Origin of the sequence: Mesobacillus subterraneus (assembly GCF_003937825.1) — a bacterium.
GTDB classification, from domain to species: Bacteria; Bacillota; Bacilli; order Bacillales; family Cytobacillaceae; genus Mesobacillus; species Mesobacillus subterraneus.
This window is the reverse complement of the sequence record NZ_RSFW01000017.1, coordinates 228,456-285,352: the sequence shown is the minus strand read 5'-3', so window position 1 is coordinate 285,352 and position 56,897 is coordinate 228,456. Positions and strand designations below refer to the sequence as shown.

60 protein-coding genes and 1 pseudogene (2 of these 61 cut by a window edge) are annotated in these 56,897 nt (G+C 43.0%); 52 read left to right on the top strand and 9 right to left on the bottom strand.

Annotated elements, in window-relative coordinates; translation table 11 throughout:
• A protein-coding gene (locus tag EJA10_RS15925) for a cysteine protease StiP family protein (RefSeq protein ID WP_425462102.1) crosses the window boundary here: on the top strand, positions 1-727 show its 3' portion. Its footprint begins 374 nt before the window's first position; only the last 727 of its 1,101 coding nucleotides appear in the window; the start codon falls outside the window, past its left edge; the stop codon is at positions 725-727.
• Positions 728-733: 6 nt separating this feature from the next.
• Complete coding sequence (locus EJA10_RS15920) at positions 734-1,537, top strand: HAD family hydrolase (RefSeq protein ID WP_125480994.1); 804 nt, start codon at positions 734-736, stop codon at positions 1,535-1,537.
• Here EJA10_RS15920 and EJA10_RS15915 read toward each other — a convergent pair.
• Complete coding sequence (locus tag EJA10_RS15915) at positions 1,515-1,772, bottom strand: hypothetical protein (RefSeq protein ID WP_125480993.1); 258 nt, start codon at positions 1,770-1,772, stop codon at positions 1,515-1,517. The genes EJA10_RS15920 and EJA10_RS15915 overlap by 23 nt on opposite strands.
• Positions 1,773-2,001: 229 nt before the next feature.
• Here EJA10_RS15915 and EJA10_RS15910 point away from each other — a divergent pair, with 229 nt between their 5' ends.
• The 8 genes from EJA10_RS15910 (at position 2,002) to EJA10_RS15875 (ending at position 9,303) form a co-directional block, all read left to right on the top strand.
• Positions 2,002-3,639 (top strand): YceG family protein, encoded by a 1,638-nt coding sequence (locus EJA10_RS15910; protein WP_125480992.1) that lies wholly within the window; start codon positions 2,002-2,004, stop codon positions 3,637-3,639.
• A 4-nt stretch (positions 3,640-3,643) separates the two neighbouring features.
• Positions 3,644-4,747, top strand: a complete 1,104-nt coding sequence (locus EJA10_RS15905) for a toxic anion resistance protein (protein ID WP_125480991.1) — start codon at positions 3,644-3,646, stop codon at positions 4,745-4,747.
• 55 nt (positions 4,748-4,802) lie between these two features.
• Positions 4,803-5,414, top strand: coding sequence for a TerD family protein (locus EJA10_RS15900; RefSeq protein ID WP_125480990.1), 612 nt, complete (start codon positions 4,803-4,805; stop codon positions 5,412-5,414).
• 42 nt (positions 5,415-5,456) lie between these two features.
• A complete protein-coding gene (locus tag EJA10_RS15895; RefSeq protein ID WP_125480989.1) occupies positions 5,457-6,032 on the top strand; it encodes a TerD family protein in 576 nt (191 codons plus the stop codon).
• A 283-nt stretch (positions 6,033-6,315) separates the two neighbouring features.
• Entirely contained in the window at positions 6,316-7,017 is a 702-nt protein-coding gene (locus EJA10_RS15890; protein ID WP_125480988.1) for an anthrax toxin lethal factor-related metalloendopeptidase, read from the top strand.
• A 158-nt stretch (positions 7,018-7,175) separates the two neighbouring features.
• On the top strand, positions 7,176-7,970 hold the full coding sequence (locus tag EJA10_RS15885) for a thymidylate synthase (RefSeq protein ID WP_125480987.1): 795 nt from the start codon (positions 7,176-7,178) through the stop codon (positions 7,968-7,970).
• Positions 7,967-8,455 carry a dihydrofolate reductase gene (locus EJA10_RS15880; protein ID WP_125480986.1) on the top strand — a complete coding sequence of 163 codons (489 nt, stop codon included), beginning with the start codon at positions 7,967-7,969 and terminating at the stop codon, positions 8,453-8,455. The genes EJA10_RS15885 and EJA10_RS15880 overlap by 4 nt, the downstream gene beginning before the upstream one ends.
• A gap of 116 nt (positions 8,456-8,571) precedes the next feature.
• Positions 8,572-9,303: a lysophospholipid acyltransferase family protein gene (locus tag EJA10_RS15875; protein WP_125480985.1), complete on the top strand. Its 732-nt coding sequence runs from the start codon at positions 8,572-8,574 to the stop codon at positions 9,301-9,303.
• Between the two features lie 148 nt (positions 9,304-9,451).
• On the opposite strand, the gene EJA10_RS15870 is transcribed toward EJA10_RS15875, so the two are convergent.
• Positions 9,452-9,673: a hypothetical protein gene (locus EJA10_RS15870; protein ID WP_125480984.1), complete on the bottom strand. Its 222-nt coding sequence runs from the start codon at positions 9,671-9,673 to the stop codon at positions 9,452-9,454.
• Between the two features lie 163 nt (positions 9,674-9,836).
• On the opposite strand from EJA10_RS15870, the gene ilvA reads away from it, so the two are divergent.
• From ilvA to EJA10_RS15820, 10 genes are all read left to right on the top strand, one after another.
• Complete coding sequence (gene ilvA / locus EJA10_RS15865; protein WP_125480983.1) at positions 9,837-11,105, top strand: threonine ammonia-lyase IlvA; 1,269 nt, start codon at positions 9,837-9,839, stop codon at positions 11,103-11,105.
• 171 nt (positions 11,106-11,276) lie between these two features.
• Positions 11,277-11,480, top strand: coding sequence for a twin-arginine translocase TatA/TatE family subunit (locus EJA10_RS15860; RefSeq protein ID WP_125480982.1), 204 nt, complete (start codon positions 11,277-11,279; stop codon positions 11,478-11,480).
• A gap of 563 nt (positions 11,481-12,043) precedes the next feature.
• Complete coding sequence (gene tatC / locus EJA10_RS15855; protein ID WP_125480981.1) at positions 12,044-12,808, top strand: twin-arginine translocase subunit TatC; 765 nt, start codon at positions 12,044-12,046, stop codon at positions 12,806-12,808.
• A 278-nt stretch (positions 12,809-13,086) separates the two neighbouring features.
• Positions 13,087-13,338, top strand: a complete 252-nt coding sequence (locus EJA10_RS15850) for a DUF2535 family protein (protein WP_125480980.1) — start codon at positions 13,087-13,089, stop codon at positions 13,336-13,338.
• Between the two features lie 178 nt (positions 13,339-13,516).
• A complete protein-coding gene (locus EJA10_RS15845; RefSeq protein WP_125480979.1) occupies positions 13,517-14,359 on the top strand; it encodes a DegV family protein in 843 nt (280 codons plus the stop codon).
• Positions 14,360-14,585: 226 nt separating this feature from the next.
• On the top strand, positions 14,586-16,268 hold the full coding sequence (locus tag EJA10_RS15840; RefSeq protein ID WP_246017824.1) for a sensor histidine kinase: 1,683 nt from the start codon (positions 14,586-14,588) through the stop codon (positions 16,266-16,268).
• A gap of 72 nt (positions 16,269-16,340) precedes the next feature.
• Positions 16,341-17,315: a nucleoside hydrolase gene (locus EJA10_RS15835; protein ID WP_125480978.1), complete on the top strand. Its 975-nt coding sequence runs from the start codon at positions 16,341-16,343 to the stop codon at positions 17,313-17,315.
• 118 nt (positions 17,316-17,433) lie between these two features.
• A complete protein-coding gene (locus EJA10_RS15830; protein WP_125481029.1) occupies positions 17,434-18,000 on the top strand; it encodes an SCO family protein in 567 nt (188 codons plus the stop codon).
• 138 nt (positions 18,001-18,138) lie between these two features.
• On the top strand, positions 18,139-18,945 hold the full coding sequence (locus EJA10_RS15825) for an SGNH/GDSL hydrolase family protein (RefSeq protein ID WP_125480977.1): 807 nt from the start codon (positions 18,139-18,141) through the stop codon (positions 18,943-18,945).
• Between the two features lie 38 nt (positions 18,946-18,983).
• Entirely contained in the window at positions 18,984-19,565 is a 582-nt protein-coding gene (locus EJA10_RS15820) for a YpmS family protein (RefSeq protein WP_211340584.1), read from the top strand.
• Positions 19,566-19,636: 71 nt separating this feature from the next.
• Here EJA10_RS15820 and EJA10_RS15815 read toward each other — a convergent pair whose 3' ends face one another.
• On the bottom strand, positions 19,637-20,401 hold the full coding sequence (locus EJA10_RS15815) for a DUF4397 domain-containing protein (RefSeq protein ID WP_125480975.1): 765 nt from the start codon (positions 20,399-20,401) through the stop codon (positions 19,637-19,639).
• 348 nt (positions 20,402-20,749) lie between these two features.
• Here EJA10_RS15815 and rsgA point away from each other — a divergent pair, with 348 nt between their 5' ends.
• The 4 genes from rsgA to EJA10_RS15800 all read left to right on the top strand — a co-directional run bounded on the left by rsgA (position 20,750) and on the right by EJA10_RS15800 (position 23,618).
• Positions 20,750-21,823, top strand: coding sequence for a ribosome small subunit-dependent GTPase A (rsgA, locus tag EJA10_RS15810; RefSeq protein WP_211340583.1), 1,074 nt, complete (start codon positions 20,750-20,752; stop codon positions 21,821-21,823).
• A 293-nt stretch (positions 21,824-22,116) separates the two neighbouring features.
• Positions 22,117-22,650, top strand: a complete 534-nt coding sequence (gene msrA, locus EJA10_RS23825; RefSeq protein ID WP_246017818.1) for a peptide-methionine (S)-S-oxide reductase MsrA — start codon at positions 22,117-22,119, stop codon at positions 22,648-22,650.
• A gap of 3 nt (positions 22,651-22,653) precedes the next feature.
• Positions 22,654-23,088, top strand: coding sequence for a peptide-methionine (R)-S-oxide reductase MsrB (gene msrB / locus EJA10_RS23820; RefSeq protein ID WP_246017817.1), 435 nt, complete (start codon positions 22,654-22,656; stop codon positions 23,086-23,088).
• Between the two features lie 29 nt (positions 23,089-23,117).
• Positions 23,118-23,618, top strand: a complete 501-nt coding sequence (locus EJA10_RS15800; protein WP_125480974.1) for a PTS sugar transporter subunit IIA — start codon at positions 23,118-23,120, stop codon at positions 23,616-23,618.
• Between the two features lie 96 nt (positions 23,619-23,714).
• Here the strand turns inward: EJA10_RS15800 and EJA10_RS15795 are convergent, their stop codons facing one another.
• Complete coding sequence (locus tag EJA10_RS15795; protein WP_125480973.1) at positions 23,715-24,320, bottom strand: DUF502 domain-containing protein; 606 nt, start codon at positions 24,318-24,320, stop codon at positions 23,715-23,717.
• A gap of 63 nt (positions 24,321-24,383) precedes the next feature.
• Positions 24,384-25,478: an SGNH/GDSL hydrolase family protein gene (locus tag EJA10_RS15790; RefSeq protein WP_125480972.1), complete on the bottom strand. Its 1,095-nt coding sequence runs from the start codon at positions 25,476-25,478 to the stop codon at positions 24,384-24,386.
• A gap of 233 nt (positions 25,479-25,711) precedes the next feature.
• Between EJA10_RS15790 and EJA10_RS15785 the strand changes: the two genes are divergently transcribed.
• The 13 genes from EJA10_RS15785 (at position 25,712) to EJA10_RS15725 (ending at position 40,294) form a co-directional block, all read left to right on the top strand.
• Positions 25,712-25,867, top strand: a complete 156-nt coding sequence (locus EJA10_RS15785) for a YjcZ family sporulation protein (protein WP_125481027.1) — start codon at positions 25,712-25,714, stop codon at positions 25,865-25,867.
• Between the two features lie 198 nt (positions 25,868-26,065).
• Positions 26,066-27,538 carry an NAD(P)/FAD-dependent oxidoreductase gene (locus EJA10_RS15780; RefSeq protein WP_125480971.1) on the top strand — a complete coding sequence of 491 codons (1,473 nt, stop codon included), beginning with the start codon at positions 26,066-26,068 and terminating at the stop codon, positions 27,536-27,538.
• 66 nt (positions 27,539-27,604) lie between these two features.
• A complete protein-coding gene (locus EJA10_RS15775) occupies positions 27,605-28,585 on the top strand; it encodes a S66 family peptidase (protein WP_125480970.1) in 981 nt (326 codons plus the stop codon).
• Between the two features lie 579 nt (positions 28,586-29,164).
• Complete coding sequence (locus tag EJA10_RS15770; protein WP_125480969.1) at positions 29,165-30,526, top strand: aspartate aminotransferase family protein; 1,362 nt, start codon at positions 29,165-29,167, stop codon at positions 30,524-30,526.
• Between the two features lies 1 nt (position 30,527).
• Positions 30,528-31,220: a CoA transferase subunit A gene (locus tag EJA10_RS15765; RefSeq protein WP_125481025.1), complete on the top strand. Its 693-nt coding sequence runs from the start codon at positions 30,528-30,530 to the stop codon at positions 31,218-31,220.
• Positions 31,205-31,870, top strand: a complete 666-nt coding sequence (locus tag EJA10_RS15760; protein ID WP_125481026.1) for a 3-oxoacid CoA-transferase subunit B — start codon at positions 31,205-31,207, stop codon at positions 31,868-31,870. Before EJA10_RS15765 ends, EJA10_RS15760 begins: the two co-directional genes overlap by 16 nt.
• Positions 31,871-31,884: 14 nt before the next feature.
• Positions 31,885-33,153: a peptidase gene (locus tag EJA10_RS15755; RefSeq protein ID WP_125480968.1), complete on the top strand. Its 1,269-nt coding sequence runs from the start codon at positions 31,885-31,887 to the stop codon at positions 33,151-33,153.
• 18 nt (positions 33,154-33,171) lie between these two features.
• A complete protein-coding gene (gene gabT, locus EJA10_RS15750; RefSeq protein WP_125480967.1) occupies positions 33,172-34,500 on the top strand; it encodes a 4-aminobutyrate--2-oxoglutarate transaminase in 1,329 nt (442 codons plus the stop codon).
• Positions 34,501-34,510: 10 nt separating this feature from the next.
• Positions 34,511-35,932, top strand: a complete 1,422-nt coding sequence (locus EJA10_RS15745; RefSeq protein WP_125480966.1) for an aldehyde dehydrogenase family protein — start codon at positions 34,511-34,513, stop codon at positions 35,930-35,932.
• Between the two features lie 69 nt (positions 35,933-36,001).
• The gene (gene ablB / locus EJA10_RS15740; RefSeq protein ID WP_125481024.1) at positions 36,002-36,853 is read left to right on the top strand and encodes a putative beta-lysine N-acetyltransferase; all 852 of its coding nucleotides are present in this window, start codon (positions 36,002-36,004) and stop codon (positions 36,851-36,853) included.
• Between the two features lie 49 nt (positions 36,854-36,902).
• On the top strand, positions 36,903-38,294 hold the full coding sequence (locus EJA10_RS15735; RefSeq protein WP_125481023.1) for a sigma-54 interaction domain-containing protein: 1,392 nt from the start codon (positions 36,903-36,905) through the stop codon (positions 38,292-38,294).
• A 280-nt stretch (positions 38,295-38,574) separates the two neighbouring features.
• Positions 38,575-40,002: a lysine 2,3-aminomutase gene (kamA, locus tag EJA10_RS15730; protein ID WP_125480965.1), complete on the top strand. Its 1,428-nt coding sequence runs from the start codon at positions 38,575-38,577 to the stop codon at positions 40,000-40,002.
• A 10-nt stretch (positions 40,003-40,012) separates the two neighbouring features.
• The gene (locus EJA10_RS15725) at positions 40,013-40,294 is read left to right on the top strand and encodes a YokU family protein (RefSeq protein ID WP_125481022.1); all 282 of its coding nucleotides are present in this window, start codon (positions 40,013-40,015) and stop codon (positions 40,292-40,294) included.
• Between the two features lie 449 nt (positions 40,295-40,743).
• On the opposite strand, the pseudogene EJA10_RS15720 reads toward EJA10_RS15725, so the two are convergent.
• A pseudogene (locus EJA10_RS15720) lies at positions 40,744-42,371 on the bottom strand (multicopper oxidase family protein).
• 202 nt (positions 42,372-42,573) lie between these two features.
• On the opposite strand from EJA10_RS15720, the gene EJA10_RS15715 reads away from it, so the two are divergent.
• Positions 42,574-42,789, top strand: coding sequence for a hypothetical protein (locus EJA10_RS15715; RefSeq protein WP_125480964.1), 216 nt, complete (start codon positions 42,574-42,576; stop codon positions 42,787-42,789).
• A 276-nt stretch (positions 42,790-43,065) separates the two neighbouring features.
• Positions 43,066-43,716: a ferric reductase-like transmembrane domain-containing protein gene (locus EJA10_RS15710; protein WP_125480963.1), complete on the top strand. Its 651-nt coding sequence runs from the start codon at positions 43,066-43,068 to the stop codon at positions 43,714-43,716.
• 161 nt (positions 43,717-43,877) lie between these two features.
• On the opposite strand, the gene EJA10_RS15705 is transcribed toward EJA10_RS15710, so the two are convergent.
• On the bottom strand, positions 43,878-44,243 hold the full coding sequence (locus EJA10_RS15705; RefSeq protein WP_125480962.1) for a hypothetical protein: 366 nt from the start codon (positions 44,241-44,243) through the stop codon (positions 43,878-43,880).
• 196 nt (positions 44,244-44,439) lie between these two features.
• On the opposite strand from EJA10_RS15705, the gene EJA10_RS15700 reads away from it, so the two are divergent.
• From EJA10_RS15700 to EJA10_RS15675, 6 genes are all read left to right on the top strand, one after another.
• A complete protein-coding gene (locus tag EJA10_RS15700) occupies positions 44,440-45,657 on the top strand; it encodes an MFS transporter (RefSeq protein ID WP_125480961.1) in 1,218 nt (405 codons plus the stop codon).
• A 196-nt stretch (positions 45,658-45,853) separates the two neighbouring features.
• Entirely contained in the window at positions 45,854-46,045 is a 192-nt protein-coding gene (locus EJA10_RS15695; protein ID WP_125480960.1) for a hypothetical protein, read from the top strand.
• Positions 46,046-46,162: 117 nt separating this feature from the next.
• Complete coding sequence (locus EJA10_RS15690; protein ID WP_125480959.1) at positions 46,163-46,384, top strand: YozE family protein; 222 nt, start codon at positions 46,163-46,165, stop codon at positions 46,382-46,384.
• A gap of 192 nt (positions 46,385-46,576) precedes the next feature.
• A complete protein-coding gene (locus tag EJA10_RS15685; RefSeq protein ID WP_125480958.1) occupies positions 46,577-47,527 on the top strand; it encodes an ABC transporter ATP-binding protein in 951 nt (316 codons plus the stop codon).
• Complete coding sequence (opuFB, locus tag EJA10_RS15680; protein WP_125480957.1) at positions 47,528-49,045, top strand: osmoprotectant update ABC transporter permease/substrate-binding subunit OpuFB; 1,518 nt, start codon at positions 47,528-47,530, stop codon at positions 49,043-49,045.
• A gap of 301 nt (positions 49,046-49,346) precedes the next feature.
• Positions 49,347-50,045, top strand: a complete 699-nt coding sequence (locus EJA10_RS15675) for a hypothetical protein (RefSeq protein ID WP_125480956.1) — start codon at positions 49,347-49,349, stop codon at positions 50,043-50,045.
• Here the strand turns inward: EJA10_RS15675 and EJA10_RS23460 are convergent.
• Positions 50,042-50,212 (bottom strand): hypothetical protein, encoded by a 171-nt coding sequence (locus EJA10_RS23460; RefSeq protein WP_170169162.1) that lies wholly within the window; start codon positions 50,210-50,212, stop codon positions 50,042-50,044. The two genes, EJA10_RS15675 and EJA10_RS23460, sit on opposite strands and share 4 nt — an antisense overlap.
• A 139-nt stretch (positions 50,213-50,351) precedes the next feature.
• On the opposite strand from EJA10_RS23460, the gene EJA10_RS15670 reads away from it, so the two are divergent.
• Complete coding sequence (locus EJA10_RS15670; RefSeq protein WP_125480955.1) at positions 50,352-50,525, top strand: YozD family protein; 174 nt, start codon at positions 50,352-50,354, stop codon at positions 50,523-50,525.
• Between the two features lie 136 nt (positions 50,526-50,661).
• Positions 50,662-51,432, top strand: coding sequence for a sporulation protein (locus EJA10_RS15665; RefSeq protein WP_125480954.1), 771 nt, complete (start codon positions 50,662-50,664; stop codon positions 51,430-51,432).
• A gap of 44 nt (positions 51,433-51,476) precedes the next feature.
• Here the strand turns inward: EJA10_RS15665 and EJA10_RS23955 are convergent, their stop codons facing one another.
• The gene (locus tag EJA10_RS23955; RefSeq protein ID WP_281274524.1) at positions 51,477-51,608 is read right to left on the bottom strand and encodes a hypothetical protein; all 132 of its coding nucleotides are present in this window, start codon (positions 51,606-51,608) and stop codon (positions 51,477-51,479) included.
• A 179-nt stretch (positions 51,609-51,787) separates the two neighbouring features.
• Between EJA10_RS23955 and deoD the strand changes: the two genes are divergently transcribed.
• From deoD to EJA10_RS15640, 5 genes are all read left to right on the top strand, one after another.
• On the top strand, positions 51,788-52,492 hold the full coding sequence (gene deoD / locus EJA10_RS15660) for a purine-nucleoside phosphorylase (RefSeq protein ID WP_125480953.1): 705 nt from the start codon (positions 51,788-51,790) through the stop codon (positions 52,490-52,492).
• Between the two features lie 176 nt (positions 52,493-52,668).
• Entirely contained in the window at positions 52,669-53,523 is an 855-nt protein-coding gene (locus EJA10_RS15655) for a M15 family metallopeptidase (RefSeq protein ID WP_125480952.1), read from the top strand.
• 192 nt (positions 53,524-53,715) lie between these two features.
• The gene (locus tag EJA10_RS15650; RefSeq protein ID WP_125480951.1) at positions 53,716-56,112 is read left to right on the top strand and encodes a heavy metal translocating P-type ATPase; all 2,397 of its coding nucleotides are present in this window, start codon (positions 53,716-53,718) and stop codon (positions 56,110-56,112) included.
• 28 nt (positions 56,113-56,140) lie between these two features.
• Positions 56,141-56,347: a copper chaperone CopZ gene (gene copZ, locus EJA10_RS15645; protein WP_125480950.1), complete on the top strand. Its 207-nt coding sequence runs from the start codon at positions 56,141-56,143 to the stop codon at positions 56,345-56,347.
• Positions 56,348-56,483: 136 nt separating this feature from the next.
• Positions 56,484-56,897: the beginning of a lmo1851 family serine protease gene (locus tag EJA10_RS15640; protein ID WP_425462101.1), read on the top strand. 1,089 nt of this gene lie beyond the right edge of the window; only the first 414 of its 1,503 coding nucleotides appear in the window; it begins with the start codon at positions 56,484-56,486; its stop codon lies off the right edge, out of view.

Here is a 56,897-nt window from a genome sequence, read left to right as displayed (position 1 = left end):
ATCCATCATCCGGGGGCGGGGCGTTGACGAAAATGCAATTCTGCATATTCAAAGGACGCACCCGGGGATGCCAATCCAATTTATTGATGGCTGGACGGGAAAAGGCGCCATTTCCCGGGAACTGCAAAAATCATGTCAGGAGATCCATGAGAAACATGGTTTCATGCTGGATGACAATATTGCCGTCCTGGCAGATCCTGGTCACTGCTCATCTTTGTATGGCACTCAGGAAGACTTCCTTCTTCCGAGCGCATGTCTTAATTCAACCGTTTCCGGCCTGGTCAGCAGAACTGTACTGAATAAAGATTTTATTGGGGTCGACGATTTTCATGGAGCGAAATTTTACAGAGAGTTCATGGATTTCGATGTATCCAATGATTTTATAAGGGTCATTAGCGGGGAATTCAGCAGGGTATTTGAACTTGCCGAAAAGGAAGCCGATAACAGATTATCAGAAGAAAAGCAGGTGGATTTTTCCGGATTGGATATCGTCAAAAGAATTAGCACTGAATTTGACATTGAAAATATCAACCTGATTAAACCGGGTGTGGGCGAAACCACAAGGGTTCTTCTGCGAAGAGTGCCCTGGAAGGTTCTCGTAAAGGATTTTGATAGTCCGTATGTTAAGCATATTTTAATGCTTGCAAAAGAAAAAAAGGTCGAAGTGCTGCATTATCCAGAGATGGATTATGCATGCTGCGGCCTAATAAAGCAGTTAAAGGGGTAAGACACCATGATGTTTGCAACAGACCTGGACAGAACGATCATTTATTCCAGGAGAGCGCTAAAGGATTTAGGAACAGCAACGCCTGTACAACTGCAAGCGGTCGAAAAATTGGACGGGAAGGATCTCTCCTTCATGACCGAAAAAGCTATTCAGCTTTTGCATGGACTCTCGGAGGAGTTGCTTCTGGTGCCTGTTACGACAAGGACAACTCAACAATATAATCGGATTAGCCTTTTCAAAGAACGGATCCCTGTAAAATATGCAGTTACCTACAATGGTGCTGAGGTTCTATGCGAGGGAAAGCCCCTGCCGGATTGGCGTGAAGACATCACCAGAAGACTTAAAGCGGAATGTGCATCCCACGATGACTTGAAAGATCTCCTGCAAAAGGAAACGAATCAGGTTAAGGGAAGACTGAATTCGGCAGAAGAACTATTCCTTTACTATCTATTGGAAGAAAAACTTGAGGCAAAACAAGTACAGGAATTCAAAAGGAAAGCATCTGCCTATGGATGGAGGGTATCTTATCAAGGAAGGAAACTGTATTTCATGCCCGCCCCAATCAGCAAAGGGGAAGCGGTTTCCTTTATCAAAGAAAGAGAAGGCATCGGCACTCTTATAGGCGCGGGAGATTCTCTCCTGGATGAGGACTTCCTGGTTAAATGCGACCACAGTTTCATTCCTTCACATGGAGAACTCTCCGAATGCAATCCATTGCTCACCTATATCTTCACTGAATTGCAGGGCGTGCATGCGGGGGAGGAAATACTTGAAAAAATCAGGGAAATCATTTTTGAGAGTAGTCGATGATATGGAAGATTTTCCGGATGAGTAAAAACAGGCAGGCAAAAGTGCTGTAAATTAGCAGTAAAACCCCGCCGAATTGCAGCATTCCCGTTGTCACAGGCATGATCAATAATGCGAACAGGAATGAATAAAACAACAAATCCAGCAGTACAAAATGCCCGGAACACATCACATCACGCACAGCCTGGATTTCGAACCGCAATGCTTCGGCTGGCTTCCTTTTATATAAAAATCGCATGGGAATTCACCTTCCTGACCTTAGTACTCAACTATATGCATGGACGGGTATAAAGGTGAAAATACATCGGAAGTGCAATTTTATGAAACTTTTATCCGTTTTCAACCGTACTAGCTAATACGAATCAAAAATTAAGCCCAATGTATGGTATGATGGTAAATATAGGCTGTTCCATGAATAAGCTTATGATAGAAATCCTAGACTTTCTTGGTTAGTGGGAAGTGATTTTATGTATCCATCAATCAATCAAATAAAAATACATACTTTGCCTGTGACCTATGACAATTGGTCTGTGCTCCTGGAGAAGCCAACAGCAGAGCGCCCTCTTTTTCAGAAAGAAGGCAATGCGCTGCATATTGGCCAGGTCATAGCGAGGTTCGTGGGCATTCCGCTCGATGAGGATGAGTATTATAACCGGCTGTATGACTATGTCCATAATCAGGGTTTGATTTTATTGAGTGATGAATCGCTCGATAAGACCATTGATAATGCACATTTCCAGTCGATTCAGAAAATCATCAACATTAACGCGGAGCAGAGCCTCTCGATCAACCGATTTGTCGCATTCCTGGATGGCGAAAAATTGCTCATCTCATCCACAAGCTCCCTGCTTCATCGGAAAATCAGGGAAGCAGCAATCGGGATGTTTGAGTTTTTTGCAGCAAATGAAGAAGGCGGACTTAAAAGCCCGGAACTTCGGAGGATTCTTGTCGATGTGATCAAATGGTCGTTCAATCATTTAGAAGCACCATTAAATGACGCAGACCCTGAAAAAAGGATGCCTGCTTTCCTATGGTACGGTGATTACAAAAAAAGCCATCAATATTTCCTTTACTTCGTCATGAAAATTGGATGTGATATTGTTTCATTCACTCCAGGCGGCAATGATATCTTTTCGCTGGCTGACCCGAATAAGGAACAATCATTTGTCCATATGTATCCAGAGAAGAAGAATCCGGAGCCGTTCCCTGCTGAAAAACGCAAGCGGAGCGCCACGGTTGCCTACAGAGCATCACGGGAAATCGAAACGATCCTGAACCATGAAGGATCTGGATTGTATAAACCTTGGCAGTTGAGGGATTACACCCCTTCTGCGCTCACCTTGAAAACAACATATGATGAACTATTCTTGCTGGCGAAGGAAAAAGCGATGATCAGACCGAATTTTGAAGTCAAGAACGGTACGGTAAAGGTTCCTGCTTTATTTGCAAAAATCAATGGAGTGAGCAGGAATCGCCGGGAATACTGGGATCGCCTTCACGGAGCATTGACCCATGAAAATGCACTGCTGATCAAGAATTTCCCCTTATCTTCTGGCGCCAATAGTGACTTCCGATTCCACTATCGGAACGCTCTGGGGAAGGACGGGCTGCTGGACCCGGAGAAAATGGCCGGCACCCATTACTGGAAGTACGGGCATTTGCCTACAGGGCTTCAAAAAGGTTTGGCAGCAGGGATTCGAAATTTGTGCGCAAGTCCAAAACTGAAACCCCAGCATCGCGAAAATGAGGAAGAACTCAAAATTTATCTTTTTACCCAGGCAATGCAGGTGCCTGAACAGATCTTGAAAATGCTGCAGAAGTTTGATTATTCCCAGGATGTCCCTAAGCTTATTTTATACAATAATGAATTGAACGGAACGATGACCAGGTCCGACGCTGCGCTCCTGCTGCTGTTGAATCAATTCGGTGTTGACCTGATCATTTACAATCCGCCTGGCCACAATGATATCGAAAACTTCATCGATGAAAGTGCTTTTGACTCACACTGGCTCGAAGATGTGGTCTTTGAGCAGGAATTTAAAGAGCCTTCTATCATCAAAAAAGTCATTTTTCAAGGAATATTAAAGAACTTAAGGGGAGATTAAGTTGATGAATCCAACACAAAACCAAGATACAAGCCTTGTAACTGCCAATCCTGAAGATAAATTGACAGAAGCCTCAGTGTCAGATTTAAAGCTAGCATTGAGGAACGAGCCTGAGGTCCAGAACCTGGCACGCAGCATCGATGAGCGTGACCAAATCCAGGTTCTTGAGTTCGGGAAAGAGCCAGCAGTCGAGATTTCAAGATTCTCTGACCAAATCCTTGGCAATATGCGGACCACGAAGGTCGAAGATTCAGGTGAGTTACTCAAACAGCTTGGGAAGATCATGGATCGATTCGACAAGAAGGATTTTGAAAAAACTTCCGGCGGCCTGTTCGGCAAGCTGTTCAAGAAAAGCGAAAAGCTGGTAGAGAAGCTGTTTGGCAAATACCAGACGATGGGGAAGGAGATTGACAATGTGTATATTGAAATCTCCAAGTATCAAAGTGAAATGGTCGACTCCACGAATATGCTTGAACGTATGTATGAGCAAAACTATCAATACTATCTGACTCTTGAGAAATACGTCGTTGCCGGCGAGCTTAAAGTCAATGAGCTTAAAACCAACCAGCTTCCTCAGGTGGAAGCGAAAGCTTCTGCTGGCGACCAGATGGCCTCCATGCAGCTTGATACGCTTCGCAATGCAATTGAATTGCTTGAGCAAAGAATCTATGATCTTGAGATGGCAAAGATGGTCGCCCTGCAAACTGCCCCTCAGATCAGGCTGCTTCAACGCGGGAACACAAAGCTGATTGGTAAGATTAACTCTGCATTCGTAACGACCATCCCTATTTTCAAGAATGGTTTGATCCAGGCAGTGGCAGCAAAACGCCAAAAGCTTGTGGCAGACTCCATGAATGAACTTGACCGCCGCACAAATGAAATGCTTGTCAGGAATGCACAGAATATTTCCAGCCAGAGTGTCGACATCGCCCGCTTGTCTGGTGCTCCGAGCATCAAGATTGAGACGATTGAGGAAAGCTGGAATATCATCATGAAGGGCATGCAGGAAACAAAGACGATTGAAGAAGAAAACAAACGACTGAGAGAAGAAGGCTCAAAACGCCTGATGCAGCTCCAGGAAAATTTTAAGAAAATGAAGCAGCAATAAGAACTGCTCATTTTTACTTATATAACTATTAAAATACTTACAAGAGGTGAAGGGAATGGCTATTAGCTTACAAAAAGGACAACGTGTCGATTTAACAAAGGGAAATCCAGGTCTTTCTAAAATCATGGTAGGTCTCGGCTGGGATCCTGTCCAAAAAAGCGGCGGAGGCGGCCTGTTCGGCGGTTTGTTCGGCGGCGGAGGCGGTGCGAATATCGACTGTGATGCATCCGTGATCATGCTGGGCGCTAACGACAAGCTGCAAAGCAACAATGATGTTGTTTATTTTGGCAACCTGAAGAGCAGGGATGGCAGCGTCACACACACTGGGGACAACCTGACTGGTGATGGAGATGGCGATGACGAACAAGTGTATATTGAATTAAGCAGAGTACCTGCCAATATCGAAAAATTGGTATTCGTCGTTAATATTTACGATGCTGTCAAGCGTAAGCAGCATTTCGGCATGATCCGCAACGCATTCATCCGTGTTGTGAACCCTTCCAATAACCAGGAATTGATCAAATACAATCTAACAGAAGACTATAGCGGCAAGACAAGCTTGCTTGTCGGGGAAATTTACCGCAATAACAATGAGTGGAAGTTCGCAGCGGTAGGAACTGGCACAAATGCTCCTGGGCTGAGTGAAGTAGTCCGTTCATATACTTAAAACCTAGTATTCTAATGCTATTGAAATAAGGGGTGTATAGATATGGGAATCAACCTGTCAAAGGGTCAACGGATCGACCTGACAAAAACGAATCCTGGACTGACACGCGCGATCATCGGTTTGGGATGGGATACTAATCGCTATGCTGGCGGCAGTTTTGACCTCGATGCCTCTGCTTTTCTAGCAGACGAAAGCGGCAAGTGCAAACAAGATTCAGACTTCATCTTTTATAATCAGCTGCAGCATCCTAGCGGAGGGGTAGAGCATACTGGTGATAACAGGACCGGTGAAGGAGACGGAGACGATGAACAAATCCTCATCGATTTCTCGAAAGTGCCTTCCCATGTCCATCGTATTGCCATTGCTGTCACCATCCATGATGCCGAAGCAAGAAACCAGAATTTCGGCCAGGTATCAAACGCTTTCGCTCGAGTGGTTAATGAGGATAATGGCGAGGAAATCCTTCGTTTCGATTTGGGCGAGGACTTCTCTGTCGAAACGGCAGTCGTCATTTGTGAGCTTTACCGTCACAATCAAGAGTGGAAGTTCAATGCCATCGGCAGCGGCTTCTCCGGAGGCTTGGCCGCTCTCTGCCAGAATTTCGGACTTGAAGTTTAATTGTTAAAAGCAAAACACATGTGATTGATCAAAAATCACATGTGTTTTTTTATGTTTTACCAGGATTAGATTCTTGGAAAGCTTGGAACAGAGGATGACGGAACAAGATTACCCAGTATGAAAACGCCTCAAACGCACTAAATATTTCCACCACTATTTTTCCCGGTCAGCAACCAAGTTTCCTATGTTATAATTTTTATAGAATCATCGAGCCAAACCCTCTCCAAACCATCAACCTACCCTGACACATCTTAGATTCAACCTACATGAAAGGGAGATATCAATGCGAAAAATAATCCAAATATTCATTGTTATCGTCCTCTCCTTTACCATGCTTGGAAGCTCCAATGCCAATATGGAGGGAATCTTCCTATATGAATATCCAAAGCAATCCCTTCTATACGAATCTCTAAACCCGGAAGCTGTTCAACTTGCCGGCAATCTGGTTGTTCTGCCGGAAAAGGATTTTGATCAGGCAGAGGCGGCAATGATTATAAACAGGCTTACTGTCCTCCCTGAAACCATGCTTCGAAAAGCTGTGAACAGCAATATCAAAGTGAAGTTATTTGAAGGGAGTCTGACAGATAACCCTACTGCAAGCCATTTAAAAGGAGTTGTTCCTCGTGGCTATACATCAAAAAAAACGTGGGATCAAGTTCCCGGGATTGGCGGATCGAGGACCGTTCTTGTGAAAATCGGCAGCAGTGAAAAAGGAAAAGGGCATGGTTCTGTCAATCTCGAGCTCCATGAGTTCGCACACTCTCTTGACCGCCATGTTTATGGCGGTATCAGGCAGGAAGAAAGATTTTTAGAGATCTGGAAACGTGAAAGCCGGCTGCTGTTCCCAGGCCGCGCCTATTTTTTGGATTATCCGGAAGAATACTTTGCTGAAAGTTTTGCGATGTTTCATATTGGCGGAATGCCTTCGAAACTCCTTAAAGAAGCTGCTCCGCAAACCTATCAATATATTGAGGCCCTCGAGTAGGCCTTTTTTTCTATTCTTGTACAATCCTGCAGGAAAAATAGAATAAGATGGCAAAAAGTAATAAGAGAATTCAAAATAAGGAGATATCCTTCCCCCACCGCAGTGGAATTTGCTAAAATAAGAAAAAGTAATTGAACGTTAGAAGGGCAGGGAGATTCATGAAACAATATCTAGAATTATGCGAACATGTATTAAATACAGGTGTAAAAAAGGAAGATCGAACAGGTACTGGTACGATCAGCACTTTCGGCTATCAGATGCGCTTTAACCTCCAGGATGGATTTCCGCTGCTGACTACAAAAAAACTCCACTTGAGATCGATTATCCATGAACTTCTATGGTTCCTGAACGGTGACACTAACGTGAAGTACCTGCAGGAAAACGGCGTGCGTATATGGAATGATTGGGCGGATGAAAATGGGGAACTCGGTCCTGTCTATGGCAGCCAGTGGCGCTCTTGGACAGGTGCTGATGGAGAAACGGTGGACCAGATTTCCGAATTGATCCATACGATCAAAACCAATCCTGATTCGAGAAGAATGATTGTCAACGCGTGGAATGTGGCTGAAATCAATAAAATGGCCCTGCCGCCTTGTCATTGCATGTTTCAGTTTTACGTAGCGGACGGGAAGCTTTCCTGCCAGTTGTACCAGAGGTCGGCAGACGTATTTCTTGGCGTGCCGTTTAATATCGCTTCATATGCTCTACTGACTATGATGGTGGCTCATGTTTGTGACCTGGAGCCAGGGGAGTTCGTTCATACTTTTGGGGATACGCATATTTATTCAAACCACCTTGAGCAGGTCAAACTGCAGCTGACCAGGGATCCTAAACCGCTGCCGCAAATGAAGATCAACCCTGATGTCAAATCTATATTCGATTTTAAATATGAAGATTTTGAATTAGTCAATTATGAGGCGCATCCGCATATCAAAGGGGTTGTAAGCGTATGATTTCATTAATCTGGGCGATGGATGAAAACCGTGTTATTGGATACCATAATCAGCTTCCATGGAGGCTGCCGGAGGACTTGAAGTTCTTCAAGCGTGTGACGATGGGACATCCGATCGCCATGGGAAGAAAAACATACGATTCAATTGGAAAGCCTCTTCCTGGAAGAGAAAATATCATCATTACCCGTGATGAAAATTACCAGCCAGAAGGATGTACGGTGATGCATTCAATTGGGGAATTGTTAGCATATGCCGACGAAAACAACTCTGAAGAAATCTTCGTCATCGGCGGAGCAGAGATTTTCAAGGAAGTTCTTTCGCATGCAGACAAACTGTACCTGACGATGATCCATCACCAATTCGAAGGAGATACGTTTTTCCCTGTGTTCGATATCGATAAATGGGAGCTCGAATCAAGAGAGATTGGATTGAAGGATGAAAAGAATCCTTATGATTATGAGTTCTTGATTTATAAGCGGAAGTAATAAGCAAAGCAGCCAATTTTTAAATGGCTGCTTTTTTTCTGACAATTTTCTTATACATATAGTCTCGCTGGCTTAAATCCAGTATAATGACAACAGAATAAACTTAGGAGGAAACAATGCTTCGATTAATCGCGTGTTTTGTTTATTTGGGAGGCTATCTAATAACCAGCATCCCCAAGCTTTCCAGGGTAAAAAGGCTGCCCGAAGAAATGCCTCAAGAGCAGAAACAGCTGTTGATTCATGAGACGCCTAAAAACTGGGCCAAAACATTCATGGGATTGACAGGCTCTAAAGTAGAGATAGAAGGTTCTCATCACATCCCTGATGGACCGGTCCTGTTTGTATCCAACCACGAGGGCAATTTTGACATTCCGGTGCTGATTATGGCAATCGATAAACCATTTGGTTTCATATCAAAAATTGAGGTGAAAAAAGTACCGCTCTTATCGGCCTGGATGGAGGCGATTAACTGTGTATTTATTGACCGCAAAAATCGGAAAACCGCAGCCGACTCCATTAAGTCGGGGATAGATCTGTTGAAAGAAGGGAATTCATTAGTGATATTTCCTGAAGGCACAAGAAGCAAAGGTGCTCCGGTAGGTCTCTTCAAAGCAGGGGGCTTCCGGCTGGCGAAAGAATCAGGGGTTCCAATCGTGCCGATTTCAATTCAGGGGACAGCAGATATATTTGAAAAGAATGGGAGACTAGTCAAGCCGGCAAAAATTAAAGTCATCATCAGTCAGCCGCTTTTCTGCAGGCAGTATAGGGACAAGGATTTAATAACACTCGCAGGGGAAGTAAGGGCTATCATTCTTGACTCCCGTAAAACAAAGCGAATTGCATCATAAAGCAATACATTTAAAACCCCTGCATACTCTGCAGGGGTTTACTTGACGAATGAATCCTGCTGGATGATTTCATTGAAAATTACGCGTTTTACATGTTTGGCGGCTTCCACATAATGAAAAAACATGAGATGAATGCTAGTTTTAAATGTTATTCGAACTGAGCCAAGCTTTCCATCATTTCGTTGAATTGGGAAGGAATACAAAAATCATCTGCCTTAAAATTGGCCCGCATCCATTTAATCATTTCAACCGGTGTATTAAAATACTCCCCGCTAGTATCACTTTTTCGGATCATATAACGCCCATTGTCTTCATCAACCGTTACCTCAACTGGTAAAGCGCCATCAAAACTGTTCAATGAAAATTCCATTCTTTTTCCCTCCAGCATATTTTCGTTATTATATGTTATTTTACAACCATTTTATTCAATCTGAAAGCCTAACATTTTAAATATTATAAAAATTCACTTTATAAGATATGACTTTGTGTTATAATGAACAAATTAATATTTTTTGGAGAGTGAGGGCGACGATATGGAACAAGAGACACTAAAGAAAAAATGGGTGAATGTGGAGGATATTCTGATTGCTTTTCGGCATCTTAAAGAAGTTGTTGCCCATACACCATTGCAATTTAATCAACGTTTATCCGAGAAATATGGTGCTTCAATTTATTTGAAACGTGAAGACCTGCAGCATGTCCGTTCTTTCAAATTAAGGGGAGCGTATTATTCAATGAAGCAGCTATGGGAAGAAGGGATCGAGCATGGTGTAGTTTGTGCCAGTGCCGGCAATCATGCTCAAGGTGTCGCATACGCATGCAGGCAGTTGGGAGTGAACGGGAAAATCTATATGCCAGCAACGACACCAGGTCAAAAAATCAGTCAGGTCGAGATGTTTGGACGCGGATTTGTGGAGATTGTTCTCACAGGTGACACCTTTGATGATTCCTACCGTTCTGCCCGTGAATGTGCGGAAAGAGAGGGGAGGGAATTCATCCACCCGTTTGATGATGAAAAAGTAATCGCCGGCCAGGGTACGGTAGCGGTCGAAATCATGAATGACTGTCAGGCTTCTGTTGATTTTGTCGTGGCGAGCATTGGCGGCGGCGGATTAATGGCTGGCTTGAGTACATATATAAAGAGTGTTTCGCCGTCTACAAGGCTGGTTGGCGTGGAACCGAGCGGAGCAGCATCCATGAAGGCTTCATTTGAACAGAATGAAGTTGTTCCCCTTACAGAGATTGATACATTCGTCGATGGAGCGGCTGTTAAGTGTGTCGGGATGAAGACGTTTGAAATTTGCCGCGAAAATATAGATGAAATTGTTGCTGTACCTGAGGGCAAGGTCTGCACGTCCATCCTTGAACTATATAATGAGCATGCGATTGTCACTGAACCGGCTGGAGCATTGCCAATTGCAGCTCTTGACAGCCTTGGTGAACAAATAAAAGGGAAGACTGTTGTCTGTGTCATCAGCGGAGGCAATAATGATATCAGCCGAATGCAGGAAATCAAGGAGCGATCATTGCTGCATGAAGGTTTACTGCATTATTTCATCGTTAATTTCCCGCAGCGTGCCGGGGCATTGAGGGAGTTCCTTGATGATGTGCTTGGTCCTGGCGATGACATCACCAGATTTGAATATACAAAAAAGAACAATAAAGAAAGCGGTCCTGCTCTTGTAGGGATTGAATTAAAGGATAAATATGAATATCCAAGGCTCCGCGCGAGTCTTGAAAAAAAAGGCTTTGCCTTTATGGAATTGAACAAGGATAATCAGCTGTTTAATTTACTGGTATAATATTAATAATAGATAATTAAGGAAAGATGTTATAGAATAGGGAATGTCACAGAATGTTGATTTTTGGTGCCTTTGTGAATTTCTTATGAACTTTCACGGCTTTCCTCCAATTGCAGGTGGAAAAGTAATATAATCATAGTAGATTTACAAAAAGAAAAAGGAGATGTTGATATGTTATCAAACATCGGAGTTCCTGGGTTAATCTTAATCCTTGTTTTGGCCTTAATTATCTTTGGACCTAAGAAGCTGCCTGAAATCGGCCGTGCTTTTGGTCAGACGCTTCGTGAATTCAAGAAATCAACTCGTGAATTGACAAGCGATGTTATGGATGAGTTTGAAGAAGAAAAAAAGGAAATTACAAAAGCTACTAAATAAGGTGTAAGATGCTTTTGTCTTACACCTTTTTCATTGTTTTGGAAAAATTAAGATGAAATAGTTGTGGATAACTACAAATGGTGTTCAAGGGCCTGGCCCCTTGAGACACTTGTCTAGCTGCGGCGCCTAACTCCTAGAGACGTTTCGGTCCTGCCAATGAAGTCAAAGAACGACTTCACAGTCAGGCCCTCCAACGCTTGTCGGAGTTGGGCAGTCGCCTCCGCTTTTCGAATTGTCTAGTTTCGCCTCTATAAACTTCGAAACTTCAACTCCGCCGGCAGAAGAAAAAAGCGCTTCTTTGTCGGGGTTTCCAGGTTCCGCGTTTCTGGACAGTCGGCTATACTTTTCGATTTCGGTCCGCCCATTGAAGTCAAAGAACGACTTCACCAGTCGGTCCACCGAGGCACAGGGCGTGCCAGAACCGACAGCTATACGATGTGGCGTTTTTGAAGGGCGGTGCCAGTCGGGGCAGACCAGGGCGCTTGCGCTTTTGTTCTTTCAGGGCAAGGAATTATTGCCTTTGTTTCATGTATTGCACCAAATGGAATTGGCAGGGGATAGGTATGGAAGATAAAGAATTGAATCTGGTTGATCATCTCGATGAACTGCGAAACAGGCTGATTGTTTCGGCAATCGCTTTTATTATTTTCTTTGGCATTGGTTTTGTTTATGTTCAGGATATTTATAACTTTTTTGTCCGGGATCTGGATGTTAAATTAATTGTTCTTGGTCCGAGTGATATCGTTTGGATCTACTTTATGCTAGCCACCATCATCGCGATTGCAGGGACGATTCCTGTATTGGCCACGCAGATTTGGCTGTTCGTCAAACCAGCTCTCAGACCGGTTGAACGAAAAATTTCACTATCTTATATTCCGGCTCTTTTCATCCTGTTTGTCGTAGGCCTTGCTTTTGGTTATTTTGTCATTTTTCCGACTGTATTGAACTTCCTGGTTGAACTGAGCGGAGAAATGCTGGTAACGAACTTCACAGCCGAAAGATATTTTAAGTTCATCATGCACATGACGATTCCATTCGGAATATTGTTCGAATTGCCGGTTGTCGTCATGTTCCTGACATCACTGGGCATCATCAACCCTTATGTCCTTGTCAAAATCAGAAAGTATGCTTACTTTATCCTGATTGTGATTTCGGTCGTCATCTCTCCTCCTGATTTCATGTCAGATATTCTCGTGACGATTCCGCTGCTGATTTTATATGAAATCAGCATCAATCTCTCAAAGGTTGTATACAAACGGAAGCTGAAAAAAGAAAAAGAATGGCAAGAGAAATATGGTGACATGGAAGACGAGGATCCATCTTTATAACCAGAATAAATATTGATAGAAGCGAACGTGCGGAGGACCGCACGTTCTTTTTTTTGTCACTAAAGGTCAGTCAGCACCTTTCTCATTAAATTCCTGTAATGTGCATAGGATTGAGTTAAGATGTCCACTTGATAAAAACCTATAAAAGGAAGATGTCTTTATGCATGACTAGTATATATAGTTCATTAAAAAAATTTATTTATCCGCGCAAACAGACACATTTCGACCAGGATTTAGGGTATAATATAATCAAACGGGTATAAAAGAGGATTGATATTTTGTTATTCAAAAGCCTAGAGTTCAAAAATGTTGTTGGACAGAAGGTTAAAGTCGTTGAAGTTCCTGTGTTGGAAGAAGAGAGCCCTTATTATTTTATGATCCAAGTCCGTTTGCAAACTTTTATCACAGCAATCTATCAGGAAAGAAACGCAAAAAAGTTTTATTCTTTCAAAGAGTACTTAAAAAGAGTGATGAAATGGCCAGATTATGAACAATTATTCAAATCGGCCGAATTGAAAAACAATGCATAGAGTTTTACTTTTTGAAGCGCCCCTAAAGGCGCTTTTATTCTTTTATAAGCCTGTTAAAATGCAAGTCCGCATACCCCAATGGTTCCCGTTTCCTAAGATGAGACAGGTGTTAAATGTTTTAAAATGCAAATATGAACAGGTATAATAGTAGTAGTGTTTTTGATAGGGATGTGAATTTATGGCTAAAATCAAAATAGTAACGGATTCTACTTGTGATTTAAGTAATGAAATCATTGAAAAATGGGGCATTATTGTCGTCCCGCTGTCCATATCAATAAATGGAGAAAATTACTTGGACAGAGTGGATATTACCCCACAGCAATTCATGGAAAAGATGAAAGCTTCTCCTGAATTGCCCAAGAGCTCACAGCCACCCGCAGGGGAATTCCTGAAGGTATATGACCAGTTGGGGTCAGATGGGTTTGAGGTCATATCAATACATATGACAGGCGGTATGAGCGGAACGGTGCGTTCAGCGGAAAGCGCTGCCCAAATGACAAGTGCAAAGGTTCACGTAGTTGATTCCCGCTTTATTTCCAAGGGATTGGCGTTCCAGGTCCTTGAAGCTGCGGAAATGGCTGCCTCAGAAAAAAACGCCGAAGAAATTCTCTCAAGGCTCAATCAAATAAGAGAACAAACACGCTTATTTGTCGTTGTCGATACGCTCGAGAACCTCGTCAAAGGCGGCCGCATTGGCAAAGGAAAAGCAATGATTGGATCTTTATTGAATATCAAGCCGATTGCTTCTCTTGAGGGAGGCGAGTATACTCCTGTCTCCAAAGCCAGAAGCCATTCGCAGATTGTGAAGTACCTAAAGAACCAATTTGCTGCTGACACAAAGGGCAAAACAATTAAGGGTGTTGGACTAGTTCACGCAGACGGCTTCGAACTGGCAGAGCGTATTAAGGAAGCAGTGCGGGAAATCTCAGGTTATGACAACTTTACCATTGAAGAAACAACACCGATTGTCAGTACTCATACGGGTCCTGGAGCTATCGGTTTCATGTATTATGCTGAGTAGGGATTTTTCATTTTGACTAATGGTTTGATGTAAGTTCAAGAGCGCATGATTTTGGATTGAAGCTGCACAACAATAAGAACTAAATTATAGGAATTCATATAGAAATTCAGTCGAAACAGGCAACCGGAATCATGTGATTCCGGTTTTTTTAGTTGGGCGAACAATAAAAAATTCTTTATGAAATTCAATAATTGGAAGTGATGTAAAACAGGATAATCATTGGGTGATGTCGAATAGTTTCAATTATTCAATTCAGTATGGAACGGAATGTGACTATGAAAATATGAAGCTTAATGTAAAGAATCTGCCATTGTTCAAAAAAATCCTGTTGTTTTCCTTCATCATTACAACTTTGGTCGTCGTATCGACGATTGGCATCAGCTTTTACCTGCAGTCAAAGCAGTTGAAAAATCAAATGACTGATGAGGTAAAAGGTGTAGCAGGTCTATGGTCATCAACTCTGGATCCGGAAGACATCAAAAAGATAAAAGATAGCAGAAACCTGTCGGCTCCCTCGATGAAACGACTCGAAAGGCTGCTTAGCATGGTCGGAGATAAGAATGATACTTTCCTTGGTGCATATATTGTCCAACCAGAAGAATATCAAAATCAAAAGATTTTGTTCCTTGCCGTTTCGGACAGTTATAAGGAGTATGGATTTGGTTCCATGACGTATTATGACGCCGGGGAAGAATTCCTGGCAGCTTTCAGTAAGGCCAGAGACGATAAAACTATAACAAGCACCGATATTTTCACGGATCAATATGGATCGTGGATTACCTCATTTTCTCCGATTTTTGATGAAAAGGGTAATGTCGTCGGGTTGCTGGGGGTCGATGCAAAGGCATCCATCATTAAAAATAACCAGGAAGAAATTCTTTTTATCCTGCTTGCAGAAATGGCTGTCATCATACTGGTGGTGTACATCACCTTGAATTGGGGCTTCAAAAGAGTCTTGAAGCCGGTCAATGATTTGTTTTATGGAATTAAGGAAATCAGTTCAGGTAATTTTGCGGTCCGGCTTCCTGTACATGACCAATCTGAATTGAGTTTATTAAGCGAAGGTTTCAATGAAATGGCTTCCCAGCTATCTCAATTATTTGAAAGGGTTTCAGCGGCTTCGAAGCAGCTTGGCCAAGCTGCCCTTGAGGATAAGGATTCCATCTTGCTGGAGGAAGCGATCAACACGATGGAAGATATATATGAACGGACGAAATTGCAGCAGGAGCTCCAGCGAGCTGAGAAAATGAATGCAATCGGCCAGCTTGCAGCATCGGTAGCACATGAAATCAGGAATCCGATGACTGTTGTGAAAGGTTTTCTCCAGATTTTCCTCTCCAAAGACATGAATGAAGAAGACCATATGTATATTAAGCTTATGGTCGAAGAACTGAACAGGGCTGAAACCATTATTAATGACTATTTAAGCCTTGCAAAACCCGATATAGGTGAGCTCGAACTTATTGAAAGCAGGCAGATGGCAGAACAGGTAATGGACTTAATGGCCTCATACGCGATGATGTCAAAAAATATATCCATCCACACAGAGATTAAAGCGGATATAAAAATCAGAGGAAACCGAAATGAGTTAAAACAGGTCTTGATCAATATCCTGAAAAATAGCATTGAGGCAATGGGGGAAGGAGGGAAATTGACGCTCACCCTTGATCAAGAGGAATCATATGGTGTTTTTATCATTAACGATACTGGCATCGGAATGACGGAAGAAGAGCTATCCAGGCTGGGAACCGCCTTTTACTCCCTAAAAGAACGAGGTACTGGTATGGGTCTTATGGTTTGCTATCAGATTATTGAGCGGATGAAGGGTAAAATTAGAGTTTCGAGTGAAAAAGGAGTGGGGACCACATTTGAAATTTGTGTCCCGATTTATACCGAAAGCCCTGGGTGATTTTCAGGGCTTTTTATTTTATTGCCATTATTTTCTACCCTCAAAATATAATCTTAACAGGGGGTGCCGGTATTGGGTAAAAAGATTTTGTTCTTCAGTGATTTTGGGATCGATGACAATATTGCTGTTTTATATGCGTTTTTCAATAAAGAGATTGATTTGGTTGGTGTAGTTGCCGATTATGGAAATGTGTCTAAGCAGGACGCCCTCAGGAATGCGGCGTACTTACAGAAACTCACTGGCAGGACTGATATACCAGCATTTGCAGGTGCGGAATTGCCTTTGACAGGTGACCCGCCAGAATATGTACCAGATGTGCACGGGGTCGAAGGGCTGGGTCCTATCATACCAGACATCGAAGTGGATTATGATTTGGAAAATTTCCATGGAATTCAGGATATTATTGAAGAAAACCCGGATGAAATAATAGTTGTGAATGTGGGCCGTCTGTCCTCGCTCGCAGCCGCTTTCATTCTTTATCCTGGGACGATGAAGAAGGTGAAGGACTTCTATATCATGGGCGGTACATTTAATGAACCAGGAAATGTGACACCAGTAGCAGAAGCCAATTTTTATGGCGACCCTTATGCCGCCAACATCGTGCTGACACAAGCCAAAGCTCCCGTGAAAATCATTCCGCTAAACGTAACCAGTGGTGCAATTGTTACGCCGGCATTGATCAATGAACTGGACGCGTATTATCGAAGCATTGGCAGCGAGGTTGGAAAGTTAGTAAAACCTATGTTCGATTATTATTACAAATTCTATAAAACCAGGGACCCTAATCTGACAGGTGCTCCTCTTCACGATGTCCTGACACTGTGGGGGCTGGTGCACGAAAATCACATCACCTATAGAGATGTACCGGTAAAGATTATTGTAAACAGAGGGGATGCTTTTGGAATGAGTGTTGGGGATTTCCGAGGATCAATAGAAAAGGCAGACTATCCTATTCATAAAGTGGCAGTTAATTTTTCGTATACAGAGTTTATCAAAGATTTTTTCACTACGATGAAAAATTCAAAGACCCATAACGAAACGGCATGAGGCTGTAAGAGCATTTCATATTTCGCACATACCTTTCTCTTCCTTCTCTCACATTCGTCTGCTAGAATGAGGTGTGGACATATTAGAGAAAATGCAGGTGATTCAATTGAAAAAAGGGATGTTGCTGGTGATCCTGGCTGCAATTACATTCATAGCTGCAGGCTGTGGCAATGGCGGCTTAAAGGATGCGAAAAACTATCCGATTGAAGATTTTACTTTCACCAACCAGGATGGTAAATCTTTCGGAAAAGAGGATTTGAAAGGAAAGGTATGGGTGGCTGACTTTATTTTCACAAATTGTGCTGACGTGTGCCCTCCAATGACTGCCAACATGGCGAAGCTTCAGGATATGATAAAAGAAGAAGGCCTCAAAGATGTCGAGATTGTATCCTTCAGTGTGGACCCTACGGTTGACAGTCCTGAAGTACTTAAGGATTATGGCAATAAGTTCAGCGTCGATTTCTCGAACTGGTCATTCCTGACGGGCTACTCACAGGAAGAGATCGAACAGTTCGCGCTTGAAAGTTTCAAGGCACTCGTAAAAAAACCGGAATCAGGTGATCAAGTCATCCATGGCACGGATTTTTACCTGGTCGACCAAAACGGAAATATGAGAAAATACTACACTGGGCTTAAAGAAGTCCCTTTTGAACAAATAATCAAAGATATTAAAACTCTTCAATAGGCCGCAGCTTGTGCGGTCTATTTTTTGTCGGGAAAGACTTGCTGGGCTTTGGATTGGATAGAGGCAAACAGACTGTTCAATTCAAATGATGCCAATTAAATGATATAATGAGTGTACTTTAAAGGCAGGTGAACATAGATGTTAAAAAAACTCACCTTACTTTATATCTGCCTGACCGTTTTTCTTGTTTCCTGCAGTCAAATTGAAAGCCTCAGGGATGGGAGTTTCAATAAAGCGAAAGAAACGGGGATGCAACTGAAGGAAGCCCTTCCGGATTCGTTTTTTCCGAAGGATCTGCACATTGTGGCGGCAGGGGATTCACTAACCCAGGGAGTAGGAGACAGTACTGATTCTGGTGGGTATATCCCCTATCTTGCAGAACAGCTGGAGAGAGAAAAAACAGTCAGAAACGCAAACTTTGAGAATTTTGGGGTCAGAGGAAACAGGACTGACCAGCTGCTTGAAAGGCTGAAAAACAAGAATATCCAAGCATCCATAAGGGACGCGGATATGGTGATTTTGACAATAGGCGGAAATGATTTAATGAATGTGGTAAAGAAAAACTTTTCCCGACTGGAGCTGAACCAGTTCCAGGAAGAACAAATCGTTTTTGCAAGGCAGTTAGAGGCGATTTTCTCAGCCATCAGAAGGCAAAATCATCAAGCCCCTATCATATTGGTCGGTCTTTATAATCCATTCTTTAATTGGTTTGCAGATGTGAAGGAAATGAATGAAATTGTGGATGAATGGAACAGACAAAGTCAGGAGATTGTTGAGAATGATGAGAATGCCTACTTTGTCGACATACATGATATTTTCCTGAATAATGAGGAGAACCTGCTGTATACGGATTATTTCCATCCGAATGACCGCGGGTACCAATTGATTGCAGACAGGGTATATGAATTGCTCGAACAGAATGTTCTCGGTAAGGTGGACGAGTAAGGGTAATTACTTTTAATTAGGCGAGGAGCTATTGATTGATGAAGAACAAATGGAAAACCGGATTTTTTATCTTATTGGGGGTAATTGCCGCTGCATTTCTGTTTGTATGGATCCTGATAGCTTCACCGGTTGAGGAGTCAGAAATGAAACCTGTCGAAGGGGACAGGGAGACAGACGATGTGGCCTTTCATGTAACGACAAACAAACGTGATTTGAATAGGGTCATAAATCATTACCTCGAAGAAGAAGCGAAGAGCAACAACATCGATTATCAGGTCCTGCTGACGGATGAGGTTGAACTGTACGGAACGCTGCCATTATTTAGCCAGGAGCTGGAATTGAGGCTAACCTTTGAACCACAGGCGCAGGAAAATGGGGATTTAATTCTGAAGCAAAGGTCAATATCGGTTGGGAAATTGCGGCTTCCTGTTTCAACAGTCCTTAAATTTGTACGGGACAGCTATGACTTGCCAGAAGCAGTCATTATCCAACCTGAAGAGGAAAGGGTATATGTCTCGATGCAAAGGCTGAAGCTGAAGAGTGATATAAAGGTACGGGTGAACGAATTTGATTTGAATAAAGATCAGATTAAATTCACATTACTTGTTCCTGCTGATTAGGAAGGTGTTGCATTGAGCGCCTTCTTTTTCTTTGTTAAAAAAAGAGAAATGGCCGGTTTCCCGGCCGCTTTTTACCCCTGCAGCAAAAGCACTTCAAGAGGGGGTTCGCCTTTAGCTGTTCCAACCACAACAATCGTATATGCATTGTTAGGTTCTAATTTAATGTCAGGGATGGTCAGCACAGTATTTTTTGTTCCTGCAACTCTAGCTTCCAATGTGATGTTCATTGGCATGAGAGCGAGGTAGGTTGTCGCCTGCTTAAAAGATACATTCGGGAAGATGATATCTCCGTTCATTCCTGCTATATCTACAGCCGGCGCATCGGGGGACAGGTGGATGAACCGGGCCTTTGCTTCTCCAACCGGGGTTTGCGGGCGGTCTTCGAACGTCAGGAGTTGTAATTTGGCAGACGGACCAGCAATCGCTGCCGTATAAACCCTTCCTGGTTGGAGCGTGACTTTTTTGCTGATGACGGTTGAAACACTTTCCCCAGCAGGGTAAATGTCAACCTGATATTTACCAGGCTGTAGCTGCATATGGCTGCTATTGTTCTTATAATCAAAATCCCTTAGTACCCGGCTGCCATTCAAATAAATATCAACTGTCTTCACATTGGGTGATGCATGCAGAAAGCGAAGCATGGACGGCCTGGCTGTTTCGGGATTGACTGGAACAGTGTCAGAACGCATTAGCTGTACAGCCTTTTGCAAATTGCGAAGGTGCTTGTGATAATACATCACATGCAAGTTTGGATTGATATATTTATAATAATTTGCCAGTAAATCATACATTGACGCTTTGTGCATGTAATCATACTGGTTTCTTGAATTGGACATGCCCCTCACTCCTAATGAACATTCTTCCTGTTAAATTATGCGAATTGGGCATGTCAGGTGTATTAGGGTTGGGGGGCGATTAAGGGTGACCATCCAATCACTTAAAAACTTTTCATTAAGGCTTTACATAAGGAACGATTTTCCATATACTAAAGATAACATTAAGAGAGGCAGGTGGAGTGCAATGAGCAGAAAGTTAATTGTTTCAATAGTGACGATCGATTATTGCACGGCCCACTAGCCTGAGCGGATAAAGGATTATTTGTCTTTTTTCTCCATGCTTTTTAACCACGGGTCGTGTGTGCCTGTGGTTTTTTATATTATTTAAGCACAATGGAGGAAAAATGAATGAATAACCTTGAGAAAATGGGTATGACGGCTGAAGTGAACAGCCTTTTTGAAGAATACAGATCAAAGGGATTTGAGTTAGGGAGAGTAGCACTGGAACACAAGCATAGCTACAGGGTTTGGCTGGAGACAGGCGAATATCTTTGTACGCTTGCCGGGAAACTGACATATGATGCTCTCCATCGTGAAGACCTGCCAGCAGTCGGTGATTGGGTTGCAGTAAAAACCTCCCCAGGGGAATTGAAAGGGACAATTCAGGGGATTTTGCCGCGTTTTAGCAAGTTTTCCAGGAAGGCCGCCGGGATGACAACAGAAGAACAGATTGTAGCCGCAAATGTCGATACTGTTTTTATCGTAAACTCGCTTAATGATGACCTGAACCTTCGTCGTATAGAGAGATATCTCCTGTTGGCCTGGGAAAGCGGAGCCACTCCTGTCCTTATTTTAAGCAAGGCAGATTTGGCAGATGATCTTGCGGATAAGATTGAACTTGTTAACGCAGTGGCACTTGGAATACCTGTGATCGCTATTAGTGTAGTCAATTCTGCTGGAATTGATGAACTGAGGAGTTATCTTGCACCAGGTAAAACTGTAGCCTTGATAGGGTCATCAGGTGTTGGCAAATCAAGCCTAGTCAACTCCCTGACTGGATTTGAAAAACAGGCAGTCCAGGGAATCCGGGAGAGTGATGATAAAGGCAAACATACCACCACCCATCGGGAAATGATCATGCTTCAAGAAGGAGCCATCCTGATCGATACTCCAGGTATGAGGGAAGTTCAGCTCTGGACAAGTGAAGAGGGCATTCACGAAAGCTTTGCCGAAATTGAGGAGTACGCCTCAGCTTGCCGATTCCGTGATTGCAGCCACACAAATGAACCTGGTTGCGCAGTACAATCAGCCATCGACAATGGCTTGCTCGATGAAGACCGGTTTGCCAGCTATAAAAAGCTTCAAAAAGAACTTGCCTACATTGACAGGAAAGTGGATAAAAAGGCGCAGGCTGATGAAAAACGGCATTGGAAGAACATCAGTAAGGATATCCGGCAAAAAACAAAATTCAAACGAAAGTGACGATTTGAGGCCATCCCTATTGGGGGCCTCTTTTTTGGTTTGATTGCGGGATGAAGGCGAAGCCAACATTGCTTCCATAGATTCATCACCCTTTTGACCCCATCCTCTATTTCAATATATAAGTGTTCTCAATGTGTTTTTTGCTTTAAAAGTATTACAATAGGGAATAAGTATTTGAGTAGAGTGCTTTTTATGTCTTTCTTCGCCTACGTTACTTTCGGATTTAATTGCGAAGAGGAGAGTCTAAGAAGCGACACTCATGTGAAAACCGGTGCCTGAAAGGATGAGGAACGATGGAAAAGCCAAAATTAGAGCTTGCGACGTTTGCAGGAGGGTGTTTCTGGTGCATGGTAAAACCGTTTGATGAACAGGCGGGAATCATCAGCGTCACATCCGGCTATACAGGCGGGACAACTGAAAATCCTACATATGAACAAGTTTGTTCAGAGACTACGGGGCATTATGAGGCCGTTCAGATCACTTTTGATCCTGTGATTTTTCCTTATACCAAATTGCTCGAATTATATTGGCAGCAAATAGATCCGACAGACCCTGGTGGCCAGTTTTTTGACAGAGGTCAGTCTTATCAAACCGCCATTTTCTATCATAGCGAGGAACAAAGGAAGCTTGCTGAAGGTTCCAAAAAGGAACTTGAGAACAGCGGCCGCTTTTCAAAACCAATCGTCACAGCTATCTTGCCAGCAAAGACGTTCTATCCTGCAGAGACCTATCATCAAGGGTATTACAAGAAAAATCCCGAAAGATACAATGCCTATCACAAAGGGTCCGGCAGGGAAGCTTTTATCAGGAACAATTGGGGGGAATAGAGTATGAAAAAGGACCAGGAAGAGTTAAAGGAAAGGCTTACTCCAATGCAATATGAGGTTACTCAAAATAATGGGACAGAGCCGCCCTTCAGGAATGAATATTGGAATGACTTGAGAGAAGGAATTTACGTAGATATTGTTTCGGGAAAGCCACTATTCAGCTCTCGTGACAAATATGATGCAGGCTGTGGCTGGCCTAGTTTCACAAAGCCAATTGAGGATGAAGAAATTATTGAGAAGCAGGATTTCAGCCATTTCATGGTCCGTACGGAAGTCCGAAGCAAAAGTGCAGATTCACATTTAGGCCATGTCTTCGATGATGGGCCAGGAGAAAATGGTTTGCGGTATTGCATCAATTCCGCAGCGTTAAGGTTTGTTCCTAAGGAAAAAATGGCTGAAGAAGGCTATAGTAATTACCTTAAGCTTTTTGGTGAATGATGATACTGAGGCAGAAGGGATGAGATTCAATGTTTAGGAAGTTATTTGGCAAAAAAGAAGAACCAGTCAATACGATCCAGCTGTTATCGCCAATCACAGGGAAAGCAGTTGATTTAAGTGCTGTTCCGGATCCTGTCTTTTCGGAAAAAATGATGGGAGACGGCCTGGCAATTGAACCTTCCGAAGGAGTTGTAGTGTCACCGGTCGATGGTGAAATCATGCAGGTATTCCCGACCAAACATGCGGTGGGAATACGGGCCAGGAACGGAGCGGAAATCTTGATCCATATTGGGCTGGAGACAGTTTCCCTGAAGGGCGAGGGCTTTGAAACCCATGTAAGCCAGGGCGACAAAGTAAAGGCCGGTCAGAAACTCGTGACCTTTGATCTAGCCGTAATTGGCGAAAAAGCGAAGAGTACAGTTACTCCGATTATTATTACGAATACGGACCAGGCAGCATCCCTTGAAAAATTGAATCAAGGAAATGTGGAGAAGGGATCAACACCTGTTCTGGAAGTAACGTTTAACTAGAGGCTGTTTTCGCATTGATTGTGCCATTTTACTGTTGGTCCGGAAAGCAACTAAGATGATGAAAAAGCGAACTAACGGAAAGCAGCCGCATAAAAATCAGCGGCTGTTTTCTTTTACGTTTGTTTCCCCATTTTTTGATGTCATACCGCCGGATAGAATGAATTTCATAGCATCTTCGGGCTTGACGTCGATGATTTCGACTTCTGATTTCGGAATCAGGAACGTCAACCCTGCTACCTGAAAGGTTTGCGGGACATAGACAGCTATATGGTCTGACAATGGTTCGTAAAAATCCTTCAAGTTCTCTGTTGTGATGAAACCGAGGCTTTTCATATTGGTGCCGGGAATCGTTACCAAAGCCACCTTTGAGAATGATTTTTTTTCGCCTAGAAAAGAGTGGACTGTGTCCTTTATCACTGAATAGATTGTCTTGACAAAGGGGATTTTCTCCAGCAGCCGATCAATGATCTTGATCAAACCGCCAGTGATGAAACGAGTCGACAGCCAGCCGAGGGCAGTGATCAGGATCAGTGTGGTCAGCAAGCCAATTCCCGGAATATATCTTTCCTGTAAAAACGGCCTTAAACTATTTCCCAGCAAGCTGTCCAAGAACATGAACGTTTTGTAGATGACATAGATGACAAGAATGATTGGGACAATTGTCAGAATCCCATTTATAAAGTTCTTTATGATACTTTTCATTTCAATCTCCTTACACAGCATGTATGGATGTATCATACATGCCGGAAACCAATATTTCTAACATTAATCTTCTTTTTCCTTCGCAATGATGATGGATTTTATGATGATGGTTTCATTTACACCTGCGACGGCAGAGGCGGGATGGCCAATTGTCTCAAACCGGACGGTATGGCGGCCAGGGTCAAGTCCGCTTGCAATATATAGATACCTTTCGCGCGTAAAAGGCCACCAGGTTGAAAGCGTCCGGATATATTCCCCGTCTATATAAACCTTTACCTTTCCTCCCTCCACGCTGCGAATTGCCGTGACTCCGAGGATGGGACCTTCGAATACATATTCCAGCACTTCACCCGGATTCCTGCTGACATACAATCCTTTTTCATAATTGAACCCCCCATTAGAAGCAATCTCCTTTTTTTCGGACAGATAAAAGGAGTTATCCATAGCTATTGGGTCAGGGAAACTGGCTATATCAGCTCCGCTTTTCATATTCTCCTTCATTAACTCAAGGATTGAATTCGCATATAACTGATACCCCTTCCCATTAGGGTGGACCATATCTGTTGTCAGGTGTTCAGTCAGCAAACCAGATTCTTTAAAAGGAATCCGCATATCAAGATGTTTTGCCCCATAATGGCTTGAAACGTTCTTGATTGCATGCGCATAGGGTTCTTGTTTTAGGGAACTTTCAATGATCGTAATGATTTCTGCTTCTGGATGAAATTCTTTTGCATCTCTGAGCAGTTTCTCATAAAAAAAAGCGAATGTTTCAGGATCCATATATTTACGGTCATTTTCACCGAAGAATAGAAAAATGACGTCGATGTCTTTCTTTTGCGATGTCTTCTGCAGTTTATAGATCCCTTCAAATGCAGTAGCTCCGCTTTGGACGACAAGATTTCGATAGGCCCGTGATCCACTGTAGCTTTTCAGGAGAACTTCAAACTGGCTGTACCAGCGGAGTTCTTTTCTTTCAGCCCCAGCACCTCTGCCGATGCTGTCGCCAATGACCAAGTAATTAATCGAAGAGCCTTCCTCAATTTTTTCATATACGTTCAAATCTTCCGACTGGTAATGTTCCGATTGCATAGCGAATAAAAAAAGTAAAGCCGCTGTTATGAAAAATAAAGCCAGGAACTTTCTGAAGTTTGATTTCATTCTGGGTTGATTCCTCCAGCAAAAACATTGCTATATCCATTTTTACCTAAAGTGCAGTCAAAGAAAAGAATTATTTTTATATTTCAAAAAACGATTTATTTATAAAAATAGGCAAATACACAAACAGGTCAAGTACCCATATCATACCGTAAAGGGAAAGCAATTCAAAAACAAACGAGGAGTGGTTTTTAATGTACGGATACGATAATGCCCCTATGCCAGTAACAGCACCTATGGCAACAGCGCCAGCTTATGGTACATTCTGCGGTGGAGGTTACCCTTATGCAGGTGTAGGAGGAGCAGGTTATGGTTACGGCGGATTCGCGCTAATTGTAGTACTATTCATCTTGTTGATCATCATCGGTGCATGCTGCAGCCATATTTGGTAAGATGCACGGAAATATAAAGAACGCAAACTGAGACTTGGAGGCTGCCTGAACAGGCAGCCTCTTATTTTGTTACCGGATAAAACACGAACATTAATTGATTGGCAGTAAAAATAGTTCGTATATTTTGTTGACTCTCTTGTGTTCTTTTGTTATATTTACCAGTGGTTAAGCAAAATACAGATTGGCGGGGGATGCTACATGAAAACAAACTATGATGTGATTGTCGTTGGTGCCGGACCAGCCGGAATTTTTACGTGCTATGAACTATCTCTGAAGATGCCAGGCGCGAATGTACTGCTAGTGGATAAGGGCCATGATATTTATCGCAGAAATTGCCCTATTTTACAGAAAAAAATAGAGAAATGCCCGCCGCCAGCCGGTAAAAAGGATTTTGCCGGATGCTTGCCTGCCTGTTCGATCACCAATGGATTTGGCGGAGCCGGCGCTTATTCCGATGGTAAATTCAATATTACAAGTGAATTCGGCGGCTGGATGACGGATTATCTTCCTGATTCAAAAGTTGTCGAACTGATTAAATATGTTGATGGCATCAATTTAAAGCATGGAGCAACAGAAAGCATTACTGATCCGATGACAGATAAAGTCAGGGAAATCGAGCGAAGAGGATATGCAGCAGGGCTGAAGCTGCTCCGCGCGCAAGTCAGGCACCTCGGTACTGAACAAAATCTTGAAATTTTGAAAAATATTTTCGAATACTTAAAGGATAAAATCGACATGGCCTTCAAGACAGAAATCGAAGACCTGATCACTGAAAAGACTCCTGATGGCCATAAGGTAATGGGTGTTGAACTGAAAAATGGAGATAAGATTTTCGCTGAGAAGGTAGTGGTAGCCCCTGGGCGTGATGGATCCAAATGGCTTACGCAGATGATGAAAAAGCGAAGGTTGAAGATGATCAATAACCAGGTCGATATTGGTGTTCGGGTTGAGACATCCAATGTCGTTATGGAAGAAATAAATGAGCATCTGTATGAAGGGAAATTCATTTTCAATACATCCGTAGGCACAAGTGTACGAACATTCTGCAGTAATCCATCCGGACATGTGGTGGTCGAGAACCATTCGGGAATTATGCTTGCGAATGGACATGCTTATAAAGATCCAAAACTGGGAAGCGGCAATACCAACTTTGCCTTGCTTGTTTCCCATACTTTTTCTGAGCCGTTCGATAAACCGAATGAGTATGCCCACGAAATTTCTCGATTGGCCAACAGCCTTTCGAATGGCGGCCTGATTGTCCAGAAATATGGAGATATTCTGAAAGGCCGCAGATCAACCGAGAAAAGGATTAAGGAAGGGTTTTTAGAGCCTACCTTGAAAGAAGCGGTTCCTGGGGATTTAGGGTTGGTCCTTCCATACAATACTCTGAAGAGCTTGATTGAAATGACAGAAGCGTTGAACCATGTCACACCTGGCCTTGCATCCGACCATACCCTTTTCTATGGAGTGGAAGCAAAATTCTATTCCGCAAGGCCAAAGCTGAATGACCGGTTTGAAACGGAGATCAGCGGTCTGTATGTGGGTGGCGACGGTGCCGGAATCACGAGAGGATTGGCACAGGCTAGTGCCTGCGGAGTATGGATTGCGACAGACATTATTGAAAAGTCCAGAACAGGACGGGAGATGGAGCCGGAGCCGGCTATGGTTTAAATATAATTACACCCTGCCTTTTTCTTTGATAAAATATTAAATATGAATAGAAGAGGCGGGGAGAATATGTTTGCACCAAAATTAATGCCGGGAGATGAAATCAGGATCATCGCCCCTTCCACAAGCATGATCATCCTGAAAGAAGCACAGGTAGATCTTGCTGTTGAAAGATTGACCAATCTCGGATTCAAGGTTACCTTTGGAAAAAATGCGGATGCCCATGATGAGTTTTTCAGTTCCACTATCAAAGAGAGAATTGAAGATTTACATGACGCGTTTGCTGACAAGAATGTCAAAGGGATCTTAACGGCGATAGGCGGCTATAATTCAAACCAGTTGCTGAAATATATAGACTTTGAGCTGATCGCCGCTAATCCCAAGGTTTTTTGCGGATACAGTGACATTACAGCTTTGCAGCTGGCAATCTATCAAAAAACGGGCCTGGTCACTTATTCAGGGCCCCACTTCTCAAGCTTTGGCGTGAAACACGGGCTCGAATACACGATGGAGTCATTTTTACAAGCCGTTACAAATGATGCCCCATACGAAATCATCCCTTCTGATACGTGGTCGGACGATGCATGGTATCTTGACCAGGAAAATCGGACCTTCCACGAACAGGAGGGTTATACAATCATCCAGGAAGGCAAAGCGGAGGGGAAATTGATTGGCGGTAACCTCTGTACCATGAACCTTCTCCAGGGGTCTGAATTCATGCCTCCTCTCAAGGACAGTATTTTGTTCCTTGAAGATGATGAGGAAAGCCACTCGCGGAGCTTCGACCGGGACCTTCAATCACTGCTGCACCTTCCGGATGCCTCCTCCATCAAGGCTATTTTGATCGGACGCTTCCAAAAGAATTCGAATATTACCGATGAGGCTTTACGAAAAATTATCCTGAGCAAGGAAGAGCTGCGGCATATCCCCATTATTGCAAACGTCAATTTTGGACATGTCCAGCCAATTGCCACCCTGCCAATCGGTGCGGCAGCTTCAGTAAAAGCATATGGGAAAGAGACAGAAATCTTTATTGAGCAAAAGGAATAAAATACTCGCTAAGGCACCTGTAATGGGTGTCTTTTTGTTTGGAATCTAAATAGCTGGCTATTTTTTTCCTGTAGCGATAATGCCGCCATTTTAATTTAAACTCAAGACAAAATCTTGTGTTTTCAGGAGGGAATTGTTTTCTTTTAACAATAAACAGCAAGTTTAGGAGGGACAAACCTTCTCAGACAGGCTTTGCGGGCATATCATGCCATCTTGAAAGGAGGAATATTACGAAATTTAACACTATCACTACGAAAAATGCATTAATCACTACGAGAATCGGTTTAATCACTACGAAATTAACAATAATCACTACGAAAATCCCTGTTTTCATTACGAAATGAACCTTATTCACTACTTTTTCCATCCGCTGGAAACTACGTCCCAATTTTTCAGTCCAAATTGCCACCCTCTATTCTCAAAATAAGCTTTTGTCAGCTAAAACCAACCCTTTTTCCGCAAATGCTTGCCCTTAGGCTTTAAGCCGGAATTTTTACAACTACAAGAAAGATTCCCGTTTTTATTTCATACAATTTAGAGAATGTCCATATTTTTAATCGCGGTGAATGGAGTGAGTATATGAAGCCGTCCTACTTGATTAAACCTGCCCTGGATGAGAGCTATCCTGAAATTGACTATGGAAAAGGTGTATATCTTTTTGACAAAGATGGAATGAAGTATCTTGATGCTGCTTCCGGGGCTGTTACAGCAAACATCGGGCATGGTGTTCCAGAAATTATTTTAGCGATGCATGAGCAGTCGAAGCGGGTTTCGTTCGTGTATCGGTCTCAATTCACAAGTGAGGCGGCTGAACAGCTGGCGGCTAAACTCGCGGAGAAACTGCCAGGTGACTTGAACTGGAGCTTCTTTGTGAACAGTGGTTCCGAGGCTACCGAGACGGCGTTGAAAATAGCCATTCAATACTGGCAAGAAAAGGGGCAAAAATCTAAAACCAAAGTCCTTTCCAGGTGGATCAGCTACCATGGAATCACGCTCGGAGCGCTGTCCATGTCAGGACATCCAGGAAGAAGAGCGAGGTTTGTTCCGCTGCTGGAGGAATTCCCGTCGATTTCTCCGCCGTATTGTTATCGATGTCCATATGAAAGCACAGCTCCGGCCTGCGGTTTTTTATGCGCGAAGGAACTAGAGGGTGCAATCAATAGGATCGGTTCCGACCATATCGCCGCGTTTATAGCAGAACCAGTCATCGGAGCGGCGGGAGGAGCGATTTCTCCGCCTGATGACTACTATAAAACAATCAAAAAGATTTGTGAGGAAAACAATATTTTATTCATTGCCGACGAGGTCATGACAGGTTTTGGCCGTACTGGACCGATGCTTGCATGTGAGCATTGGGACATCATGCCGGACATTGTGGCGCTGGGCAAGGGAATGGGAGCGGGTTATGCGCCGATTGCCGCAACGGTAGTGAGCGATCATGTTATGGAGCCGATTCTTAACGGATCAAAGGTCATCATGAGCGGGCATACACTGAGTGCCAATCCTCAATCTTGCGCTGCGGCCTTGGCAGTGATGGAATACCTGGAGAATAATCAGATTTTAGAGGAAGTAGATTCCAAGTCCATCTATCTTAGAAATAAATTGGAAAGACTGAAGTCGCAGTTTGATTTCATTGGGGATGTAAGAGGAAAAGGGCTGTTGCTTGGTCTTGAATTCGTTGAATTGCCAGGTGCCAAAATACCTTTCGAACGGAGTGTCAAATTAACGGAGCTTGTAGTGAAAACAGGGAGAAACCATGGAATTCTCCTGTATCCTGCCGGAGCAGGCCTGGATGGCATGTCAGGGGACGCGGTGATCATTGCACCGCCACTGACCATTACCAGAAGGGAAATAGATGAGCTGATTCGTCTCTTGAAAACTACTTTTATAGAAGTATATAAAACACTGGGATTCCATGATGGAAATGGAGTTGGAAATTAAGATGGAGAACCCATTCGGAAAAATAGCGACACTTGAGAAGGCGATGGAACATTTTCATGATGGCATGACTTTGATGTTCGGTGGGTTTGGAGGGGTCGGTTCCCCTCCGGATCTGATTGACGGCATACTGGAAAAAAATATAAAAAATCTTGTGTTGATTGGAAATGACACGGGTTTTCCCGAAATCGGCATCGGAAAGATCGTGAGCAGGGGCAGGGCGAAAAAAATCATCGCGTCCCATATTGGATCCAACCCAGTTGCAGGAACGTTGATGACAGAAGGCTTGTTGGAGGTCGAGTTTTCCCCGCAAGGAACCTTGTGCGAAAGGATCCGGGCAGGAGGCATGGGACTTGGCGCAATTTTGACAGATATAGGTGTTGGCCATGACCTGGTTTCAAAAGGTAAAAAAACAATGGAGCTGAACGGCAAGGATTATTTGATTGAACCCGCACTGACTGCCGAAGTTTCAATTGTATATGCCAGGAAGGCGGATCCATATGGAAACCTTGTTTTTGACAAAAGCGCCCGGAACACGAATCCCCTGGTTGCGATGGCAGGCGCCTTCACTATTGCCGAGGCTGAGGAAATCGTCCCGCTTGGCAGTTTGAATCCCGAAGAAATCGTCACACCGGGTGTCTTCGTCGATATGGTGATCCCTTCAGGAGGAGTGAATTGGAAATGGGCATGGGAATAGATGTCAGGAATAGAATGGCCAAACGGGCTGCCGAGGAAGTGACGCCAGGAATGGTTGTCAATCTGGGCATAGGGATTCCTTCACTTGTGCCAAACCATCTTCCAGGAGGCATGAATGTGATGTTCCACGCGGAGAACGGGATCGTCGGCATGGGGGAATCTCCTGTGAGGGGGTTGGAAGATGAGAACTTATGCAATGCCGGGGGATTTCCAGTTACGGTTCTGCAAGGCTCTTCGTATTGTGACAGTGCAATGGCATTTGGGATGATCCGCAGAGGCCGGGTTGGGCTCACCATTCTAGGTTCATTGCAAGTGAGCAAGCGGGGCGACCTGGCAAACTGGATCGTTCCCGGCAAGAAGGTGCCTGGAATGGGTGGAGCGATGGAGCTGGCACAGAAAGCGAGGAAGGTTATTGTCTTGATGAACCATACAGATAAGAATGGGGCACCGAAGATCCTTGAATCTTGCACATTGCCTTTGACAGCATCGGAATGTGTGGACCTCGTGATCACCGACCTTGCCGTTTTCAAAGTAGAAAATGGTTCCCTGCTTCTGACTGAACTGTTTGCACCACATACAATCACGGAAATTGCCGCCAGGACAGGATGTGATTTTTCAGTCGCAGAGGATCTCCGAGTCATTGATTACTAAAAGGGGCTGATAGCGTGCAAAATGCTGAACAAAAAGTGCGGAGTTACATTACAGAAAACAGGATCAAAGGGACACGGCTGCTTCAAAAATTAGTCCAGGAACCAAGCGTTAGAGGAAATGAGAGCGGAGCGCAGGCAGTCATCATTGAAAAATGCAGGGAATTGGGATTGGAAATGGACATTTGGGAAATAGGCGGAGACGGACTCTCAGGACACCCGGCATTTTGTTCTGACCGTAAAGATTTCCGCGGGAACCCGAATGCTGTCGGGATCATGAGAGGGACAGGCGGGGGCAAATCGATGATCTTGAATGGCCATATTGATGTGGTGCCAGCAGGGAATCATAACGATTGGAAAAAAGAGCCCTTCAGCGGGCATATTGAAAGCGGCAAATTATATGGCAGGGGATCCACAGATATGAAAGGTGGAACAGCTTCCCTATTGATGGCGATCGAGGCCATCAAAAACTCAGGGATCAAGTTAAAGGGTGATGTCATTTTCCAGAGTGTGATTGAGGAGGAGAGTGGCGGAGCCGGAAGTCTTGCTGCCGTCCTGAGAGGCTATAAAGCAGATGGTGCGATCATTCCTGAACCGACCAATATGAAAATGTTCCCGAAACAACAGGGCTCCATGTGGTTCAGGATTTCCGTTAAAGGAAAGGGAGCACATGGAGGAACCCGCTATGAAGGCGTAAATGCGATTGAAAAGGCAATGCTTGTGATTGATCGATTGAGAGTTTTGGAGACGATCAGGAACGAACGGATCACGGATCCGTTTTTTGACAGCATTCCAATTCCAATTCCTATTAACATAGGAAAACTCCATTCAGGAGATTGGCCCTCATCTGTACCTGACCTGGCCATCATTGAAGGCAGGATGGGAGTAGCGCCGAATGAAAATCAGGACCATGCGAGGCAGGAATTGCTTGAGGCGCTTATCAGCCTCGGCAAGGAGGATTCTTGGCTGAGCGAACACTTACCGGAGCTGGAGTGGTTTGGTGCTAGCTGGCTCCCGGGAGACCTTGACCCTGATCATGAATTGATCCGGATCTTATCAGAAAGCTTCCAGGCAGTAAAGGATCGGAGCCCGTTGGTTGAAGCCTCGCCATGGGCGACAGATGGAGGCATCCTATCTAAAGTGGGCGGGATACCGGTCGTGGTTTTTGGGCCGGGAGTAACGGAGACAGCACACCAGGCAAATGAATACATCAAGCTTGAAGATGTATTTGAAGCGGCTGAAATCATCGCTCTGTCACTGCTTAAATGGTGTGGAACAAGTGAATGAGAAGAGGGGTACATGAAAATGGGGGATATAAAAATCAAAACGGCCATACCGGGACCGAAAGCATCGGAACTAATTGAGAGAAAACAGAGAAGTGTCCCGGTCGGCCCGTTCAATACAATCAAATCATTCGCACATAAAGGGGAAGGAGCATTATTGACGGATGTGGACGGAAATACCTTCATAGATTTTGCGGGAGCAATTGGCACGCTTAATGTAGGGCACTGCCCACCTGAAGTTGTCAGGGCACTGCATGAACAAATAGACCGTTACGTTCACCCGTGCTTCCACGTCATGATGTATGAACCGTATATCCAGCTGGCTGAATTGCTGAATAAAATAACCCCTGGAATTCACGATAAAAAAACATTCTTCCTCAGCAGCGGAGCGGAAGCGGTAGAAAACGCGATAAAAATCGCAAGGAAATACTCTGGACGAAAGGGAATCATTTCATTTGAACGTGCCTTCCATGGAAGAACATATATGGCAATGTCCTTGACAAGCAAGGTGAAACCTTATAAATACCAGTTCGGACCATTCGCACCGGAAACCTATAAGTGGCCATACCCGGTCTACTCCCAGGATAAAAGCCTGGCACCAGAAGAATTGGATGCCTATATGCTAAAAAAGTTTGAAATCTTCTTCCAGAGCGAGGTTCCGGCAACTGAAATTGCGGCAGTAATCATGGAGCCTGTCCAGGGAGAAGGCGGATTCAACATTCCATCAAAAGCTTTTGTGAGGGGAGTAAAACAGATTTGTGAGCAATATGGAATTTTGTTCATAGCGGATGAGATCCAGACAGGCTTCGGCAGGACCGGAAAGATGTTCGCGATGGAGCATTATGATGTCATACCAGATTTGATGACGATGTCTAAGTCCATTGCGGCTGGTCTTCCCATAAGTGCTGTCACGGGCAGGGCGGAAATAATGGATTCAGCTGGCATTGGTGAAATCGGAGGAACTTATGGGGGAAGCCCTCTTGGTTGTGTAGCAGCCATAGAAGTCGTTAAAATGATAGTAGAGCAGAAACTTCTTGATCGGGCAAATGCATTTGGGGAGAAGTTTCAGAACCGATTCGGCAAGCTGGCCAGCAGCTGCAGCGAAATTGGTGATGTGCGTTCACTGGGGGCGATGTGTGCAATTGAGTTTTTTGATCATGATGGGAAACCTGACGCACCGCTCGTACAGGAGATTCTCAAGAAAGCTCATGAACGTGGCCTGATTGTGATGAGCGCGGGGCTGAATGGCAATGTAATCAGGCTGTTGGCACCGCTTGTAGTCACAAATGAACAGATTGAGGAAGGCTTTGAGGTGCTCGAATCGTCGATTATCGAATGCTGCCAGCAATAGGGGGGATAAAATGAAACAAATGTTATGGATTAACGGAGAAAAGATCGAGACGGAAAGATATCGGCCACTGACCAATCCTTTTAACGGTGAAAAAATTGCCGATGTCGCAGAAGCAAGCCAAAGTGATGTCGTGAGGGCCATCGATGCTGCGGCCGGAGCTGCAAGAGTAATGGCCAGCATGGATGCACATAAGCGTGCTGATATTTTGAGAAAGGTAGCGGAATTGATTCAGGAAGAACGGGAGGAATGCGCCAGGCTTATCGCCGAGGAATCCTCCAAGCCGCTGAAGGCAGCGCGTGCCGAAGTTGACAGAACTATTATGACCTACACGTTTGCGTCAGAGGAAGCTCGCCGAATCCAGGGAGAAACCATCCCGATGGACGCAGCTCCAGGCGGAGAGGGCAGAGTTGCATATACCGTAAAAGAACCACTGGGTGTGATCTCTGCCATTACACCATTCAACTTCCCTATGAATCTCGTCGCACATAAGGTAGGTCCGGCCATCGCAGCCGGAAACTCGGTAGTCCTTAAGCCGGCCAGCCAGACTCCGTTGTCTGCCTATAAAATTGCTGAATATTTTCAAAAGGCGGGTCTTCCTGCAGGAGCTCTCAATGTCGTGACGGGAAGCGGGAAAAATGTCGGAGATGTATTGACTTCGGATGACCGTATAAAAAAGGTCACTTTTACAGGCAGTCCTGCTGTCGGCAAGCATATTCGCGAAAATGCAGGCCTGAAGCGTGTCACTCTTGAACTAGGCTCCAATTCTGCCCTGATTGTCGATGAAGGAACAGATTTGCAGAAGGTAATGCCGCGGATTGTCACTGGTGCATTTTCCAATCAGGGGCAGGTTTGCATTTCCATTCAGCGAATTTTCGTTCACGAAGCGGTTGCAGAAGAGTTTACTGCACTTTTCATTGAAGAAGCCGGCAAGCTTAAAGTGGGAAATCCGCTGGATGAGGATACAGATGTCGCAGCGATGATCAGTGCGGGAGATGTGGAGCGGGCCAAATCCTGGATACAGGAAGCTGTAGGCAATGGAGCAGAGCTTGTGCTGGGCGGTGAAAGTGATCAGCAAGTATTGAAGCCGACTGTCCTGCTCAATGCCCATCCATCTGATAAAATTTCCTGTGAGGAAGTTTTCGCACCTGTAGTCCATATCAATACCTTCAGCAAGTTCGAAGATGCAATCACTCGCGTAAATGAATCACAGTTTGGCTTACAGGCCGGCGTTTACACGAACGACCTCCAAAAAGCTTTTAAAGCGGCAAGGGATTTGCATGTCGGCGGAGTGATGATCAATGAAATTCCAACTTTCAGGGTAGACCACATGCCATATGGCGGTGTGAAGATGAGCGGTACAGGCAGGGAAGGAATCAAGTATGCTGTTGAGGAAATGACCGAGCTTAAATTGGTTTCTTTCAAGCTTGATTAATTATGCAGCCTGGCCCTTAGGCCAGGCTTTTCAATCTAGGAAGGAGGGATTGCTGTGCATCCTGGCAAAATGATTACTTTATCAGAACGTACTTTCAGGACTGCCATTTATCTTGATCAGCTTAATAAAAGAGTAAGAGTAGATGATTATTCAGGCAGTTTATTGGATGTTCTGGATAAGGCGGAACAGTTTGCAGAGGAGGAAAAAGCTGACAAGCTGATCATAAGAGGCAGAAGAGAGCATTTTACACAACTGCTTCAACGTGGTTACAGATATGAGGCTAGTATTGATGGGTATTTCCTTGGGTCTGATTGTCTGTTCTTCTCTAAATTTCTCAGTGACGAACGCAAGGCTTGCCCCCACTGGACAGAAGAGGATGGAATCATCAAAAATGTATATCATTTGGCTGAACCATCGAAGACAATCACCCCACCAAAAGAATATGCTTTGAAAAAGATGGACGAATCAGACGCTCATGCACTTTCGGAACTATATAGCACAGTGTTTCAAATTTATCCGACGCCGCTCAATAATCCGGAATATATTGTCAAGACCATGCAAGAAGGGACGATCTATTATGGTTTTGTATTTAATGGCCAGGTGGTGAGCGCAGCCTCTGCAGAAGTGAATCATTTCTATAAAAATGCCGAATTGACCGATTGTGCAACATTGAAAGAGCACCGGAAGCATGGATTAATGAAAATTCTCCTGGTCCAACTTGAACAGGAACTGATCCAGCACGGAATTTTCTGTGCTTACTCTATTGCCAGGGCCTTATCTTTTGGAATGAACGCCGTCTTGTACCAGCTGGGCTATTCCTACCGGGGCAGGCTTGTGAACAATGTGTATATTTATGATAAAATGGAAAATATGAACGTCTGGGTAAAGGATTTGGCAAATACGCCAAATATTGGGCAGTGAAAGACAATTTTTCGGCACGCTGTCATATAGATAAGAGTATGGGAGTGTGATGAATGTGAATTCTGTTTCCAATGTAACAGAAGAGATATTGAGCGCGATTCTAAAATGCATTGATGAGGCCATCCATGTGGTGAATACGGACGGCATTACCATTTTCTACAATGAAGTAGCCGCGAAGCATGACGGACTCGAGATTAAAGAGGTAGTCGGCAAGCCTTTATTGAGTGTATTCCCTTCGCTGAATGAGCAATCCAGTACGCTGCTTAAAGTCATTGATACAAAGAAACCTATATATAATGAAACCCAGAGCTTTGTGAATTTGCATGGCCGCAAAATCGAGACCATCAATACAACTCTCCCAATCATTGTCCAGGGAGAACTGATTGGCGCAGTTGAAATTGCCAAGGATTATACACGGATCAAACAGCTGTCCGAACGGCTTGTTGAGGTCCAAAAAAGCTTGACGCATCGAAGCGGCAAGGCTGTCAAGCAACAGGCTGCATATACCTTTGTGGATTTGCTCACTAGCAATCAGCATTTTTCATTAATTAAAAAGAAGGCTGAGAAGCTGGCAAAATCGGACTCTCCGATTCTTGTATATGGAGAAAGCGGCACCGGAAAAGAATTGTTCGTCCAATCGATTCACAATGCCTCGAAAAGGGCGACCGGCCCCTTCATAGCACAGAATTGCGCCGCAATCCCGGAAAATCTCCTTGAAAGCATTCTTTTTGGCACATCCAGGGGCAGTTATACAGGTGCTGTGGACAGGCCCGGCCTGTTTGAACTGGCAAATGGGGGGACACTTTTCCTGGATGAGCTGAATTCGATGCCATTTGACCTTCAGGCGAAACTTCTGAGGGTCCTGGAAGATGGAGCAGTCAGGAGAGTCGGCAGTACCAATGTCATCTCTGTCAATGTCAGGGTCATTTCTGCGATGAATGTCTATCCTGGAGAGGCGATGGATCAAAACCAGCTTAGGACAGACTTGTTTTACAGACTGAATGTCCTGACATTCGAATTGATTCCCTTAAGGCAAAGAAAAGAAGACATTCTTTTTTTGTCAGGACTTTTTATCAGCCAATATAATGAAAAGCTGGGCAAACAAGTGACAGGGCTTGATGATGACGTAAAAGAAATTTTCCTAAGCCATCAATGGCCGGGTAATGTCAGGGAGCTCAAGCATACGATTGAATATATGATGAATGTATGTGAAGGAAGGCTGCTGACCGAATACGATCTTCCTGTGATGATGAAGAACATCAAACCTTCTATTGAATCCAAGCGATCCTCTTTTGTTTTAAGGGAGCATCTTAAGGAAGTGGAGGTGCAGCTGATTAATGATGCGCTGAAGGCAGCAGATGGCAATGTACAGAAAGCTGCCATGCTTCTTGATATCCCAAGACAGACTTTGCAATATAAAATAAAAAAATTAAACCTGTAATCCCCGATTGATCTGCCGGAAACTCAGCAGGTTATTTTTTTTGAACTTCATCCACTTTCCCAATCTGAAAATAAACTAGCTCCATTCAAACATCTTCCCATGTAATCGAATAAGGGGCCGAAACAAAGAGCTTTGCTGCTTCAGCCATCATTTAGGAAGCTGCTTTTGTATCAAATCCATCCCCTCAGTTAAAGGGATTCTAAATATTTCAGAATTATCCGTCACTTTGGCATGGAACTTGCATAATAAATACATATAAAAAAATCTGGGGGGAATTTGGATGAAACAATCTTTATATAAACCTTCAAGGCATTGGAAAGACATTGAGCTGTGGAAAGATGTCACGGAGGAACAATGGAATGACTGGCTCTGGCAGCTTACCAATACAATCAGGACGCTGGATGATTTAAAGAAGGTCATCAATCTGACACCTGATGAAGAGGAAGGTGTCAGAATTTCAACGAAGACCATTCCATTAAATATCACACCATATTACGCTTCGCTGATGAATCCCGATGATCCCCGCTGTCCGGTTAGAATGCAATCCGTACCCATTTCAAAAGAAATCCATAAAACCAAATATGATCTTGAAGATCCTCTGCACGAAGATGAAGACTCACCTGTGCCAGGCTTGACTCATCGATATCCCGACAGAGTCCTTTTTCTGGTTACGAACCAATGCTCGATGTATTGCCGTTATTGCACAAGAAGAAGGTTCTCCGGACAAATTGGCATGGGAGTAGCGAAGAAACAGCTGGACGCGGCAATCGATTATATAGGGAATACACCGGAAGTTAGGGATGTGCTGATATCAGGCGGCGATGGACTGTTAATCAACGATAACATTTTAGAATATATCCTTAAGAACCTGCGTGAAATCGACCATGTGGAAATCATCAGGATTGGCACACGGGCACCAGTTGTTTTCCCTCAGCGGATAACTGAAAATCTCTGTAATATCCTCAAAAAATATCATCCAATCTGGCTCAATACACATTTCAATACTTCAATCGAGATTACCGAAGACTCCAAGCGCGCTTGTGAAATGCTCGCTAACGCAGGGGTTCCAGTTGGTAACCAGTCCGTTATTCTGGCAGGAATCAATGACAGCGTTCCAATCATGAAGAAACTAATGCATGATCTTGTGAAAATCCGCGTTAGACCTTACTATATCTATCAATGTGACCTCTCTGAAGGCATTGGCCATTTCCGGGCACCAGTAACGAAAGGGCTCGAAATTATAGAAGGCTTAAGAGGGCATACATCGGGATATGCAGTCCCGACCTTCGTGGTGGATGCGCCAGGTGGGGGTGGCAAGATTTCATTGCAGCCAAACTACCTGATCTCCCAAAGCCCAGAAAAAATCGTGCTGCGGAATTTCGAGGGTGTCATCACCTCATATCCAGAACCGGAAAATTACGTTCCTGGCAGAGCAGAAGGATACTTCAAGCAGGTCTATCCTGATTATGAAAAGAAAAAATCCAACACAGGAATTGCGGCCATAATGAATGACAGTGAATTCAACCTGATCCCGGAAGGACTGGGACGGATCGATCGCAGGGAGAAGTATGAGGAAGATCCTGCACATGCTTCCTTAAAGGATAAACGAGAAAAACGTGATGAGCTGAAGGAAAAGAAATTTAAAGCCCAGCAGCAAAAATCTACCGAACTTGGTGACCAACATAAGGCACCAGCAGGGAATGAGTAGGTGATTGGATTTGGAAATTAAATGTGAGTGGTGTGAAGGAAAGGCAACTGAGGGAGAAAACACTGTTTATTGGGAGCTGCCTGATGGGTCCAGGGCTATTGAAATTACTATGACACCAGCTATTGTCTGTATGGAATGTGATATGGTGTACCAGACCGCCAACGTGGTTAAGGAAATTGAGGATCAGTTGTTTTTGGTAGATACTAAAACTATCAGTAATACCATCCGTTTTCAGAAACTATTGGAATTACCTAGATTGTTGAAGAGAAATTACTTTGATTTTTCTTCTTAAGAATACCCCTATTAATAATAGGCACCCAGCGATGGGTGTCTTCTCCATGTGAAAATCTCTTGGATTTTTAGGATAATTCGGTCTAATTAAAGGAGAGCTAAGTTGAACAGTGAATGTGATTCTTTGTTTTTTAGGCAGTACCTTAAACTACAAGTAAGTTACTTAGTGGACTTTTACTTACCGCAAAGATATTCCACTTTTTATGAATTTATAAAAAAAGAAATTAAATTAAATTGGCAGGAGATCGGACACATGGGTTTGCTTTCACTGTTGATGGAAGTTTTCCGGTTGCATCCAACCGCCATTTCAAATTTTCTCATTTAAGTTAATTATAATCTAATGAACTTAAGGAGAAAGTCCACACCTAGAAATGTAACTAATTGTAAAAGAGGGAGTCATTGAAGCTCCCTCTCTTTATTCAGATATCTAGATACTAATAATACTGATTGTTACTCTGGTTTGTTATTCGCATCAGGATTTGGTGTGAAGTTTACTTTAAACCCATCATATTTAACCATATTCACCATCCCTGCAGTGGCATGATGCAAATCGTGACAATGGAAAAGCCAGTTACCAGGATTATCTGCTTTAAATGCAACGACATATACATCACCAGGTTTTAAATTAATCGTATCTTTCATGATTGGAGCACCTTCTACAGGTTTTCCATTTTTGCTAAGAACCTGGAAGAAGTGACCATGCAAGTGCATAGGGTGGTCATCCATCATAGAATTGTTGGTCAGTGTTACTTTAACAAGATCGCCTTCTCGACATTTATGCTATCAGTTTCTGGGAAAGTTTTGCCGTTAATCGTATAGGCCATTTCGTTGCCATCCATCGCTGTGTTTAAATCCATTTTATATTCAATATCATATTTTTGATCCAGTGAAAATTCACCCTTTTCAGAGCCGCCATAATTCATAAAGGAAAATTCAGGTAAATCTTCGGACTTGTTAGATTTGTCAGCTGAATCAGTAGAGTTTTCATATTGAATTTTTGTATTCATTCCACTTGAACCTTCCATATCTCCGTGGCACTCTATGAACCATTCTCCAGGGTTGTTTGCCGTAAACTCAATGTCATATCTCTCACCTGGGGCTATTGAGATTACTTGATCCTTCAATTCTTTTGGTTTATTTAGTTCTTGTCCGTCAATTGCTGCGACTTTAAAGTCATGGCCATGCAGGTGGATTTTATGAGACATATACCCTACATTGACAAGACGAATTCTGACCTTTTCTCCTTCTTTGACCTTTAATGGTTCAATGCTGTTACCGCTTTTGCCATTTATCGTAAAGATATCGTAAGCGCTCATATCATGGCCCATTTCTTCCATTCCATCCATGCTGTGATTCCCGTGCGACCCCATATTTCCGTGATTCATGCCATTCATGCTGGTATCCGCGGAATCGGCCTCTTTATCACCATCTTCATCTGAACCCATATTCCCATGATCCATTCCTTTCATGCCGGCTTCGCCTTCTACAGGCTTGCTCATCCACTCGTCAAGCATTAAGGTATAGTCACGATCATAAGACTTTTCGTTTGGTTCTACAATAAATGAACCATATAGACCTCTATCCATTTGCACAACAGCATTTTGATGGGTATGGTACATATACGTTCCTGGATCCTTAGGGGTAAATTCATATGTGAAGCTTTCACCTGGCTGGACTGCATTTTGTGTCACACCTGGGATGCCATCCATTTCATTTGGCACTGTAATTCCATGCCAGTGTATAGAGACTGGTTCATCCAGTTCATTTATTAGAATGATTTTTACTTTCTCTCCTTGCTTTACTCGGATTTGGGAGCCGGGAACAGAGCCGTTGAAAGTAAGCGCATTTACGCTAACATCCTCAGTTAGCTGATGCTTCACTTCTTTAGCAATAACGGTTATTTCCTTGCCTGTAAGTGTTTCAGTAGCATTTGTAGTTTGAAGGGCGTCTACATTTTCATTTGCTTCAGACTTAGTGTTTCCTTCCATATTATCGTGATTCATCTCACTTGTACTACTAGAACAAGCTGCAAGAAAAAGGATGGAAAAAATGAGAATGGAAAGCAGTTTTAATTGCATAGCCTTATACTCCTGTAATTATTAAAGAAAATCATAATATAAATAAGTGCAGAAATTATGGAAGAAAATTGATTCCCTTTTTTATAAATAGTTATTAGGGTATGAGTTCCAATGAAATTTTTGAAAAGATTTATTTAGTATTCAATAATTAGAAGTTTCTGCAAAAAGCAATGTTAATATAGTCTAATAGGAGGTGGCAATAATGGATAAATGGAACAGGGGAACATTTTCTGCTAAAACACTCAAAAGGACTGCAGAAGTAATGGCCATTTCAATTCTTCCGCTTGATTTAACAGCTTGCATCAACAATACAAAGGTAGATACAACTTCCATGGCCAGCCTTGGGCTTATCAGTGAATTGGAAAAGGGTGAATTCCTTAAGAAAGTACCATATCAAACAACTGCACAAGATGCATGAGTTGAACAGAAGATGGAAGGGCTTTGTATACGTCAATAAAACAAAAATGAGGATTCTTTAATAATTATGTACACATCTGGGACGTATTGATGGGAATGGAGGGCAGGGTATAAAAGAAGAAAGAAGGAGCAGTATTTTATTATCCATATATTGGATGGATATGGCGATTTTGGTGTCAATATCGGAGGGCCCCCTCAAAGTCCGCTGGATATTTTTAAAGCGTTTGTCCAGGATGTCATAGTTGAAATAGCTGTTAATTTAGAAGGGGAAATTTTTATGAATTTATTTATAAGGCACATGATTGTTGGAGTGACAAGCAGTATTCTTGTCTACCTATTCTTAATTAGTCGGTCTGAATGGAGTTCTATGCATGCTTGGAATAAAGCTTATGCTGATGTTTCTCTCCTTCTTCTCGTCATAACCATTATGATCGGTCCTTTAACTAGATTAAATAACCTATTTAAGTGCTTTTTATCATGGAGAAGGGAGTTAGGGATTTGGTGTTCCATCATGGCTTTACTACATGTATATGTACTATTCCAGGGTTGGTTTTACTGGGAACCGATCAGAATGATCATTGGCGTAAACCAAGAAACTGGCCAGCTTTCATTTGATCCTGGTTTCACCCTCGCCAACCTAGTTGGTGCTGTGGGATTAGCCTACTTATTACTGCTTGCTTTAATATCAAATAATTATGCAATAAAAGTTTTAGGGAAAAGAAGTTGGGACTACCTCCAAAAGAAAAGTGGGACACTTTATATACTAGGAGTAGTACACACTGCATTTTTTCTCTTCTTTTTTAGATTAGGCAGTTATAATTGGGTACAAAGGCCTTTTTTAGTCACCATAACAGTTATTTTCGTGCTGCAATGGGCTGTTTTTATTCGAAGCGTCTATCAAAGCAAAAATAGAAGGAAAATATTATAGGGTTCTTTTTTTGGCAGTTGGAATTGACTGTAATTTAAAACCATTTAATGCGGAAGAATTGTAGCAATGATTGAGGAAACCCTCGTAGCTTTTTGGGTATGTCGTTCCTGTATTAAAAGGAATCAGGGGGGAGTCTGGAAGTTCGTTGGATATCAGCCGAACTAGAAAAGCGTAACAAATCCCCATCCTGCTGTTGCAAACAGAGTGACCAGTCCAAATGTAAGGCCAATCAGTTGCCGGTTTCCTTTTTTCTGTTGATATAAATATTCTTTGTAATCAATATTCCCTTGGGCAAACTGGAGTCCGATTTCATCTGGCTCGATTCTGTAAATGTTTCCGTCTTTATCAGTCAGCAGAATTTTTGAAATCACTCCGCGTCTCTCAGCTAGAAAGGGTTTGCCTGCTTCAATGGCAAATCTGCCTTCCCCAATCAATTCAATATACAATGGACGATATATTGTTAATTGTACGATTTGTTCTGCTGTACTGTATGCCAGCTGATCGATATTTTGATGAGAAACACACACTTTTTTCACCTCACTATGATTATATTAAAAAAGTTCAAAAATGGAACAAGAAATTCTTCGATTCATCCTTTGTGCATAATTTGCCAAGTATTTAGAGATAGGGTGCCACGGCGTCCTTTTTTTGAGTATATGAAATATTATTATTTTAATTGTTAGTATAATTATTATATTGAATTTTGTTTAAATGGGGGATTTTATGATTCGTGGTTCATGGAAAGCATTAGCATGGATTGCATTAGCTGAATTATGCGCATTAAGCTTGTGGTTTAGTGCTTCGGTTATAGCACCCGAACTTATTCAAGTATGGAATCTTAGCTCAAACTTAGAAGCATGGCTGTCCGCTTCTGTCCCAATCGGTTTTGTGACAGGTGCATTAGTCAGTTCGTATTTTGGGATAGCAGATCGTTTTAATCCCCGGAAGGTTTTTGCATTTTCAGCGTTTCTAGGCGCATTGATGAATGCCTCACTTATCCTGGCAGATCAAGCTTATCTCGGCATCCTGCTTAGGATTTTAACTGGTATATCACTCGCTGGAGTATATCCGATAGCTGTGAAAATTTTATCACAATGGTTTCCAAAAAAACGGGGGTTTGCTATTGGAATCTTGATCGCTGCTTTAACTCTTGGGTCCTCTTTACCACATTTTATTATAATGTTCTTTTCGTCGTTAAATTGGCAATTAGTGATTATTTGCAGTTCCATATTGGCATTACTCGCAGCTATCATTGTCATTTGGATTTTAGAAGATGCTCCCGTAACTATAAATAAATCACCCTTCTCATTCAAGTTAATAAAAAAGGTAATATCGAATAAACCGGTAATGCTTGCGAACTACGGTTACTTTGGGCATATGTGGGAATTGTATGCGATGTGGACGTGGATACCGATCTTTTTGACTGCCAGTTTTACAAGCTATTCACCAGGAATTTCCCCTTGGTTCATTGCATTATCTTCTTTTATTACAATCGGAATTGCAGGAGGAATTGGTTGTGTAGTAGGAGGACTAGTCTCAGATAAAATTGGAAGAGCCAACTTAACGATAATTTCTATGTTGATCAGTGCCATCTGCTGTATCTTGATTGGTTTTACTTTTGGCCAATATATTTGGTTGACTCTAGTCCTTTCTATTATTTGGGGAATGTCTGTTATATCAGATTCCGCACAGTTTTCTGCCGCGGTTTCAGAGGCAGCAGAAGCTGAGTATGTAGGAACGGCCCTTACTTTTCAAATGTGCATTGGTTTCCTGATTACTATCTTTTCGATAAATCTCATCCCTGTTATCCAAAGGTTTGTTGGTTGGGAATGGGTCTTTACAGGTTTGGCGATTGGACCGATTCTAGGCATTGTGTCTATGGTCCAATATAAACGGTATGAAATTGGTCATGTTAAAGGAACAATAGGTTCTATAAAATAAAATCATGCAGGACATTACCTTCGAAGAATATATGATTATCGAAACGTAGCTGCCTTTATTTCTTATATAGGTCATGTGATTTTTTTAACCAAGGTCTGCCTTTTGTTCACAAAAGATTCACTTTTCCTTTTTATTGCAGTGAACCACTGTCCTTATAATAGAGTGGGGAGTATTTATAGATAAAAGGGGAGAGAACATGTACATCGCCTTATCGGTTATGCTTGTAGCGGCTCTATTTGTCCTGTTCATGTGCGGATATTTTGTAAGGCTGATCATCGAGAAATACGGAATGAACTGGCTTCATGCTGTGCCCATCACCATTGCGATATTAATGGTAAACATCATCTGGGCACTGCTGGAAATGGCAAAATCATCAAGATGGCAGTAAACCTTTAAGCACCTTCCAGGATGGAGGTGCTTAATTTTTTTTGCATTAGATTGGACGGAACTGGCGGTTATCCGTTATAGTATGGGCAAGCTAATCTTTAATAGGCAGGCGTTTATTATGTACAAGAGCTTTTATCATTTTTTAATGAAATACAGGACCTCAGCTCCAAAGGACCCAGTCAGCAGGTTTGCAAACTCTGCATATGATGACCTCTCATTCCCTAAAAACTCAGAGGATTATCATGAGATCAGCAGCTACCTGGAAATGAACGGGCAATATCCAGAAAGCATGTCTGTTTTCGATGAAGCCTGGGAGCAGTACCTGATAGCTGAAAGTTAACATGAACTTCTGCGGAATCCGCAGAGGTTTTTTTATTCGTCTTAATAACGTTTACTGTCAAACAACCGAGCAGTCTAAAATTTGATAGTTAGACGATATGCGGGAAAAATAGAAGTATGTTTATGGGATTGGTTTTTATTAGAAACTCTTGGGGAATATCAAGAAGTGATTAAAAATTAAAGGGGTGGAGCAATGATCCGGTTTGAAAATGTCTCCAAACAGTATCCCGATGGGACCACTGCTGTTAATGCAATTAATTTGAATATTAAAGAAGGCGAATTTTTCGTTTTGATCGGTCCCAGTGGTTCCGGAAAGACAACCGTATTGAAAATGATTAACAGGCTGATTCCCCTGTCGGAGGGGACAATCTTCATCAACGGCAAAAAAATCAGTGAATACGATATACATGAACTGCGCTGGGATATTGGCTATGTTCTCCAGCAGATTGCCCTTTTTCCACATATGACAATTGGAGAAAATATTGCAATTGTGCCGGAACTTAAAAAATGGGAAACAGATAAGACGGATAAGCGTATCGATGAGTTATTGAAAATGGTAGGGCTGGAGCCTGAAATCTACCGCGATCGAAAACCGCATGAGCTTTCAGGCGGACAGCAGCAGAGGGTTGGCGTCACTCGTGCGCTGGCAGGCAACCCGCCAATTATTTTAATGGATGAGCCATTTAGTGCCCTGGATCCACTAAGCAAGGAAAAATTACAGGATGACCTTATACAGCTTCAGCAAAAAATTAAGAAAACGATTGTCTTTGTCACGCATGATATGCAGGAAGCTTTGAAGCTCGGAGATCGAATCTGTTTAATGAAGGATGGGGAAGTCATTCAGATCGGCACTCCCGGAGAATTGCTGGCAAACCCAGTGAACGAGTTTGTCAGGGAGTTTGTGGGAGAGGGCCATAGACTAAGAGGAGAAGTGTTTAACTTACATAATGTACTATTGCCAGTTGCGCAAGAAGAGATACCTGAAACGGTGATCCATGCATCCGCATCATTGAATGAAACGCTTAGCTTGCTGTCGAAATCAGAAGAGCTTGCTGTAGAAGAGAATGGACAAATCATTGGTGTGGTCAACAGGCAGGCCATCATACGTGCGCTGGCAGGCACATTGCAGGAAGAGGTGAGATAAGTGAATACCTTTACCTCTGTTTTTAACGAACGGAAAGGCCAATTACTCAGCGTGCTCATTGAGCATATCCAGATTTCGCTTATCGCGCTATTCTTTGCAGTCCTGATCGCCATACCACTGGGAATCTATTTGACGAGAAGAGAAAGAGCAGCAGAAGGGATTATTGGTATTACGGCAGTCCTGCAGACCATTCCTTCATTGGCTTTGCTGGGCTTACTGATTCCTTTATTCGGGATCGGCAAAATCCCGGCAATCATTGCTCTGGTTGTATACGCACTGCTGCCTATTCTAAGGAATACTTACACAGGCATAAAGGAAGTGGATGCGTCCATCATTGAAGCGGCCAGGGCAATGGGGATGAACAGGCGGAAGCGGCTCATGAAGGTGGAGCTTCCTGTGGCGATGCCAGTGATCATGGCCGGTATTCGAACAGCGATGGTGTTAATTGTAGGAACGGCGACCCTTGCTGCTTTGATCGGAGCAGGGGGGTTAGGGGAGCTCATCTTGCTCGGCATCGACCGGAATAATACTGCCTTGATCGTTATTGGGGCTATCCCAGCTGCCTTATTGGCAATTCTGTTTGATATGCTGCTTCGACGATTTGAACATATGTCTTTTAAAAAGTCATTGACTGCTTTGGGCATTTTTGCAGCAGCCATGCTTTTGGTTATATCGTTGCCGCTCCTGTCAAAGGATGCTCAAGAGGACCTTGTCATTGGGGCGAAATTAGGCTCGGAACCGGAAATCCTTATCAATATGTATAAGCTGCTCATTGAAAATGAAACAGACCTGAACGTCGTCATAAAGCCGGGTCTTGGAAAAACTTCGTTTGTATTCAATGCTTTGCAGTCAGGAAGTATCGATGTGTACCCTGAGTTCACAGGGACAGCTATTGCTGAATTCCTGAAAGAGAGTGCAGATAGTACAGACAGAGGCGAGGTTTATGAGCAGGCAAGGAAAGGGATGGAGGAACAGTTTGGCATGGTACTGTTAAAACCAATGTCCTACAATAATACCTACGCATTGGCAGTGCCTGACCAATTAACTGAAGAGTTCGGTCTGCAAACAATCTCAGATCTAAAAGCCGTTGAACAAAATCTGAAAGCAGGATTCACTTTGGAGTTTTCCGATAGAGAAGACGGATACAGAGGGATTCAACAGCTGTATGGACTGGATGTTCCAAGCGTCGTCACGATGGAACCAAAGCTACGGTATGGTGCGATTCAAAAAGGCGAAATCAATCTGGTGGATGCTTATTCGACCGACAGTGAAATCGAAAGATATAACCTGAGGGTTCTGGAGGATGATAAAAACCTATTTCCTCCTTATCAAGGAGCCCCGCTGTTAAGAGAAGAAACGGCAGAAGAATATCCGGAGCTCGTAAAAGTCCTCAATAAGCTCAGCGGGAAAATCACCGATGATGAAATGCGTGAAATGAATTATAAAGTAAATGTCGAAGGAGCAAGCCCTCAAGACATCGCAAGGGAGTACCTGGAAAAGGAAGGCTTGCTGAAATAAAGGAAGAAAACCGCCTGGGTATTAGAGGCCACTGAAAATTTGCCGATTTTTTAGATTTTCTTGAAAATCCAAATGAAAAGAACCGATTCACTTCTATGTTTTGGAAGTGAATCGGTTCTTTTTGCTTCTATTTTTGTAACATAGTTTTAGAATTCATTTTAAATTCCTTATCTTCCTTATTTGTTAAAGCATTCTCAACTCAAAATAATCATCCTTCCTCATCTAGGCGTGGCGATTTTCAGAATAATGCATATACTGTTGTAATCACTATTCACGACTCATCGTTGAGAGGATGGAGGCAATGGAAAAACGGAAGAAACCTAAATTTAACATCGGTGATACAGTCGTGATCACTATTTATGGGACTGTGGGGAAAGTGACGGATATAAAGTGGCTTGATGGCCTTCATGTATATGAGATAAACAAAAGCGAGGGCTTGTATCTGGAAACAAGTTTACAAATGCTCTCTGAGTATGATGGAAAGCTGCTTGAAAAGGAGCAAATCGACATCGAATACAAATATTTCTTTGGTGATTTAGTCCAGGTCAAAGGATATGGTGCAGACCTTTTTAAAGTGGTAGGGTTCAGGACAGAAATCTGGAGATATAAAGAAGATGCCTGGGAAGATGTCATATATGAGCTTTCGAGGATCAAAGATGGAGAATGGCTTGAAGCGGGAGAAGAGGAACTGACTCTGGTAGCGGATTCGGACAGTGCGGAGACGTTCATCCAAAAACTCGGCCTGCTATTTTCGGCAAACAAAGAGGTGAAACCATCGGTCAACCTTGAAAAAAAGGTTCAGCATCCCCGAGCCGGAGAAAAGGAAGAATTGCGGAAAATCAATCAAAAAAGAATGACGATTGATAATCTGCTCGACATTTATAATGATTATCGCATCCTATACAAATGGTTCAATGATGATGAGTACGCTCATGTAATGAGAGTCATTCTGCGCAAGCTGTCAATCCTCGTTAATAACGACGGCAAAAGCCATGTTTAAATTAATCCGGTGAATTGGAGCAGCACATAAGTCATAAAAGGAACGCCCGCTACAAGAATGATCTTAAATAAAAACTGCACAATGCTTTCAAACATTTCAATGATTACACTATCTTCTTTATTAACATCCTCCAGGAATTTTTCAGAGATCAGAGCCAGTCTTTCCATGAACATTCACTCCCGTATTTTAAGTTATTCCATTCTATGCTTGTCCCATCTGATTAGAACGTATACGAAAAAATTTCCAAGCTTGGCATGAAACGGGCCTGATTCACATACATTTGGAATAATAAAGGGGGGCGAATCTGTGAAAGAGATTGAGGTTTTTATCGATACAGAAGAAATTGCTGAATTTTTCTTTCATGAACTTGTAAAGAGGGGATACGTTCCCACTGAAGAGGAACTAGAGGAGATGGCAGATATCACATTTGAATATCTGATTGAAAAGTGCATCATCGATGAAGAACAGGATATTGACTAAAGCATTCTATTTTAGGCAGATGCAGCGGCTCTGCCTTTTTATTTTTTGAAAATTTTATCAAGATTGAAACCCTGCTCCATAACAACCGTATATATAAATATGAAATAAAAAATGAAGGTCCAGGGAGGAATAAGGAATGTCATTTTTCAATAAAGTTTTTGCCAGTGTGGGGATTGGTTCTGCAAAGGTTGATACTAAACTTGAAAAGGATCGCGTTATGCCAGGGGAAGAGGTACGTGGAATTGTGTTTATCCGTGGCGGAAGCACAGAGCAGAATATTGATGACATCTATTTGAGTTTACATACAACTTATATAAAAGAAGTTGATGAAAAGAAATATACAGCCACAGCCGAAATCGACCGTTTCAAGCTGACTCAGTCATTTGTAATCAGGGAAAACGAGCTGAAGGAAATCCCATTCTCTTTCAGACTGCCACTTGAAATGCCATTGTCAATGGGCAAGACAAAGGTTTGGGTGTCAACTGGCCTTGATATCAAGAATGCGGTTGACCCAACAGACAAGGATTTTCTGACAGTCGTCCCAAATCCATTAATGGAAGGCATTTTCAATGCAGTTGGACAGCTTGGGTTCCGTTTGAGAGAAGCGGAGTGCGAACAAGCTCCTAGACATCTTCGCAGGCGTTTGCCATTTGTACAGGAATTCGAATTCGTACCTTCTTCAGGCCCGTTCAGAGGAAGGCTGGATGAACTGGAACTGATTTTTTATCCTTTGAATGAAAACGAAATTGAAGTGCTTATGCAGGTGGACCGAAAAGCAAGAGGACTTGGCGGCTTCTTATCCGAGGCAATGGGAATGGACGAAACATTTGTCAGACTGACTGTACATGCTTCTGAAGTGCATACATTGCAGCGTAAATTCCAAAATACCATTCAGCGCTATTCTTGATTCAATGAAAGGACGATGAAGCAATGGCCTCATCGTCTTTTTTTTTACCCCTTACGCTTTCTTCCATTTGCGGAGAATTCCTTGCCGTGAGCTTCCTGCTCGGCAACGATTGCTTCAGCTGGTATGTGGTTGTTCTTCTTCGGCGAGTTGATTCTGTTTCGATGCTTTTTACCCATTTGTTTTCTCCCCTTTCTCTAGATGAGTGTCCAACGGATCAGGAATTTTTTGCATTGCCTTTGGTAAAGCTATCTCTAGCTTTCCCGTTAATAAAATTGTCATGAAACTGAAGATTTTCCTGCTTAGCTATATTGTGGTATAGTTTTTAAGGAGCAACCTATAGGATGGAGGATTTAAGATGAGTGTACATATTGGTGCTAAAGAAAATGAAATCGCAGAAACGGTATTGCTTCCCGGTGATCCTTTAAGGGCAAAATATATCGCTGAAACATTTCTTGAAGATGCACAATTATATAATGAAGTAAGGAATATGTTTGGCTACACAGGTACATATAAAGGAAAGCGGATTTCAGTACAAGGTACTGGAATGGGTGTTCCTTCCATTTCGATTTATATTAATGAATTAATGAACAGCTATAATGTTCAAAATTTAATCCGAGTTGGAACATGCGGAGCTATCCAGAAGGATGTCAAAGTGCGGGACGTCATCCTGGCTATGAGTTCATCCACAGATTCACAAATGAACCGCTTGACATTCGGCGGAGTGGACTATGCCCCGACTGCCGATTTTGACTTATTATATAAGGCTTACAATACCGGACTTGAAAAGGGCTTGAACCTCAAAGTCGGAAACGTGTTCACTGCTGACCAGTTCTACAACGACAATGCAGAATTGGAAAAATGGGCACAATATAAAATTCTCGCAGTAGAAATGGAAACAACTGCTCTATACACATTGGCGGCAAAATATGACCGTAAGGCGCTGTCCATCCTGACAGTCAGCGACCATATCCTCACTGGCGAAGAGACAACTTCTGAAGAGCGCCAGACAACATTCAATGATATGATAGAAGTCGCTCTTGAAGCTGCAATTAAAGAATAAGCTTGTGAAAACCCTTTCCTAATTGGAAGGGTTTTTCTTTTTATAACAGGTTTGCCTTTCTTTGTAGGCAGCCATACTGTGAATGGACAAGAATGGGAAAAAAGGCCATACGAAAGTTAGGCGAAAGATGTTAGAATGATAATATTGTTTTAAAATGTGGAAGATTGGTGGAAACAATGAAAAGAATATTGATGTTTGCAGCGATTCCCTTGCTTTTAGCAGGCTGTGCCCCTGTTGAGCCATACTTGGAAAAGATTCCTTATGTGGGAGAAAAGTTCTTTGGACAAGACCAGGATCCAGATAATCCTGCAGAGATGACTGAAAGTGAATCAGAGAACCGAACAAATGAAGAGCCAGAAGGAGCGGACAACCTTTCTGAGGAGGAGTTGACCCTTGAGGCTGGTTATTTTAATATCGTCCAGGAGACAGATGGCAAAAATGTCATTCGAAATCCGCAAAACACTCTGTCCCTTGTTAATAAATTGTTTGGCTTACCTGAGGATTACATCCCGGACGATTTGGTTCGCCCGAATGTGCCCTTCTCTTTTGGCGATGCAAAGCTGGAAAAGAGCCTGATGAGGAAAGAGGCAGCAGATGCTCTGGAAAAAATGTTTGATGCCGCTATGTCGGACGGGATAGAGTTGGCTGCAGTCTCCGGATTTCGATCCTATGGGCGCCAGGAAACCCTATTCAGTGCTGAGGTGCAAAAGGTCGGAGAGGAAAAAGCCCTTCAGGCGGTTGCGCGGCCTGGCAGCAGTGAGCACCAGACCGGATTGACGATGGATATTTCGAGCAAAACCAATGATTTTAACCTTAATGAACAGTTCGGCAAAACCAAAGAAGGCGTTTGGCTTGCACACAATGCCCACAAATTCGGGTTTATCCTCAGATACCCAAGGGGTAAAGAGGCTATAACTGGCTATATGTATGAGCCTTGGCATTTCAGATTTGTAGGAGTCAAGGCTGCTAAGGAAATCTATGAAAATGACTGGACATTGGAAGAGTATTTCGAAAACGTGAAGAAAATATAATACAGAAAGCCTCGGCATATTGCCGGGCTTTTTCTTTAACCATTATAAAAGTGTGATTTTTTTAACTGTAGGATATGAAAGAAACGCTAAAATTAAAAATAGGCGATTTTTATGGTTGCAAAATATACTATACAGGGGTATAGTAATTATTGAAGATAAACAAAACAAACCAGATCGAAGAGGGGTGGAAATATGAAAGAACAAATGACCTTCGACATTACCGGTATGACATGTGCCTCTTGTTCCACAAGGATTGAAAAAGTCCTGAATAAGATGGACGGCGTGGAGGCATCTGTAAACCTGGCGATGGAAAATGCCTCTGTCACATACGAACCAGATAAAATCAAACCTGATGATATTTTTAATAAAATCAATGACCTTGGGTACGGTGTAAGGAATGAAAAGGTTGATCTTGATGTTTTTGGAATGACTTGTGCAGCCTGCTCGACTAGGATCGAGAAGGTCCTCAATAAGATGGAAGGAATGGTGTCAGCCAATGTCAATTTGGCAACCGAATCAGCTTCTGTAGAATTCAACAGCGGCGTTCTCTCCATCGAGAAAGTCATTAGCAAAATACAGGACCTTGGATATGATGCGAAAGAAAAAGTACAGCGAGAAGCCAAGGCCCAGCAGAAAGAAGAGGAAATTAACGCTAAAAAACGCAAGTTGTTTATTTCGATTCTTTTATCTCTCCCGCTCTTGTATACAATGATAGGCCATGCGCCTTGGGATACAGGGCTTCCAATGCCTCATATTCTCATGAATCCATGGTTCCAGCTGCTGCTGGCAACTCCGGTCCAATTCTGGATCGGCGGACAGTTCTATGTGGGTGCATATAAATCACTGAAAAATAAAAGTGCGAATATGGATGTCCTTGTTGCTCTGGGGACCTCGGCAGCCTATTTTTACAGTCTGGCCGAAGGAATAAAAACTCTCGGAAATCCAGATTATATGCCGCATTTATACTTTGAAACAAGTGCAGTCCTGATTACCTTAATCCTCGTAGGGAAGCTTTTCGAAGCGCTGGCAAAAGGACGGACGACTGAAGCTATCTCAACGCTTTTAAGCCTGCAGGCAAAAGAAGCGACCGTCATTAGAGAGGGCCAAGAAATAAAAGTGCCTATTGAAGATGTGAAAGTAAATGAAACGATCATTGTAAAACCAGGTGAGAAAATTCCTGTCGATGGTAAGGTCGTGTCAGGTCAATCTGCAGTGGATGAAGCGATGATCACCGGTGAATCCATACCTGTTGAAAAGGTACCGGGAGACTCTTTGATTGGTGCAACAATCAACAAAAACGGAACATTGACGATGACCGCAACTAAGGTTGGAAAAGATACTGCGCTTGCAGGGATCATCAAGGTTGTCGAAGATGCCCAGGGAAGCAAAGCACCAATACAGCGAGTGGCAGACCAGATTTCCGGCATCTTTGTCCCGATTGTTGTCGGAATTGCGATAGTGACCTTCCTGGTCTGGTATTTCCTTATCACTCCGGGGGATTTTGCATCAGCACTTGAAACGGCTATTGCTGTGCTTGTCATCGCGTGCCCATGTGCTCTGGGTCTTGCTACGCCAACCTCAATCATGGTCGGTACAGGGAAGGGCGCAGAAACCGGCATTTTATTCAAAGGCGGAGAGCATTTGGAAGCCACTCATAAAATTGATGCTATTGTTCTTGATAAAACGGGTACAATTACAAAAGGGAAGCCAAGCGTGACAGATATTGAACTTTTTGGGGACGAAGATAAGGTCCTTCAATATCTCGTTTCTGCTGAAAAGGCCTCAGAGCACCCTCTTGCAGAAGCGATCGTAGAATATGGAGCCTCCAGGAGTGTTGAAATCCTCCCAATCGAGGAGTTTGAAGCCATTCCAGGGCATGGGATCAAAGCAACCCTTAATGGCGAAAAAGTATTTGTCGGCACACGGAAACTGATGAACAAAGAGGGAGTCGAATTCGACAGGTATGAGCAAAGGCTCGAAAAGCTGGAGCTTGAAGGGAAAACTGCCATGATGATTGCCATCGGAAATAAAATCAATGGCATCGTGGCCGTTGCCGATACTGTCAAAGAAACGGCCAAGACAGCCATCGAGGAACTGAAATCCCTCGGCATTGAAGTCTATATGCTTACTGGTGACAATACGCGCACTGCCCGAGCGATTGCAGCCCAGGTAGGAGTTGAAAATGTCATTGCAGAAGTATTGCCCGAAGAAAAGGCGAACCATGTAAAAGAACTTCAGCTCCAGGGCAAGAAGGTCGCCATGGTCGGCGATGGAATCAATGACGCGCCTGCGCTAGCTCTTGCTGACATTGGGATTGCCATAGGTACTGGAACGGATGTAGCTATAGAAGCTGCAGATGTTACGATTCTTGGCGGTGAACTGACACTGATTCCAAAAGCCATTTCACTGAGCAAGAAGACGATGAAAAACATCCGCCAAAACCTGTTCTGGGCACTGGCATACAACTCAGCAGGAATCCCGATTGCCGCCATGGGTCTTCTGGCTCCATGGGTTGCAGGAGCCGCTATGGCATTCAGTTCAGTTTCAGTCGTGACTAATTCCCTTCGTTTGAAGCGGATTAAGTTATAAATTTATAATAAAAGAGAGGAAGATTATAATGGAAAAAACAACTCTAAATGTATCAGGAATGACTTGTGGACACTGCGAAAAGGCTGTAAAGAACGCTCTTATGGGTGTAGATGGAGTGGCCAGCGTGGTCGTTTCCCTTTCAGAAGGAACTGCTGAAGTAGAATATGATGCTTCAAAAGCAGAAGTAGGCAAAATGAAAACAGCAGTTGAAGATCAAGGTTACGATGTAGAATAAGACTCAAAAGCAGCGGTTCTTGACCGCTGCTTTTTTGCGCAAAAAGGCTCTTCCTATTTTTCTGTTAATTTCACAGTAAAAATGTTATCCTAAACATTAAGGATTTTAAGCTTGATTGGAAAGTGGTGAAAAGGGATTGGATCAGCAAAAAAGCAATGAAGAAAACAAAGAAGAAACAATCGGTCAAGAAAAGGCTGCAGAGGCCGAGACTAAGAGTAGTTTTCTTCGGATAAAAAAGTTCCACTTTGCAATGCTGCTGTTTTTTCTCGTTTTTTTAACAGCAGGCATCACTACCTTAGCGCTCGCTTTCGGTGAAGATAAGCCAGCAGTACAGGTAATCAGGGAAAGAGAAGAATTTGCTAAGCTATATGATGCTTATGACACACTGAAAAATGACTATTATCAGGAAATCGACCAGGAAAAATTAATAAATGGTGCGATAGATGGCATGTTGAAATCCCTGGATGATCCATATTCGGATTATATGAGCAAGGAAGATGCCAAGAATTTTCATGAGAGCCTTTCTTCTTCATTTGAAGGCATTGGAGCT

What these genes read in the sequence shown, in the direction of transcription:
- EJA10_RS15820 (WP_211340584.1), top strand. Translation starts at nt 18,984, where the DNA reads ATGAAGAACAAATGGAAAACCGGATTTTTTATCTTATTGGGGGTAATT.
- EJA10_RS15795 (WP_125480973.1), bottom strand. Translation starts at nt 24,320, where the DNA reads ATGAAAAGTATCATAAAGAACTTTATAAATGGGATTCTGACAATTGTC.
- EJA10_RS15840 (WP_246017824.1), top strand. Translation starts at nt 14,586, where the DNA reads ATGTCGAATAGTTTCAATTATTCAATTCAGTATGGAACGGAATGTGAC.
- EJA10_RS15700 (WP_125480961.1), top strand. Translation starts at nt 44,440, where the DNA reads ATGATTCGTGGTTCATGGAAAGCATTAGCATGGATTGCATTAGCTGAA.
- EJA10_RS15900 (WP_125480990.1), top strand. Translation starts at nt 4,803, where the DNA reads ATGGCTATTAGCTTACAAAAAGGACAACGTGTCGATTTAACAAAGGGA.
- EJA10_RS15655 (WP_125480952.1), top strand. Translation starts at nt 52,669, where the DNA reads ATGAAAAGAATATTGATGTTTGCAGCGATTCCCTTGCTTTTAGCAGGC.
- EJA10_RS15885 (WP_125480987.1), top strand. Translation starts at nt 7,176, where the DNA reads ATGAAACAATATCTAGAATTATGCGAACATGTATTAAATACAGGTGTA.
- tatC (WP_125480981.1), top strand. Translation starts at nt 12,044, where the DNA reads ATGGAAGATAAAGAATTGAATCTGGTTGATCATCTCGATGAACTGCGA.
- EJA10_RS23460 (WP_170169162.1), bottom strand. Translation starts at nt 50,212, where the DNA reads ATGGAAAGACTGGCTCTGATCTCTGAAAAATTCCTGGAGGATGTTAAT.
- EJA10_RS15890 (WP_125480988.1), top strand. Translation starts at nt 6,316, where the DNA reads ATGCGAAAAATAATCCAAATATTCATTGTTATCGTCCTCTCCTTTACC.
- EJA10_RS15785 (WP_125481027.1), top strand. Translation starts at nt 25,712, where the DNA reads ATGGCAACAGCGCCAGCTTATGGTACATTCTGCGGTGGAGGTTACCCT.
- EJA10_RS15770 (WP_125480969.1), top strand. Translation starts at nt 29,165, where the DNA reads ATGAAGCCGTCCTACTTGATTAAACCTGCCCTGGATGAGAGCTATCCT.
- ablB (WP_125481024.1), top strand. Translation starts at nt 36,002, where the DNA reads ATGATTACTTTATCAGAACGTACTTTCAGGACTGCCATTTATCTTGAT.
- copZ (WP_125480950.1), top strand. Translation starts at nt 56,141, where the DNA reads ATGGAAAAAACAACTCTAAATGTATCAGGAATGACTTGTGGACACTGC.
- EJA10_RS15910 (WP_125480992.1), top strand. Translation starts at nt 2,002, where the DNA reads ATGTATCCATCAATCAATCAAATAAAAATACATACTTTGCCTGTGACC.
- EJA10_RS15875 (WP_125480985.1), top strand. Translation starts at nt 8,572, where the DNA reads ATGCTTCGATTAATCGCGTGTTTTGTTTATTTGGGAGGCTATCTAATA.
- EJA10_RS15880 (WP_125480986.1), top strand. Translation starts at nt 7,967, where the DNA reads ATGATTTCATTAATCTGGGCGATGGATGAAAACCGTGTTATTGGATAC.
- EJA10_RS15800 (WP_125480974.1), top strand. Translation starts at nt 23,118, where the DNA reads ATGTTTAGGAAGTTATTTGGCAAAAAAGAAGAACCAGTCAATACGATC.
- EJA10_RS15710 (WP_125480963.1), top strand. Translation starts at nt 43,066, where the DNA reads ATGAATTTATTTATAAGGCACATGATTGTTGGAGTGACAAGCAGTATT.
- EJA10_RS15860 (WP_125480982.1), top strand. Translation starts at nt 11,277, where the DNA reads ATGTTATCAAACATCGGAGTTCCTGGGTTAATCTTAATCCTTGTTTTG.
- EJA10_RS15735 (WP_125481023.1), top strand. Translation starts at nt 36,903, where the DNA reads ATGAATGTGAATTCTGTTTCCAATGTAACAGAAGAGATATTGAGCGCG.
- EJA10_RS15765 (WP_125481025.1), top strand. Translation starts at nt 30,528, where the DNA reads ATGGAGAACCCATTCGGAAAAATAGCGACACTTGAGAAGGCGATGGAA.
- EJA10_RS15665 (WP_125480954.1), top strand. Translation starts at nt 50,662, where the DNA reads ATGTCATTTTTCAATAAAGTTTTTGCCAGTGTGGGGATTGGTTCTGCA.
- EJA10_RS15815 (WP_125480975.1), bottom strand. Translation starts at nt 20,401, where the DNA reads ATGTCCAATTCAAGAAACCAGTATGATTACATGCACAAAGCGTCAATG.
- gabT (WP_125480967.1), top strand. Translation starts at nt 33,172, where the DNA reads ATGGGGGATATAAAAATCAAAACGGCCATACCGGGACCGAAAGCATCG.
- ilvA (WP_125480983.1), top strand. Translation starts at nt 9,837, where the DNA reads ATGGAACAAGAGACACTAAAGAAAAAATGGGTGAATGTGGAGGATATT.
- EJA10_RS15845 (WP_125480979.1), top strand. Translation starts at nt 13,517, where the DNA reads ATGGCTAAAATCAAAATAGTAACGGATTCTACTTGTGATTTAAGTAAT.
- EJA10_RS15780 (WP_125480971.1), top strand. Translation starts at nt 26,066, where the DNA reads ATGAAAACAAACTATGATGTGATTGTCGTTGGTGCCGGACCAGCCGGA.
- EJA10_RS15915 (WP_125480993.1), bottom strand. Translation starts at nt 1,772, where the DNA reads ATGCGATTTTTATATAAAAGGAAGCCAGCCGAAGCATTGCGGTTCGAA.
- EJA10_RS15830 (WP_125481029.1), top strand. Translation starts at nt 17,434, where the DNA reads ATGTTGCTGGTGATCCTGGCTGCAATTACATTCATAGCTGCAGGCTGT.
- EJA10_RS15745 (WP_125480966.1), top strand. Translation starts at nt 34,511, where the DNA reads ATGAAACAAATGTTATGGATTAACGGAGAAAAGATCGAGACGGAAAGA.
- EJA10_RS15920 (WP_125480994.1), top strand. Translation starts at nt 734, where the DNA reads ATGATGTTTGCAACAGACCTGGACAGAACGATCATTTATTCCAGGAGA.
- EJA10_RS15825 (WP_125480977.1), top strand. Translation starts at nt 18,139, where the DNA reads ATGTTAAAAAAACTCACCTTACTTTATATCTGCCTGACCGTTTTTCTT.
- EJA10_RS15870 (WP_125480984.1), bottom strand. Translation starts at nt 9,673, where the DNA reads ATGGAATTTTCATTGAACAGTTTTGATGGCGCTTTACCAGTTGAGGTA.
- deoD (WP_125480953.1), top strand. Translation starts at nt 51,788, where the DNA reads ATGAGTGTACATATTGGTGCTAAAGAAAATGAAATCGCAGAAACGGTA.
- msrA (WP_246017818.1), top strand. Translation starts at nt 22,117, where the DNA reads ATGGAAAAGCCAAAATTAGAGCTTGCGACGTTTGCAGGAGGGTGTTTC.
- EJA10_RS15905 (WP_125480991.1), top strand. Translation starts at nt 3,644, where the DNA reads ATGAATCCAACACAAAACCAAGATACAAGCCTTGTAACTGCCAATCCT.
- EJA10_RS15895 (WP_125480989.1), top strand. Translation starts at nt 5,457, where the DNA reads ATGGGAATCAACCTGTCAAAGGGTCAACGGATCGACCTGACAAAAACG.
- EJA10_RS15760 (WP_125481026.1), top strand. Translation starts at nt 31,205, where the DNA reads ATGGGCATGGGAATAGATGTCAGGAATAGAATGGCCAAACGGGCTGCC.
- EJA10_RS15775 (WP_125480970.1), top strand. Translation starts at nt 27,605, where the DNA reads ATGTTTGCACCAAAATTAATGCCGGGAGATGAAATCAGGATCATCGCC.
- EJA10_RS15790 (WP_125480972.1), bottom strand. Translation starts at nt 25,478, where the DNA reads ATGAAATCAAACTTCAGAAAGTTCCTGGCTTTATTTTTCATAACAGCG.
- EJA10_RS15685 (WP_125480958.1), top strand. Translation starts at nt 46,577, where the DNA reads ATGATCCGGTTTGAAAATGTCTCCAAACAGTATCCCGATGGGACCACT.
- msrB (WP_246017817.1), top strand. Translation starts at nt 22,654, where the DNA reads ATGAAAAAGGACCAGGAAGAGTTAAAGGAAAGGCTTACTCCAATGCAA.
- EJA10_RS15675 (WP_125480956.1), top strand. Translation starts at nt 49,347, where the DNA reads ATGGAAAAACGGAAGAAACCTAAATTTAACATCGGTGATACAGTCGTG.
- EJA10_RS15695 (WP_125480960.1), top strand. Translation starts at nt 45,854, where the DNA reads ATGTACATCGCCTTATCGGTTATGCTTGTAGCGGCTCTATTTGTCCTG.
- EJA10_RS23955 (WP_281274524.1), bottom strand. Translation starts at nt 51,608, where the DNA reads ATGGGTAAAAAGCATCGAAACAGAATCAACTCGCCGAAGAAGAACAAC.
- EJA10_RS15690 (WP_125480959.1), top strand. Translation starts at nt 46,163, where the DNA reads ATGTACAAGAGCTTTTATCATTTTTTAATGAAATACAGGACCTCAGCT.
- kamA (WP_125480965.1), top strand. Translation starts at nt 38,575, where the DNA reads ATGAAACAATCTTTATATAAACCTTCAAGGCATTGGAAAGACATTGAG.
- EJA10_RS15650 (WP_125480951.1), top strand. Translation starts at nt 53,716, where the DNA reads ATGAAAGAACAAATGACCTTCGACATTACCGGTATGACATGTGCCTCT.
- EJA10_RS15715 (WP_125480964.1), top strand. Translation starts at nt 42,574, where the DNA reads ATGGATAAATGGAACAGGGGAACATTTTCTGCTAAAACACTCAAAAGG.
- rsgA (WP_211340583.1), top strand. Translation starts at nt 20,750, where the DNA reads ATGAATAACCTTGAGAAAATGGGTATGACGGCTGAAGTGAACAGCCTT.